The sequence below is a fragment of the Brucella pseudogrignonensis genome, assembly GCF_031454375.1.
In the GTDB taxonomy this organism is placed as follows: domain Bacteria; phylum Pseudomonadota; class Alphaproteobacteria; order Rhizobiales; family Rhizobiaceae; genus Brucella; species Brucella pseudogrignonensis_A.
The window spans coordinates 569,185-626,855 of record NZ_JAVDQT010000001.1; the positions used below are offsets into that span (position 1 = coordinate 569,185).

Genomic DNA, 57,671 nt, shown 5'->3' on the forward strand with positions numbered 1-57,671 from the left:
TGGGCTACCTACAGGGAAGGACTTGCCCCTATGACTGCAATCATCGACATCGTTGGTCGCGAAATTCTCGACAGCCGCGGTAACCCAACCGTCGAAGTCGACGTTTACCTCGAAGACGGCTCTTTTGGCCGCGCCGCTGTTCCATCGGGCGCATCGACTGGCGCGCATGAAGCTGTAGAGCTTCGCGACGGCGGCAGCCGCTATCTCGGCAAGGGCGTTGAAAAGGCTGTTGAAGCAGTCAATGGCAAGATTTTTGATGCAATCGCTGGTCTTGATGCTGAAAACCAGCTGCTCATCGATCAGACTCTGATCGAACTTGACGGCACACCAAACAAAGGCAACCTTGGCGCCAACGCAATTCTCGGCGTTTCGCTTGCTGTTGCCAAGGCTGCGGCACAGGCTGCTGGCCTGCCACTCTACCGCTATGTTGGCGGTGCTAATGCCCATGTTCTGCCAGTTCCAATGATGAACATCATCAATGGCGGCGCACATGCTGACAATCCAATCGATTTTCAGGAATTCATGATCATTCCGGTCGGCGCTCCGTCGTTCCGCGAAGCAGTTCGTTATGGTGCGGAAGTTTTCCACACGCTCAAGAAGCGTTTGAAAGATGCTGGCCACAACACCAATGTTGGTGATGAAGGTGGCTTTGCGCCAAATCTGCTGAGTGCAGAAGCAGCGCTCGATTTCGTTGTTGAATCGATCGAAAAAGCTGGCTTCAAGCCAGGTGTAGACATTGCAATCGGTCTTGATTGCGCGGCAACTGAATTCTTCAAGGACGGTAACTACGTCTATGAAGGCGAAAACAAGACCCGCGATCCAAAGGCGCAGGCTGAGTATCTCGCAAAGCTGGCTGCTGATTACCCAATCGTGTCGATTGAAGACGGTATGGCTGAAGACGACTGGGAAGGCTGGAAATACCTGACCGACCTTATAGGCGACAAGTGCCAGCTCGTTGGTGACGATCTGTTCGTAACCAACTCGGCACGTCTGCGCGATGGTATCAAGATGGGCGTTGCCAACTCGATCCTCGTCAAGGTCAACCAGATTGGTTCGCTCAGCGAAACGCTCGATGCTGTCGAAACTGCTCATAAGGCTGGTTATACTTCTGTCATGTCGCACCGTTCGGGCGAAACAGAAGATTCGACCATTGCCGATCTCGCAGTTGCAACCAACTGCGGTCAGATCAAGACCGGTTCGTTGGCGCGCTCGGACCGTACTGCAAAGTACAACCAGCTCATCCGCATCGAAGAAGAACTTGGCAAGCAGGCTCGCTATGCAGGCCGCAGCGCTCTGAAGTTCCTCTAAGACTTCTGATGCGGCTATTTAAATGAAAGACGGCGGCTTAAAGGCCGCCGTTTTTTATTGCCTTCATGCTTCCTCTTTGTGAAGTATTAAAATCACAACGGCCATCATGCTCGGTAGAGCGTATAGTAGGGCCCCTAATTGGGTATTGAGCGGGTTTTCCTTGGCTTGCCATGCCATGAACCAATCACCTGCAACGACCATGAAGCCAAGCCCCCAGACTGCGATAGCGCACAGGGCCCCGAGCATCGCCCATGCTTTGCCGTTGGAGAAAGCAGTGTAGTCTTTTCCGATGTTTGTGATCATCTTGATCACGCCGATTGTGGCGAGGATACCTGCCAGCGTTTCCATCGCTGTAATTCCAGCAAGCCCGACGTAAGGCGCCCAACTTACTGTAATGGCGCGCCAGGTTAAAGCCGGGTTTCCGTATGTGTCAGTCATTGACAAAAGTGGTGCGACCGCGTGTTGCGCAGTGCCTGAGAAATCCGCAGTATTATTCAAAAAACTGAATAAACCCCACAAAGCAGGGAATAATGCCATAACAATGCATGCTATTCTTTTTACTATTTTCTCATTCATGATTTATGGACCTATGTAATTATTAGAAATATTTCATTTTTACTGAGTTATTGTTGATTTTTATTTAAAATATAAATTGGCCATTTTGAATATTGGTGGGGGTCTGATGGCGCTATTGCTTTCGCTCACTCGCAACCTATTTCTAATTTCCTGTGCCTCAGGCGAATAATAAGAAAAATATTATCACTTGGTGGAGGGCAAACAATTGGGAGAGAAAAATGGCTTACATAGAAGGATTTGTCGTTGCGGTTCCGAAGGCCAATAAAGAGGTCTATCGGCAACATGCGGCTAAGGCTGCGGGATTGTTCAAAGAGTTTGGCGTAACGCGCATGGTCGAAGCCTGGGGTGATGACGTGCCCGATGGCAAGGTCACGGATTTTCGTCATGCTGTTCAGGCGAAAGACGATGAAGAGGTGGTCTTCTCGTGGTTTGAATATCCTGACAAAGCAACACGTGATGCAGCCAATGAGAAAATGATGAGCGACCCACGCATGAAGGACATGGGTGAAACCATGCCCTTTGACGGTAAGCGTATGATTATGGGCGGGTTTTCGACGATTGTTGATGTCTGATCGGTGCAAAGTTTAATTATGGGATGGCGGCTCTCGTCGCCATTCCTATCACTTCGCGGGACGGATTCAAAAAATCTATCGCTGGAGCCTCTGTCATCGCGTTGCGGTAAAGCTCTGTTAAGCAGAATTATGTTTTATGGTGGAAATCGGATTGACGGCTTCAAATCAGCATCGAAGCCCTCGTGAGTGTCCGGGAAGGAAGCCGAAATGTGGACCAAGCAGAAACGTAAATCTATTCGTGGCCGTTTTGTGCTGCCTGTTTTGACAGCTGCGTTTCTGAGCTATTTCGGTTTTCACGCTTATCATGGCGAATTTGGTCTTTATTCTCGTCTCCAGCTGGAACAGCAGAAAAGCCTGCTGACCGAACAGCTTGCACAAGTGACTGCCGACAGAGCCGCACTTGAGAAGCGAGTCACGCTTCTGCGCGATGGTTCGATTGAAAAGGACATGCTTGACGAGCAGGCTCGCAGGGCGCTTAATCTCTCCCATTCCGACGAAATGACGATAATCATTTCTCGCGAAGATCGGTCTAATTAACCAAATTCAGGTTAATTGTCTTTTTGTGATATGTTTTTAAAGGCTTGGCGGCATAGCAGCTATGCTTTGCGTGCATATTGTATCTTGTAAATTGCCCGTATAACGTCACAATAGAACGACAATCGTAGAGCGCCGCGCGTCCTTCGTGTGCGTGAAAGGTGCTCTGATAATTTGAATCGTCGCATGTTGCTTTCAAAATCACCTCTGATTTTGGGTGCATGCTATAGGGAGCGAGATATGGCACCGAGGGCTAATAAGGCGCCTGCTGGAAAAACGCAGACGTCTTCTGTCACCACCCCCAAGACGCCAGCGCCTGCAAAGTTTAATAAAGAGCAGGAACTGAGTGCTTACCGTGAAATGCTTTTGATCCGCCGTTTCGAAGAAAAGGCCGGACAGCTTTACGGTATGGGCTTCATCGGTGGCTTCTGTCACCTTTATATCGGTCAGGAAGCTGTTGTCGTCGGTATGCAGACAGCGCTCAAGGAAGGTGATCAGATCATCACTTCCTATCGTGACCATGGTCACATGCTGGCAACCGGCATGGAAGCACGTGGCGTTATGGCTGAACTTACCGGCCGCCGTGGAGGTTACTCCAAGGGCAAGGGCGGTTCCATGCACATGTTCTCGAAGGAAAAGGGCTTTTACGGCGGTCATGGTATCGTCGGCGCTCAGGTTCCTCTCGGCACTGGTCTCGCCTTTGCGAACAAATATCGCGGCAATGACAATATCTCTGTCACCTATTTCGGTGACGGCGCTGCCAATCAGGGCCAGGTCTATGAAGCTTTCAACATGGCATCGCTGTGGAAGCTTCCGGTGATCTACGTGATCGAAAACAACCGCTATGCAATGGGTACATCGGTTTCGCGTTCTTCCGCTGAAACAGATTTCTCCAAGCGCGGTGTTTCGTTCAACGTTCCGGGCATCAAGGTTGACGGCATGGATGTTCGTGCTGTCGCGGCTGCTGCTGAATTTGCTGCCGATTGGGCACGTTCGGGCAAGGGTCCATTGATTCTCGAAATGGAAACCTATCGTTATCGCGGTCACTCCATGTCCGATCCTGCGAAGTATCGCTCGAAGGACGAAGTGCAGAAGATGCGCTCCGAGCACGACCCGATTGAACAGGTCAAACTGCGCCTGATCGAAAATAACTGGGCCACTGAAGAAGAGCTGAAAGAAATCGACAAGGAAGTCCGCGACATCGTCGCTGATTCGGCCGATTTTGCTCAAAACGATCCAGAGCCGGATGTTTCCGAGCTTTACACGGATATTCTGCTCTAATTCAGGAAAGGTATTTTCATGCCCGTAGAAATTCTCATGCCTGCCCTTTCCCCGACGATGGAAGAAGGCAAACTGTCCAAGTGGCTGAAAAAAGAAGGCGACAAGGTTACGTCTGGTGACGTGATCGCTGAAATCGAAACCGATAAGGCGACGATGGAAGTTGAAGCCGTCGATGAAGGCACAATCGGCAAGCTGTTGATCGAAGAAGGTTCGGAAGGCGTAAAAGTAAATACGCCAATCGCAATCCTGCTCGGTGACGGCGAAAGCGCGTCCGACATCGGTTCTGCTCCTGCTGCAAAAGCTGAAGCACCGAAAGAAGAAGCAAAAGAAGCGCCAAAGGCTGAAGAAAAGAAGGCGGATAGCGTGCCTGCTGCTCCGAAAGTTGAAGTTGCTTCCGATCCAGACATTCCAGCCGGTACAGAAATGGTTTCGATGACGGTGCGTGAAGCACTGCGCGATGCCATGGCTGAAGAAATGCGCCGCGACGACAATGTCTTCATCATGGGTGAAGAAGTTGCCGAATATCAGGGTGCTTACAAGATCACGCAGGGTCTTCTGGACGAATTCGGCCCGCGCCGCGTTGTCGACACCCCGATCACCGAGCATGGTTTTGCCGGTGTTGGCGTTGGTGCTGCTATGGCTGGCCTGAAGCCAATCGTCGAATTCATGACGTTTAACTTCGCCATGCAGGCGATTGACCAGATTATCAATTCGGCTGCAAAAACACTTTACATGTCGGGTGGCCAGATGGGCGCGCCGATGGTGTTCCGTGGTCCTTCCGGCGCTGCTGCTCGCGTTGCTGCTCAGCACTCCCAGTGCTATGCTGCATGGTACAGCCAGATTCCTGGCCTCAAGGTCGTCATGCCTTACTCGGCTGCCGATGCGAAGGGTCTTCTCAAGGCTGCTATCCGCGATCCAAATCCGGTCATCTTCCTTGAAAACGAAATTCTTTACGGTCATCATTTCGATGTGCCGAAGCTTGACGATTTCGTTCTGCCAATCGGCAAGGCCCGCATTCACAAGCAGGGCAAGGATGCGACTATCGTTTCGTTCGGTATCGGCATGACCTATGCGGTCAAGGCTGCGGAGGAACTGGCTGCACAGGGCATCGATGTCGAAATCATCGATCTGCGCACCATCCGCCCAATGGATATTCCAACGGTCGTTGAATCGGTCAAGAAGACTGGCCGCCTCGTCACCGTTGAAGAAGGCTATCCACAGTCTTCCGTTGGTACTGAAATTGCCACCCGCGTCATGCAGCAGGCCTTCGATTATCTCGATGCGCCGATCCTGACGATCGCTGGCAAGGACGTGCCGATGCCATATGCGGCCAACCTCGAAAAGCTGGCTCTGCCGACTGTAGCTGAAGTGGTGGAAGCGGTGAAAGCCGTGACCTACACCGCCTGAGGAGTTACTGGACATGCCGATTAAAATCACCATGCCAGCACTTTCACCAACCATGGAAGAAGGCAATCTTTCCAAGTGGCTGGTTAAAGAAGGCGACAAGGTTACATCCGGCGATGTGATCGCTGAGATCGAAACCGACAAAGCGACGATGGAAGTCGAAGCTGTCGATGAAGGTGTTGTTGCCAAGCTCGTCGTTCCTGCCGGAACCGAAGGCGTCAAGGTCAACGCGCTGATCGCAATCCTCGCCGAAGACGGCGAGGATGTCGCAGAAGCAGCTAAAGGCGGCGACGCTGCTCCTGCACCAAAGGCGGAAGCCAAGGCTGAAACGCCTAAGGAAGAGCCAAAGAAGGAAGCTGCACCCGCAGCAGCCCCGGCTCCTGTAAAGGCTGAAGCTCCAGCGGCTGCTCCTGCTGCTAATAGTGGCGCCGAGAACAAGGGAGATCGCGTTTTCGCGTCACCACTTGCTCGTCGCATCGCTAAGGATGCGGGCGTTGATGTTTCCGCTGTAAAAGGCACAGGTCCTCATGGCCGTGTCGTTCAGCGTGACGTTGAAGCTGCAATCAAGTCGGGCGGTACAAAAGCAGCAGCGGCTGCACCACAGGCAGCTGTATCGGCTCCGAAGCCTCAGTCGGATGATGCCATCCTCAAGCTCTTTGAAGAAGGCACATACGAAATCGTTCCTCACGACGGTATGCGCAAGACCATTGCCCGCCGTCTGGTTGAATCGAAGCAGACTGTTCCGCATTTCTATCTGACGATCGATTGCGAACTCGATGCGCTTCTGGCTCTGCGTTCGCAGATCAATTCGGCTGCACCACTGACAAAGACAGAGAAGGGCGAGGTTCCGGCCTACAAGCTTTCTGTCAACGATCTGGTGATCAAGGCTGTTGCTCTTGCGCTGCGTGACATTCCTGAAGCCAATGTCTCCTGGACAGAAGGCGGCATGGTCAAGCACAAGCGTGCGGATGTCGGCGTTGCTGTCTCCATCCCGGGCGGTCTGATTACGCCAATCGTGCGTCAGTCGGAATCGAAAACGCTGTCCGCCATCTCCAATGAAATGAAGGATCTTGCCAAGCGTGCGCGTGATCGCAAGCTCAAGCCTGATGAATATCAGGGTGGTTCGACCTCCGTGTCCAACCTTGGCATGTTCGGCGTGAAGGACTTTGCAGCGATCATCAACCCGCCACATGCGACGATCTTCGCAATTGGTGCCGGTGAACAGCGTGCAGTGGTCAAGAACGGTGAAGTGAAAGTTGCGACGGTTATGTCTGTCACGCTCTCCACTGATCACCGCGCTGTCGATGGTGCGCTGGCCGCTGAACTTGCACAGGCCTTCAAGCGTCACATCGAAAACCCGATGGGTATGCTGGTCTGATATGGTTATACGCCGCGTGTGGAGAACACATGCGGCGTTTCCTATTTGTAAGCCGACAGAAAGTCGGCAATTCGGGAATGCGCGCCGCAAGAAAATGCGTAAGATGCCGTTTCCCGTATTTGCGATGTTTTAAGGGCAGGAAACTATGGCCGACATCTACGACGTTATTATCATCGGATCGGGACCGGGCGGTTATGTCACCGCTATCCGCGCAGCGCAGCTTGGTCTTAAGACCGCGATTGTCGAGCGCGAGCATCTGGGCGGTATTTGCCTCAACTGGGGTTGTATTCCCACCAAGGCGCTGCTGCGTTCGGCGGAAGTGCTGCATCTGGGCGAACATGCCAAGGATTACGGCCTCAAGCTTGAAGGCTCGATCACAGCTGATGTGGATGCGGTTGTTGCGCGTTCGCGTGGTGTGTCGGCACGCCTTAATGGCGGCGTTGCCTACCTGATGAAGAAGAACAAGATCGACGTGATCTGGGGCGAAGCCAAGCTCGTTAAAGGCGCTTCCGGCAACACGCCAGCTGAGATTTCGGTCGGTAAATCATCGAAGCAGCCAATGTTGCCGCAAAACCCAGTGCCGAAGGGCGTTCTGGGTGAGGGCAGCTACAAGGCCAAGCATGTGATCGTTGCGACCGGCGCACGTCCGCGTTCGCTGCCGGGCATTGAGCCGGATGGTAAGCTGATTTGGACCTATTTCGAAGCCATGGTTCCACAGGCGCTGCCAAAGTCGATGGTTGTCATGGGCTCCGGTGCTATAGGTATTGAATTTGCATCCTTCTACAATGCCATGGGCGTTGACGTGACGGTTGTTGAACTGATGCCAAACATCATGCCAGTTGAAGACGTGGAAATTTCCACTTTCGCACGCAAGCGTCTGGAAAAGCTCGGCCTCAAGATCATCACTGAAGCCAAGGTTACCAAGGTTGAGAAGGGCACGGACTCTGTCACTGCTCACATTGAAACCAAGGACGGCAAGGTTGAAAAGCTGACCGTTGATCGCCTGATTTCGGCGGTTGGCGTTCAGGGCAACATTGAAAACCTTGGGCTTGAAGCGCTTGGCGTGAAGACAGACCGTGGCTGCGTTGTAATCGACGGCTATGGCAAGACCAATGTTGAAGGCATTTATGCTATCGGTGACGTTGCTGGTCCTCCGATGCTTGCCCACAAGGCTGAGCATGAAGGCACGATCTGCGTTGAAAAGATCGCCGGTCTGCCAAATGTCCATTCGCTCGATAAGGGGATGATCCCGGGCTGCACCTATTGCAATCCACAGGTTGCTTCTGTCGGCCTGACTGAAGCTAAGGCTAAGGAACAGGGCTTTGACATTCGTGTCGGTCGTTATTCCTTCTCGGCAAATGGCAAGGCCATTGCGCTTGGTGAAGATCAGGGTCTGGTCAAGACGATCTTTGACAAGAAGACCGGACAGTTGCTCGGTGCACACATGGTTGGCGCAGAAGTTACCGAACTTATTCAGGGCTTTGTCGTTGCGATGAACCTTGAAACGACTGAAGAAGAACTGATGCATTCGGTCTTCCCGCATCCGACCCTTTCCGAAATGATGAAGGAAAGCGTTCTTGATGCCTATGGCCGTGTGTTGAACGCTTAAACTAGGAGTAGCGACATTCCGCTGATCGATAATGGAGGGCCATGGCGGCGTGCCGCATGGCCCATGATTAAATGGTGTACCGTCGGCGGTCTTGCGCTCGGCTTTATGGCCGGAAGCTTGAGCCTGATCGGCGGAAACACCATATCGGTCAATGGAATGGCGATTGCTGGCTGGTATGGCGTCTGGACACTGGCTTTTGCCCTTGGATTAGGCGGGCTATTGTTTGGCCTTATCTGGGCACTGGTTTTCAGGGCATTAGGAATGGCGGCGAGACGGTAAGCCGCAGCATATTGACGTTGTCTTTGGGCGTGCCAAGTTGACAGAGTACAGGCCAAAGACTACGAACCGGACCCAATTTAGAAGTGTTTCAAGTTTGTGAAAACTTCGGATAGGCAGGAAACAGCATGGTTACAGTTCTCGACACGGTGAACCAGAGACGTCTTCGTCATCCGGAGAAGGCACATCGTCCGGATAATGAAATCCTGAAAAAGCCGGAGTGGATCCGCGTTAAGGCTCCCGTTTCGCGTGGCTATAATGAAACGCGTGAGATCGTCCGCTCGAACAAGCTCGTTACCGTTTGCGAAGAAGCTGGCTGCCCGAATATTGGCGAGTGCTGGGAAAAGAAGCACGCGACATTCATGATCATGGGTGAAATCTGCACCCGTGCTTGTGCTTTCTGCAACGTTTCGACCGGTATTCCGAAAGCTCTCGATCCGAATGAACCGGAAAGTGTTGCACGTGCGATCAAGCAGATGGGCCTGACCCACGTCGTTATCACCTCAGTTGATCGTGATGATCTCGCTGATGGCGGCGCACAGCATTTTGCTGACGTTATTCGCGCTATCCGTCAGGCAACGCCAAAGACGACGATTGAAATTCTGACGCCAGACTTCCTTCGCAAGGAAGGCGCGCTAGAGATCGTTGTTAAGGCGCGTCCTGATGTGTTCAATCACAATCTGGAAACCGTTCCGTCGAAATATCTCAAGGTTCGTCCGGGTGCGCGCTATTTCCATTCCATCCGCCTGCTGCAGCGCGTGAAGGAACTTGATCCGACGATCTTTACAAAATCCGGCATCATGGTCGGCTTTGGTGAAGAGCGGAATGAAATTTTGCAGCTTATGGACGATCTTCGTTCGGCTGACGTGGATTTCATGACCATCGGTCAATATCTCCAGCCAACCCGCAAACACCATCCAGTTGTCCGTTTTGTCACGCCTGACGAATTCAAGTCGTTTGAGACAATCGGTCGTACGAAGGGCTTTGCTCTGGTTGCATCCAGCCCGCTGACGCGTTCATCGCACCATGCCGGTGATGATTTTGCAAAGCTCAAGGCTGCGCGTGAAGCGCAGGTCGCAGCACAGGCTTAAACTCGCATGCCGCAATTTACTAATGTCAGACGCGTTCATCACAGGGCAGACCAGATGTTTGCCCTGGTGTCGGACGTGGAAAAATATCCACAATTCCTGCCGATGTGCGAAGCACTATCGATACGCTCGCGCAAAGAACGGGACGGCAAGACACTGCTAGTCGCTGACATGACGGTTGGCTATAAGTTGATCCGCGAGACATTCACCAGTCAGGTGCTTCTGAAGCCAGAAGAAAACGTCATCGACGTGAAATATGTCGATGGCCCATTCCGCTATCTCGACAATCGCTGGACTTTTAAGCCGGTTAACGATGGTTATGAATGCGATGTCGAGTTTTTCATCGATTATGAATTCAAGAGCAAAATGCTTGGAATGCTGATGGGGTCGATGTTTGATCTGGCTTTCCGTAAGTTCTCGGAAGCCTTTGAAAAGCGCTCCGACGATATTTATGGCATTGCTTAATCGGGGCTAAGCGCTTCAAGAACCAGTGCTAACGCTGAAAGCACGGTCTCATGGCGTATATTGTCGCGTGATTTTTCACCAAAGCGGCATTCTTTGTGCATCGTGGCAAAACCTTTGCGCGCACTGGCGATATGCACAAGGCCGACTGGCTTTTCAGCCGATCCGCCGCCCGGACCGGCAATGCCGGTTACGGCAATGCTGATGGCTGCGCGTGAGTTGGCAAGTGCACCTTCTGCCATGGCTATCGCCACTTCTTTGGACACTGCACCCACTTGGATGATCAGTTCCATCGGAACGCCGATCATCTCATTCTTGGCTTCGTTGGAATAGGTGACAAAGCCGCGATCCACCACATCCGAGGAACCAGCAATATCGGTGAGTGCTGCCGCGATCAGCCCACCTGTGCAGGATTCTGCCGTCACAATCATGATGCTGTGTTGGCGACATGCATTCAGGACGTTGATGGCTTGAGCTTCGGCAACGAGTGTCATTCAGGAACCTCACCGGGATAGATCACGGTTGCAGTCACAATAGCAGCAATGCCTTCGCCACGACCGACAAAGCCCATTCTTTCGTTGGTGGTGGCTTTGACTGACACGCGGTCTTGCGAAATGCCGATCATATTGGCCATGGCTTCCGTCATTGCCGGACGATGCGGCCCGATCTTAGGTTCCTCCGCAATGATCGTCACATCCGCATTGGCGATACGACCACCGGCTTCGCGCACTATCTTGACCGCATGTTCAACGAAGATATGCGATGCAGCACCCTTCCACTGGGGATCGGATGGCGGGAAATGTGTGCCAATATCTCCTGCGCCGCGTGTGGCAAGCAGGGCATCGGTCAGTGCGTGGAGGGCCACGTCAGCATCGGAATGACCGTTAAGCTTTTTATTGTGCGGAATGGCGACGCCGCAAAGTGTGACGTGATCGCCTGGCTCAAAGCTGTGAACGTCATACCCATTGCCGGTGCGAATATCTGGAAAAGAAGTCATGCCATGCCTCAAACGTTTGTCGGCCATTTCGATATCTTTGGCCCATGTCAGTTTGGTATTGTCTGCTGAACCCTCGATGATTTGCACCGCCAGTCCATAGGCTTCTGCAATCGATGCATCGTCGGTAAAATCCGAACGGCCGCTGAGATATGCTTTTTCGTGTGCATCGAGGATTGGTGCGAAAGGAAAAGCCTGCGGTGTTTGCGCTGCAAAAAGACCTGCGCGCGGAACCGTCATTTTGACTGTACCGTCACTGGCTGACTGTTTCAGCGTGTCGGACACGGCAAGGGCGGGCAGCACGCCTTCCTGCGGTGTCAGATTGTCGAATATACGGGCAAGCAAATCCTGTTCGATGAATGGGCGTACACCATCATGGATAAGCACGTAGTCAGGAGCGTCTGTGTTAAGCGCCAGCAATCCAAGTCGGGTGGATTCCTGCCGTGTCGGACCGCCGGTGACGACGTGCACATTTTCATAATGGTCGGTAATAGCTTTATCATACAAAGCTGTATCATCGGCATGGATGACAACGATAATCTCAACAATCTCAGGACACTGCGCAAAAGCTCTCAGCGTGCGTGAAAGCACAGCTTCGCCGCCGATCCGCCGATATTGCTTCGGACCTTCGGTGCTTTGTCCTGCACGTTCACCACGTCCCGCGGCTACGATGACTGCTGCTGCCCGTAAAATATCGGTTGCCTTTGTCAGAGATTCAAATTGCTATTTGCCGAATAACGCCTTGCGCAAATAATTGCCATACCGCAATCAATTTATCATTATCCGCACGCGCTTTTCCTTGCGTTCAATGCATCAAATGATTAAACTGTGTGCTAATTGCATCATGCACATCAAATGAGCATATTTTGGTCGCCAATCTTGAACAGCCTTTAAGCATACGTAACGTGGTGGTTCCAAACCGCGTTTTTCTAGCTCCTATGTCAGGTGTTTCCGACCTTCCATTTCGCAAGCGCGCTGCCGAAGCTGGTGCTGGCATGGTTGTTTCGGAAATGGTGGCGAGTGCCGAGCTTTGCAATCGTCATAAGGAAAGCATGTTGCGACTGTCCGGTGAAGGGCTTGGCACGCATGTCGTGCAGCTTGCAGGCCGCGAAGCGCATTGGATGGGCGAAGCAGCCATCATCGCCGAAAGCGAGGGCGCTGATATTATCGATATCAACATGGGCTGTCCTGCCAAGAAGGTGACGGGCGGCTATTCTGGTTCAGCGCTGATGCGCGATCTCGATCATGCGATGACGTTGGTTGAGGCAACGGTAAATGCTGTCAAAGTGCCGGTTACGCTTAAAATGCGTCTTGGCTGGGATGAGAATAGCATCAACGCGCCTGAATTAGCTAAACGCGCCGAAGATGCCGGCATTGCGATGGTGACGGTACATGGCCGCACGCGCTGCCAGTTTTATGAAGGCACAGCCGACTGGGATGCCATTCATGCGGTGCGTGATGTCGTGAAGATTCCATTGGTTGCCAATGGGGATGTGTCGTCACGCGAGGATGCGGAAGAATTGTTGCGCCGCTCTGGTGCTGACGCCGTGATGGTTGGTCGTGCTTCCTATGGTCAGCCGTGGCTTGCAGGCCTGATCGCAGGCAGTGATTTCGCACCGCGTACAGCTGATGGCATTCTTTCTTATATTATAAGACATTACGAAGGTATGCTCGACCACTATGGCAGCAAGACAGGTATCCGCCACTCGAGAAAACATCTCGGCTGGTATCTGGATCGTCATACGGGTGAAGCATTCTCGCAGGCAGATAAGGCTGAAATCATGACACTCACTGATCCCGAAGCGGTTATCGCGGCGCTAACCCGCGTTTTTCTGCGTGATGCAGACAGAAAGGTCGCATGATGGGCGTTAGAAGTGAAGCGAGCGGCATTCCAGCAATCATTCTGGATGCCATCAATCAGCCTGTGATTATGGTGAGTGCCGATAATCACATAGTTTATGCCAATATGGATGCGGAGCAGTTTTTCCGATCTGGCTCGTCTATTCTGGCGCGCAATCGTCTTGAATCGTTTCTGCCTTTTGGCAGTCCATTGCTGGCTCTGGTCGATCAGGTTCGCACGGCTCAGGTTCCGGTCAATGAATATCGCGTCGATATTTCGTCGCCGAAACTTGGTGCCGAACGCATTGTCGATCTCTATGTAGCACCGGTTATCGAAACGCCGGGTGCTGTGGTTATTCTGTTTAAAGAAAAGACCATGGCGGAGAAGATCGACCGCCAGATGACCCATCGTGGCGCTGCGCGTTCGGTGACGGGCTTGGCTTCTATGCTTGCGCATGAAATCAAGAATCCGCTTTCCGGTATTCGCGGTGCCGCACAATTGCTTGAACAGGTTGTTGGCGATGAAGATCGCGCATTGGCACGGCTGATCACTGATGAAACTGATCGGATTGTGAAGCTTGTTGATCGGATGGAAGTGTTTTCGGATGAGCGTCCGATTGAACGTACGGCAGTCAATATTTATTCGGTACTGGATCATGTGAAGACATTGGCGCGCAATGGTTTTGCGCGGAATATCCGCTTTGTAGAAGAATACGACCCATCGCTGCCGCCTGTTTATGCCAATCGCGATCAGCTTGTTCAGGTTTTCCTTAATCTGGTGAAGAATGCTGCAGAAGCAATCGGTGACCGTGAGGGTGCTGAAATCACGCTCTCAACTGCTTATCGTCCGGGTATCCGCCTACAGGTTCCGGGTGCAAGCGACCGCGTAGCATTGCCGCTGGAATTCTGCGTGCATGATAATGGTCCGGGCGTGCCCGAAGATATGCTGCCGCATTTGTTCGATCCGTTTGTTACAACCAAGACCAATGGGTCAGGTCTTGGACTGGCACTGGTTGCCAAGATTATTGGTGATCATGGCGGCGTAATCGAGTGCGACAGCCATCCATCGCGTACCACATTCCGCATTTTGATGCCGCAGTGGAAGAGTTCAGCTGAAAATATGTCTGCAAAGACAGGAGATAACGCATGATTGCCGGACGTCCGACAGGTACGATTCTCGTTGCCGATGATGATGCTGCAATTCGCACTGTGCTTAATCAGGCATTGTCGCGTGCAGGCTATGATGTGCGTGTTACATCGAATGGCGCATCACTTTGGCGTTGGATTGCTGCTGGTGATGGTGATCTGGTGATTACAGACGTTAATATGCCGGACGAGAATGCATTTGATCTGCTTCCGCGCATCAAGAAGATGCGTCCTGATCTGCCGATTGTGGTGATGAGCGCGCAAAATACGTTTATGACCGCGATCCGCGCTTCGGAAGCCGGTGCTTATGAATATCTGCCAAAGCCGTTTGATCTCACAGAACTGATCAATATTGTTGGTCGTGCCCTGTCTGAACCAAAGCATAAGCCCGCTGCGGTTTTGCCGGATGAGCAGGCTGAAAACATGCCACTGGTCGGCCGCTCGCCAGCAATGCAGGAAATCTATCGTGTGCTGGCCCGCATGATGCAGACAGACCTCACCATGATGGTGACGGGTGAGTCTGGCACGGGTAAGGAACTCGTTGCGCGCGCATTGCATGAATATGGCCGCCGCCGCAAAGGACCGTTTGTCGCCATCAATATGGCCGCTATTCCGCGTGACCTAATCGAATCTGAATTGTTTGGCCACGAAAAGGGTGCCTTTACCGGCGCACAGAACCGTTCAAGCGGGCGTTTCGAGCAGGCCAATGGCGGAACACTGTTTCTCGACGAAATCGGCGATATGCCGATGGAGGCACAAACACGTTTGCTTCGCGTGTTGCAGCAGGGCGAATATATGACTGTTGGTGGTCGTACACCGATCAAGACAGATGTGCGTATTGTGGCTGCAACCAATAAAGATTTGCGCCAGCTCATCGCGCAGGGTCTGTTCCGCGAAGATCTTTACTATCGCCTGAATGTCGTGCCACTGCGTCTGCCGCCACTGCGCGAACGCAGCGAAGACGTACCGGATCTGGTTCGTCACTTTTTCAAGCGCGCTGCGGAAGAAGGTCTGCCTGAAAAACGTATCACGGCCACCGGCTTTGATATGATGCGTCGCTATCCATGGCCGGGCAATGTGCGCGAGCTCGAAAATCTTGTGCGCCGGCTTTCGGCACTTTACCCCCAAGATGAGATTTCTCCTGAGATCATCGAAGCCGAGCTGAAATCTGAGCTTTCAAAGCCCGATGCCCCTGTGGTTGTGACGGGTGACCTCGAAAACATCACCATTTCGCAGGTGGTAGAGCAAAACATGCAGCGTTATTTCGGCTCGTTCGGTTCTGATCTTCCGCCGCCCGGCCTTTATCACCGCGTTCTTGCCGAACTGGAATATCCACTCATCCTCGCATGTTTGACTGCTACGCGCGGCAATCAAATTAAGGCCGCAGAAATTTTGGGTCTTAACCGTAATACGCTGCGTAAGAAGATCAGAGAACTCGGTGTGAATATCTATCGGGGCGCCAAGCAGTAGAAAATGAGCAAAAAGCCGCTCACAGTTTCGCGAAACCCTATTTAAGCTGTAAACAATCGTTGCATTTTCGCCACAATGCGTTGCATAGATGCAACGCTATTGGGTAACATGGTTAACATGAATACAGCGAATCTGACGACGGATATGGATAAGGCAGAGCGACCATCGCGCGGCGGTGAGGGGCGCAGGCTTCTTGCGTTGCCGGGTATCATCACTGTTGTTCTGGCGCTGATTACTGCTTCGCTGTCTTTTTGCATTCTCATTGGTATAACGCCGATCACGCCTGACCGAGCAGTGACGCTTACGCTGGTCATTATCAATGTCGCGCTTATTGTTTTTCTTATCCTGCTCATTTGCCGTGAGATTTATCGCATTATATCGGCGCGCAGATCTGGAAAAGCTGCATCGCGCCTACATGTGCGTATCGTTGCGCTGTTCTCACTGATCGCTGCAGTGCCTGCGATTGTGGTGGCTATTGTCGCGTCAGTCACACTCAATCTCGGGCTAGATCGCTGGTTTGATACCAACACACGCGATATTGTGAGTTCTTCACAGAGTTTGACCACTGCCTACATTAAAGAGACAGCGCTTAATCTGCAAAGCACATCGTTTTCGATGCTTCAGGAACTGGATGCGCAGCGCACTGTTTACAGTCTCGATAGGGGTGGCTTTATTCGCTACATGACGCTTCAGGCTGGCGGTCGCGGTTTGTTGGGCGCATTTCTGGTGCGTGAAAATGGCGATGTGGTTGTTAAAAGCGAAACGGGTGTTGAAACGCGTCTTCCTCCACCAACCGAAGATGCCTTAAGAACAGCTGTTGATGGAAGGCCAGTTATTATACCTCCGGGCAATAGTAACTTTGTTGGCGCAGTCATCAAAATGCGTGAGATACCTGACCTTTATCTTTACACCGTACGGCAGGTTGATCCGCAGATTTTGGAATCAATGCGCCTGATGGAGGCCAATACACAGCGCTATCAGGAGATGGATGCGAACCGCATACCAACCCAGATTGCGTTTGCACTGCTCTATTTCGGTCTGACGTTGATTGTTCTTCTGTCTGCCATTTGGACCGGTATAGCAGTGGCTGACCGTCTTGTTCGCCCAATCCGACTTTTGATTGGCGCAGCTGACGATGTTGCTGCCGGTAATCTCAATATTTCTGTACCTGTACGCGCGTCTGACGGCGACGTTGGCGCATTGTCGGATACGTTCAACAACATGGTTGCTGAATTGAATAGTCAGCGCAACGAGCTCTTGTCAGCGAAAGATCAGATTGATGAACGTCGCCGCTTTTCTGAGGCGGTTCTTTCTGGCGTCAATGCGGGTGTTATCGGCATTGAGACCGATGGCTCAATTACGATCCTCAATCGCTCGGCTGAACATATGTTCGGCGTTAGTTCACACGATGCAATCGGTAAAAGCTTGAGCAGCATTGCGCCAGAAATTGGACAAGCGTTTGAAGTGGCGCGAACAACGGATCGTGCGATGTACCGTGAGCAGGTCAGCATGACACGGGGTGGTGTTGCGCGAACTTTTAATGTTCAGGTGACCGTCGAAGATTCAGAATCTGATGATCATTCCTATGTCGTTACTGTTGATGACATTACTGATCTGGTTCAGGCGCAGCGTTCTTCGGCGTGGGCGGATGTTGCGCGTCGTATTGCGCATGAAATCAAAAACCCGCTGACCCCAATCCAGCTTTCTGCTGAACGCATTCGCCGTCGCTACGGCAAGGTGATCGTTGAAGATCGTGAAGTGTTCGACCAGTGTACCGATACAATCATCCGTCAAGTCGGTGATATTGGCCGTATGGTCGATGAGTTCTCAGCCTTTGCACGTATGCCTAAGCCGGAGATGAAGGCGATGGATATGCGTGAAGCGCTGCGTGAAGCTTCATTCCTCATTGAAGTGAGCCGACAGGATATAAAGTTTACCAATGAACATGGTTCGGAAAAGCTGATCGGTTCTTTCGATAGTCGTCTGCTCGGTCAGGCTTTTGGCAATATCATCAAAAATGCCAGCGAGGCGATCGATGCCGTACCAAAGGAAGACCGTGGTGATGGGCATATCCTTGTTCGCGCCCGCAAAGACGACGGACATCTCGTGGTGGAAGTGATTGATAACGGCAAAGGCTTGCCGGGCGATGATCGTCAGAAGCTCTTGGAGCCTTATATGACAACGCGCGAAAAAGGCACTGGCCTTGGCCTCGCGATAGTCCGCAAAATCGTGGAAGACCACGGCGGACAGTTGGAATTGCATGATGCGCCAGCAGATTTCCACGGTGGACGTGGCGCAATGATACGTATGATCTTTCCTGAGGTTTCCACCGGCGATGCTGGTGCGGAAGAGGGAAATCCCGGAAACGAGATAGTTGGACAGGTGAACTGATATGGCAGCCGATATTCTTGTTGTTGATGACGAAGTGGATATCCGGGAACTTGTTGCAGGTATCCTGAGCGACGAAGGGTATGAGACGCGTACGGCCTTTGATGCTGATAGCGCGCTTGCCGCGATTGATGATCGCGTGCCACGCCTTGTATTTCTTGATATCTGGTTGCAGGGCAGCCGACTTGATGGTCTTGCACTGCTTGATGAAATCAAGAAGCAGCATCCTGATCTGCCCGTTGTGATGATCTCAGGTCACGGCAATGTTGAAACGGCTGTTTCGGCAATCCGTCGCGGTGCCTATGATTTTATCGAAAAGCCATTCAAGGCAGATCGTCTGATTTTGGTTGCTGAACGTGCTCTGGAAACATCCAAGCTGAAACGCGAAGTTTCCAATCTGCGCAAGCGCGGTGGCAACAGCATGGAACTGATTGGCGCTTCGCTCGCAATCAACCAGCTTCGTCAGACGATTGAGCGTGTTGCGCCAACTAACAGCCGTATCATGATTACCGGACCTTCAGGTGCGGGTAAGGAACTGGCAGCGCGTGCTATCCATGCACAGTCAGGCCGGGCCAATGGTCCATTCGTTACGGTCAATGCTGCAACCATTACGCCTGAGCGTATGGAGATCGAGCTTTTCGGCACGGAAATGGATGGTGGTGAGCGCAAGGTTGGTGCGCTGGAAGAAGCGCATGGCGGCATCCTTTATCTTGATGAAATTGCGGATATGCCGCGTGAAACGCAGAACAAGATTTTGCGTGTGCTGGTTGATCAGCAGTTCGAACGTGTGGGTGGAACCAAGCGTGTGAAGGTAGATGTTCGCATTATCTCTTCGACTGCACAGAACCTTGAAGGCATGATTGCCGAAGGTACGTTCCGCGAAGACCTTTTCCATCGCCTGTCTGTTGTGCCGGTGCACGTTCCAGCGCTTGCCTCACGTCGTGAGGATATTCCATCGCTGGTCGAATATTTCATGACGCAGATTGCCGAGCAGGCGGGTATCAAGCCGCGCAAAATCGGTTCTGATGCAATGGCTGTTTTGCAGTCGCATAGCTGGCCGGGAAATATCCGTCAGCTGCGAAACAATGTGGAACGCCTGATGATTCTGGCGCGCGGCGACGATCCGGATGCGCCAGTGACTGCCGATCTTTTGCCAGCAGAAATTGGCGACACGCTGCCACGCGCGCCGACCGAATCCGATCAGCACATCATGGCGCTTCCTTTGCGTGAAGCACGTGAGCGGTTCGAGAAAGAATATCTGATTGCGCAGATCAATCGCTTTGGTGGTAATATCTCGCGCACAGCTGAATTTGTTGGCATGGAACGTTCGGCATTGCATCGCAAGCTAAAGTCGCTTGGCGTATAATAGTTAAACAAGTTCAGGGCAGGCGGGACGATCATGCGCGTAATCGTGTGCGGAGCAGGGCAGGTTGGCTACGGTATTGCCGAGCGGCTTGCTGCCGAAGAAAACGATGTCTCCGTCATTGATACATCTGCGCGTCACATTGAGATCGTGCGCGATACTCTGGATGTGCGCGGGTTCGTTGGTCATGGTTCGCAGCCGGATGTTCTGGCTGCTGCTGGTGCTAACGAAGCCGACATGATTATTGCGGTGACGCTATCTGACGAAGTCAATATGGTGGCTTGTCAGGTTGCCCATTCGGTTTTCAATGTGCCGACCAAGATCGCCCGCATTCGCGCGCAGTCTTATCTGAAAGCTGAATATCAGGACTTGTTCCTGCGTGAAAACCTGCCGATTGACGTGATTATTTCACCGGAGCTTGAAGTCGGGGAGGTGGTTTTGCGGCGTATTGCCTTGCAGGGCGCGACGGATGTGCTGCGGTTTGCTGATGATAAGATTATCGGTCTTGCCATTGAGTGTCTGGAAGAGTGCCCGGTTATCAATACACCATTGAAACAGCTCTCTGACCTGTTTCCTGATCTTGCGGCAACTGTTGTCGGCGTTGTGCGTAATGGCAGTCTGTTTATTCCTCGCTCGACCGATCAACTCAACGCTGGTGATCTCGCTTATGTTGTGACAACCCGCGAGCAGGTTCGCAGAACACTGTCGTTGTTTGGCCACGAAAAGCCAGAGGCGCATCGCATTGTCATCGCGGGTGGTGGCAATATCGGCCTCTATGTTGCGAAAGCCATTGAAGAGCGCAAATGGCAGACGCGCATAAAGATGATCGAAAGTGAGCATGAGCGCGCTTTCATGATCGCTGACCAGCTGAAGCGTACGATGGTTCTGCATGGCAGCGCTTTGGATCAGGCGCTTTTGCAGGAAGCTGATATTGAGGATGCTGATCTTTTTGTCGCTCTCACCAATCAGGATCAGGTGAATATTCTCTCTAGCATCATGGCCAAGCGGCTTGGGTGTAAGGCCAATATGGCGCTGATCAACACGACCGGCTATCAGGATTTTACACACATGGTCGGGATCGATGCCTATATTGATCCGAAGGCTGTGACGGTTTCGAAAATACTGCAGCATGTGCGGCGTGGTCGTATCCGTGCCGTCTACAGCGTCTATCGTGATATGGCTGAGATTATTGAAGCGGAAGCGCTTGAGACGTCATCGCTGGTCGGCGCGCCTTTGCGTGATCTTGATTTGCCGGAAGGCTTGCGTATCGGTGCGATTTATCGTGCAGGGCAGGTTATTCAGCCAAATGGTGACGTGCGCATTAAGCCGAAAGATCGTGTTGTAATATTCGCAACTGCTGATGCTATTAAGCACGTGGAACAGATGTTCCGCGTTAGCCTCGAATTTTTCTGAGTTTTTGAAAATGCCAACCTCTGTTATCCGGTATCTCTGATGGATATCTGCACTTTCTGGTATGGTCCGAGCCTACGGGACGTCGACCGCATATGCCTTGCATCCATGGTGATGACTGGCCAACGCGTGAAGCTGTTTTCATACGCGCCAATCGATAATGTCCCTGAGGGCGTCGAAATGCACGATGCCAGCACTATTCTGTCTGAGCAGGTATTTAAGCGTCTCGATCCCAATTATCCGATCTTGCGCAGTCGAACGACGATAGTTCAGTTCAGTGATATTTTCCGTATCATGCTGATGAAGCATAAGCAGGGCGTATGGCTTGATACGGATGTCTATTTGCTAAAGCAATTTCATCCCGATCCAACGAAGCCATACTTGGCACGAGAGAATCGTTTTCGCGTCGGCGTCTCGGCTCTTTATCTACCGCATGACCACCCGATCATTCGCGAATTTGAGGATTATGTCGCGTCCAGCGACCCGCTGCCGCGCTGGCTTGGAGTGCGACGTGGCAAGCTGCGGCCATTATACTATCGTCTTACGGGCAAAGAAGTTACGCCTGCCGCTATCGGGATTACAATTTTCGGAAATGACGGCATATCGCGGCTCGCGCGCAAGTACGGCATCTTTAAAAATGCCGCACCACAGGAGAACTTCTATTATTGGGTCGGGAAAGAGGCGACTCGCATTTACGACCCTGCTTATGGGTTAGAGCCAATACAGCACCCAGATTTTATCGGCTTCCATATACATAAGAAGCACAAGGAGGTTGTCTCTTTGCAACCGGGTAGCTTTTATGTATGGGCTATTGAACGCGTACAGGCTTTCTTGAAAGAGCCATCACACGCAACCGTTATTGCTGCTGAATAAGTGTTTTGTCTATAATCCCTTCAAGTTATTGAAGTTGGCAGTCAATTTTTCAATCTGTAAGATTTGCTTATCTGTTTTTGAATTTGTTGGTTGCGGAAAGATTCCCATCCTGTTAACCGAAGATTAAGAGCGAAGCAGTTGTCTTTCCACAGCAATTGCATTTAGCGACTGGTTTTGCGCAACCCGGGAGCTTGATTTATGTGTGTGCGCGTGTTCGTCTGGCATAAACGAACAAACTGCTGATCGATTAAAGGAATAAAAACAATGGCTGAACGATCGCAAAATCTTCAAGACCTTTTTCTCAATTCTGTACGCAAGCAGAAAATTTCACTGACCATTTTTCTTATCAATGGTGTGAAGCTCACAGGTATTGTGACGTCATTTGACAATTTCTGTGTGTTGCTGCGTCGCGATGGTCATTCGCAGCTTGTTTACAAGCATGCAATTTCGACCATCATGCCGAGCCAGCCGGTACAGATGTTTGAGGGTGAGGAAGTCTGACGCTTCTCAGTTTATAACTGACCAGTTTTATGCTGGAGCGTGGTGATCTCTTGAAATTGTCACTCTGCTCCAGCTTTTTCGATTCTAATCCCACAGGTCGGGTTTTCAGGATCATGATTTGATTGGCCGGGGCGTCTTCTATTTGAAACCGCTTATGCGAAGACCTATCTGCTGAAGCAGTTGGGTGCCGTATCCCGGAGTAAGTTTATTTGTCGAAATTCAAAGACGCGAATATTTCGCCTGCCGATGAAAAAAAGGGTTTTGGCCTGTCTGAGCCAGAACCGACGAGGGCGGCGGTAATCGTTCCGATTCTGCCGGAACGTTATAATACCAGTACAGCAAGTGAAGAAGGTGAACGGACGCAGTTTCAGCGTTCCAACGAAGCACGGCTGGAAGAAGCAATTGGTCTTGCCCGCGCGATTAATCTTGAAATTGCCCATGCTGAAAATGTGACTGTCAGCCAACCGCGACCCGCGACACTGCTGGGTACAGGTAAAATTGAGGCAATCGCCGAAATTCTTGAAGAGAAGTCGATTGGTCTCGTGATCGTTGATCACGCCTTGACGCCAGTGCAGCAGCGTAATCTCGAAAGAGAATTGCACGTTAAGGTCATCGACCGCACCGGGCTTATTCTGGAAATCTTTGGTGAAAGAGCGCGTACCAAGGAAGGTGCGCTGCAAGTCGAGCTCGCGCATCTGAATTATCAGAAGGGTCGTCTCGTTCGAAGCTGGACGCACTTGGAACGTCAGCGCGGTGGCGGTGGCTTCCTTGGTGGTCCGGGTGAAACGCAGATTGAAGCTGACAGGCGTATGCTTCAGGAAAAAATCCTGAAGATCAAGCGCGAGCTGGAAACGGTTGTCCGTACCCGCACGTTGCATCGTCAGAAGCGCCGCAAAGTCCCGCATCCTGTCATCGCATTGGTTGGCTATACCAATGCGGGCAAATCGACGTTGTTTAATCGCATGACAGGTGCCGATGTGCTGGCCGAAGACATGCTGTTCGCAACGCTTGATCCGACATTGCGCCGCATTCGCCTGCCGCATGGTGAAACGGTTATCCTTTCAGATACTGTGGGCTTCATTTCGAACCTTCCGCATCATCTCGTTGCGGCATTCCGCGCGACGCTTGAAGAAGTGGTCGAAGCTGATCTGATTCTGCACGTGCGCGACATTTCCGATCCGGATAATGCGGCGCAAGCTGAAGACGTCGAAAGCATTCTGACTGGTCTTGATGTCGATCCCCATGATCATAAGCGTGTGATCCAGATTTGGAACAAGATCGATAATCTGGACGAAGCTGGCCGTGAGGCAGCCCTGCGTCTGGCTGCGGCTGGCGGTGACGAAGGTCGACCAATTCCGCTTTCAGCATGGACGGGTGAAGGCGTTGAGAGGTTGCTGTCGCTAATCGAAAGCCGCATCGCTGGTGCGCTTGGCTCGGTGGATGTGGTGCTTCCGCCGTCAGAGCTTCGTATTCTTGACTGGATTTACCAGCATGGCAGCGATGTGAAGCGTGAAGACCTTGAGGACGGGTCGGTTCGCATTCAGGCTCGACTGACAGAAACAGCACGCAAAATGCTTGACGAGAAACGCGGCATTAAGCCTGTCGAGCAGGATTCCGATTGGGATTGATCGGCATCTTGCGGAACAGGGCTGCAAAGCCCTATGTATGGAACATCCATACGATTCATATTCGTTATAAATATGCAGAGGCCCATAATGAGAGATCCAATTGAAACCGTCATGAACCTCGTGCCGATGGTTGTCGAGCAGACCAACCGTGGCGAGCGGGCCTATGATATTTTTTCACGTTTGCTGAAAGAACGTATCATCTTCGTCAACGGTCCTGTCGAAGACGGCATGTCGATGCTGATCTGCGCGCAGTTGCTCTTTCTCGAGTCTGAGAACCCGAAGAAAGAGATCAACATGTATATTAATTCGCCCGGCGGCGTTGTTACGTCCGGCATGGCGATTTATGACACGATGCAGTTCATCAAGCCGCCAGTCTCGACGCTTTGTATGGGACAGGCTGCTTCGATGGGTTCGTTGCTGCTAACGGCCGGTGCAACCGGTCAACGTTATGCGTTGCCAAATGCGCGCATCATGGTTCACCAGCCTTCGGGTGGTTTCCAGGGGCAGGCGTCCGACATTGAACGTCATGCGCAGGACATCATCAAGATGAAGCGCCGTCTGAATGAGATCTACGTCAAGCATACAGGTCGCGATTACGAGACTATTGAACGTACGCTTGATCGCGATCACTTCATGACAGCGCAGGAAGCTCTTGAGTTCGGTTTGATCGATAAGGTCATCGAATCGCGCGAAGTGGCTGTTGAAGAAACCAAGTAATGCGGGGAGGCAGTTCGTCTGCCTCTTCATATTTTAGCGTCTTTTGCCACAAAAGCGGCTTATTTCGTGGTCCTACGTAAAGGTTAACGCATCGCGTTAAGCATCTGTTGGGGTTCACGGCGTTAAAATAGTTCAGATTATGCCGAATCTCGCTGGGGAACATGATTTTTCAATTGTTCCCCGCTTTAGGTTCTGCAAAAGTCGCCACTTAAGGCTTATTCGGTCGGAAAGCCTTCGGTACGCGAGATCCAAAATGACTGGCAGTGCGTAAAAACTGCCGATGGAGCCGGAAAGAAGCGTTGTTTTGCTTCTTCAAAGGGTCCGAACCGGAAGAAACGATCGAGATGGACACAGACGGCTGCTGTTCATTTCGGTTTATTGAAAGGAAACTGCAATGAGCAAAGTCAGCAACAGCGGCGGCGATTCAAAGAATACGCTTTATTGCTCGTTCTGTGGCAAAAGCCAGCATGAAGTACGTAAGCTGATTGCAGGCCCGACCGTATTTATCTGCGACGAGTGCGTCGAACTTTGCATGGACATCATTCGCGAGGAAAACAAAACCTCGATGGTGAAGTCGCGCGAAGGTGTGCCTACGCCGCAGGAAATTAAAGACGTACTCGATGACTATGTCATCGGTCAGAAAGACGCCAAGCGCGTTCTCTCGGTTGCGGTACACAATCACTACAAGCGTCTTGCTCATCAGTCGAAGAGCAACGACATTGAACTTGCGAAGTCCAACATTCTGCTGGTTGGTCCAACGGGTTGCGGCAAGACCTATCTTGCCCAGACACTCGCGCGCATCATCGATGTTCCGTTCACAATGGCTGATGCAACGACGCTCACAGAAGCCGGCTATGTCGGTGAAGACGTCGAAAACATCATTTTGAAGTTGCTCCAGTCGGCTGATTACAATGTTGAACGCGCACAGCGCGGCATCGTATACATCGACGAAGTTGATAAAATCAGCCGCAAGTCGGACAATCCTTCGATCACCCGTGACGTATCGGGCGAAGGCGTTCAGCAGGCGCTTCTGAAGATCATGGAAGGCACTGTTGCTTCCGTGCCGCCGCAGGGTGGCCGTAAGCATCCGCAGCAGGAATTCTTGCAGGTCGATACAACGAACATTCTGTTCATCTGTGGCGGTGCGTTTGCGGGTCTCGATAAGATCATTTCTGCACGTGGTGAAAAGACCTCGATTGGTTTTGGCGCCAATGTGAAGTCCGCTGAAGATCGTCGTATCGGTGAAGTGTTCCGTGAACTGGAACCAGAGGATTTGCTGAAATTCGGTCTTATTCCGGAATTCGTTGGTCGTCTGCCTGTGATCGCCACTTTGGAAGATCTGGACGTTGACGCACTGGTGCAGATTTTGACCGAGCCAAAGAATGCGCTCGTGAAGCAGTATCAGCGTCTGTTCGACATGGAAAATGTTGAACTTAGCTTCCACGACGACGCTCTGCGCGCGATTGCCAATAAGGCAGTTGAACGTAAGACCGGTGCGCGTGGTCTGCGTTCGATCATGGAAAAGATCCTGCTCGACACGATGTTCGAGCTGCCAACGCTTGAAGGCGTTCAGGAAGTGGTCATTTCCGGTGATGTTGTGGATGGCAGTGCCCGTCCGCTCTACATCTATGCCGAACGTCAGGACGAAAAAGGTAATGCCTCAGCTTAATGGCTGTTGAAGAAAAAGAGATAAGGCCGCGAAAGCGGCCTTTTTCTTGTCTATGTGTGAGAGCAGTCTGGATACATCGCGTAGTTGTTATTGTACAAATTTCTGTGACGGCGCAGGATAGATGACGATTCTATGAATGCTGCCATTAAAGCAGCTTGAATTTAGGAGTTCGACACTCCAATTATGGACCGAAGCATTGGTTGTGGACTGCCTCATCATGAAAGGGGCCACAACCTTTGGCAGTCGGGTCGAATGACCTGAGAAAGGACTGACATGACGGATATTGAACAGAAGACGGAAGCGGGTGGCGAAGACGGGCTGTATGCCGTTCTGCCGTTGCGCGATATTGTAGTCTTCCCCCATATGATCGTTCCGCTGTTTGTTGGACGTGAAAAGTCGATCAAAGCACTTGAAGAAGTGATGGGTGTTGATAAGCAGATTCTGCTCGCAACGCAGAAGAATGCAGCAGACGATGATCCGGCACCTGATGCGATTTATGAAATCGGCACGATCGCAAATGTGCTACAGCTTCTCAAGCTGCCAGATGGCACCGTAAAGGTTCTCGTCGAAGGCACTGCGCGCGCCAAGGTTTCCAAGTTTACCGATCGCGAAGATTATCACGAAGCATTTGCTACGGTTCTTCCCGAACCTGAAGAAGATGCCGTTGAAGTCGAAGCGCTTGCTCGCTCTGTGGTCTCTGACTTCGAAAACTACGTCAAGCTGAACAAGAAGATTTCGCCGGAAGTGGTTGGTGCAGCCACCCAGATCGAAGACTATTCCAAGCTTGCTGATACGGTTGCTTCGCATCTCGCGATCAAGATTCCTGAAAAGCAGGAAATGCTGTCGATTCTCTCGGTGCGTGAGCGTCTTGAGAAGGCGCTTGCCTTCATGGAATCCGAGATTTCTGTTTTGCAGGTAGAAAAGCGCATCCGTGGCCGCGTCAAGCGCCAGATGGAAAAGACGCAGCGCGAATATTACCTCAACGAGCAGATGAAGGCGATCCAGAAGGAGCTTGGTGATGGAGAGGACGGTCGTGACGAAACGGCTGAACTTGAAGAACGCATCAACAAGACCAAGCTTTCTAAGGAAGCACGCGAAAAGGCACAGGCTGAGCTGAAAAAGCTGCGCAGCATGAGCCCAATGTCGGCAGAAGCGACGGTCGTCCGCAATTATCTCGACTGGCTGCTTTCAATTCCTTGGGGCAAGAAGTCTAAGGTCAAGCAGGATCTGAACTTTGCCGAGGAGGTGCTTGATGATGAGCATTTCGGCCTCGACAAGGTTAAGGAACGCATTGTCGAGTATCTCGCAGTGCAGGCTCGCTCGACCAAGATTAAAGGCCCGATCCTTTGCCTCGTTGGACCTCCCGGCGTTGGTAAGACCTCGCTTGCCCGTTCGATTGCCAAGGCTACCGGCCGTGAATATGTCCGTATGTCGCTCGGCGGCGTGCGTGACGAGGCTGAAATCCGCGGTCACCGCCGCACTTATATTGGCTCGATGCCCGGTAAGGTCATCCAGTCGATGAAGAAGGCAAAGAAGTCCAACCCGCTCTTCCTGCTCGATGAAATCGACAAGATGGGTCAGGACTTCCGTGGCGATCCATCGTCGGCAATGCTTGAAGTGTTGGATCCAGAACAGAACTCGACCTTCATGGATCATTACCTTGAGGTTGAATATGATCTGTCGAACGTCATGTTCGTGACGACTGCTAATACGCTGAACATTCCGGGTCCGCTTCTGGATCGCATGGAAGTTATTCGTATTGCTGGCTACACCGAAGATGAAAAGCTCGAGATTGCCAAGCGGCATTTGCTGCCAAAGGCGATCAAGGACCATGCTTTGCAGCCGAAAGAGTTTTCGGTCACAGACGATGCGCTGCGCAACGTCATCCGTCTTTACACACGTGAAGCCGGTGTTCGTAGCCTCGAACGTGAAATGATGACACTGGCACGTAAGGCCGTAACCGAGATTTTGAAGGCGAAGAAGAAGTCGGTGAAGATCACCGATAAAAACCTCTCCGATTATCTTGGCGTTGAGCGTTATCGTTTTGGTCAGATCGACGGTGAAGATCAGGTCGGTGTTGTCACAGGTCTTGCGTGGACTGAAGTGGGCGGCGAGCTGCTGACCATCGAAGGCGTCATGATGCCCGGCAAGGGCCGCATGACTGTTACGGGTAACCTCCGTGATGTGATGAAGGAATCGATTTCTGCGGCGGCATCTTATGTTCGCTCGCGTGCGGTTGATTTCGGCATTGAACCTCCGTTGTTCGATAAGCGCGACATCCACGTGCACGTACCGGAAGGTGCGACGCCAAAGGATGGTCCGTCGGCTGGTATCGCTATGGTTACGGCAATCGTTTCTGTTATGACCGGTATTCCGGTTCGTAAGGACGTTGCAATGACTGGTGAAGTGACGCTGCGTGGCCGTGTTCTGCCTATCGGTGGTCTTAAGGAAAAGCTGCTTGCTGCATTGCGTGGCGGCATCAAGAAAGTTCTGATCCCAGAAGAAAACGCCAAGGATCTGGCGGATATTCCGGACAATGTGAAGAACAATCTTGAGATCGTTCCAGTGTCGCGCGTCGGTGAAGTCCTGAGACATGCACTGGTTCGTGAGCCACAACCGATTGAATGGACAGAGCCTGAAACACCTGTCGCGTCGACTAAGGTCGACGACGATGCGGGCGTCTCGACGGCCCATTGATCATCGCTGGGTGCTAATAAGCTGACAATGCCGGGCCAAAAGCCCGGCATTTCTGTGTTTAACCCCGGTTTTCTGGGCTTTTTTCGTGTTGACAGGCTTGGTTTGTCAATCAATTTGAATAAACTGCACGCAATCCGTTCGCGTAAATCGCGCCGGTAGATAAAGAAAGGAAATGCCTATGAACAAGAACGAATTGGTCGCCGCAGTTGCGGAAAAGGGCGGTTTGACAAAGGCCGACGCAGGAACTGCAGTTGACGCAGTACTCGCAGCTGTCACCGGTGCACTTCAGGCTGGCGAAGAAGTACGTCTGCCAGGCTTTGGTGTTTTCTCCGTATCGCATCGTGCAGCTTCGACAGGCCGTAACCCGTCGACTGGCGCAGAAGTTGCAATTCCAGCCCGCAACGTGCCGAAGTTCTCGGCTGGTAAGGGCCTCAAGGATGCCGTAAACGGCTAATTGTCAGAGCGCTGTGTGTCACAGTTGGCGCACGAGGCACGCTTTGACTTCTGGCTTGAGCATCATGCTTTCTAAAATCGATTTTCGATTTGTGGGTTGGTGCTATAACTGTCGCGATAGTCGCGGACAGTGCTACAAGAAGGCCCGGTCTAGCCGGGCTTTTTTATTTTTTTTGGGAGAGGTTTGCTTTGCGCTCGTGTAAATTGATGATCGCACTCGCAGCTTTAGGCTTTACCGGTCTTTATTTTACAACGCCGCCAGCACGAGCTGAGGCATGTGAACAGCAGATTTTTCAGGATACGAAATTCATTGTTTGCACGGTGAAGAACAAAGAGAATCTGCAGCTATTCTGGAAGAACGCAGATGGTGAGCCGTATCGCAATTTCTCAAGAGTAGCGGATTCAGTAGATGGAGACGGCAAAAAATTATCATTTGCCTTGAATGCCGGTATGTATCAGGTCGATTTTACGCCAATGGGCCTATATGTCGAGAATGGGCAGGAACTTGTACCTGCCGATACAAAAGCGCCTCAGCGCATCACGGGTCCGATTCCCAATTTTTATAAAAAGCCGAATGGCATTTTCTATTTTGACAATAACAACGCGGGTATTGTCTCGGCTGACAAGTTCTTGAAGCTTAAACTCCGACCGAGCTTTGCAACCCAATCTGGGCCAATGCTGGTTATTAATAACAAGCTCAATCCCATTCTGATTAAAGGATCAACAGACCGCACTCGTAGAAGTGGCGTTGGTGTTTGTTCTGATAAATCGATCCAATTTGCGATCAGCGAAGACGCTGTGAATTTCTATGACTTCGCAATGCTTTTCCGCAACGAGTTGAAATGTCCGAATGCAATATTTTTTGATGGTGGAGGCGGTGCCGGATTTTATAATCCTGCCATGGGTCGCAATGATATTTCATGGCATGGTGGATATGGACCGGTTGTTGGTTTTGTTGAATAAAAAAGCCGGGCATTGCCCGGCTTTATAATTATTCAGCAGCTTCTGCTTTACGTCTTGGACGGCGTTCAAGCAGTTCCTTGAGGAACTGGCCTGTATAGGAGCGTTTTTCCTTGGCGATATCTTCAGGACGACCAACAGCAACGATTTCTCCGCCGCCATCACCGCCTTCAGGGCCAAGATCGATTACCCAGTCAGCAGTCTTGATGACTTCGAGATTATGCTCGATCACTACAACCGTATTTCCCTGCTCGACCAGTTCGTGTAGCACTTCGAGAAGCTTTGCGACGTCATGGAAATGCAGGCCTGTGGTTGGTTCATCAAGAATATAGAGCGTGCGGCCTGTGGCTTTACGCGACAGTTCCTTGGCGAGCTTCACGCGTTGCGCTTCGCCGCCTGAAAGCGTTGTAGCTTGCTGGCCGACTTTCACATAGCCAAGACCGACTTTGACAAGCGTTTCGAGCTTGTCACGTACAGCGGGAACGGCTGTGAAGAATTCCGCACCTTCTTCGACTGTCATATCCAGTACGTCGGCAATAGATTTGCCTTTAAAATGCACTTCAAGTGTTTCGCGGTTGTAGCGTTTGCCGTGGCAGACATCGCAAGTCACATAAACATCTGGCAGGAAGTGCATTTCGATCTTGATGACGCCATCGCCCTGACAAGCTTCACAGCGACCACCTTTCACGTTGAACGAGAAACGTCCAGCCTGATAACCGCGTGCCTTGGCTTCCGGCAGACCTGCGAACCAGTCGCGGATCGGCGTAAAAGCGCCGGTATAGGTTGCCGGATTGGAGCGCGGGGTGCGGCCAATTGGTGATTGGTCAATGTCGATCACTTTGTCGAGAAACTCGAGGCCGTCGATACGGTCATGCTCCGCAGGATGCTCGCGGGAGCCCATGATGCGGCGCGATGCTGCCTTGAACAGTGTTTCGATCAGGAAGGTGGACTTGCCGCCACCCGATACACCGGTAACGGCTGTAAATGTGCCAAGCGGAATATCCGCCGAAACATTTTTCAGATTGTTGCCGCGCGCGCCCACAACTTTGATGCGCTTTGCCTTGGAGATTTCGCGACGCTCGGCAGGAACGGCAACTTCAAGAGCACCTGATAGATATTTGCCGGTCAGCGAGTTTGCGTTCGACATCACGTCATCCGGTGAGCCTTGCGCGATAATATGACCGCCATGAATGCCCGCTGCAGGACCAATGTCGACTACATAGTCAGCCGTAAGGATTGCATCTTCATCGTGCTCAACTACGATGACTGTATTACCGAGATCGCGCAGATGACGCAGCGTATCCAGAAGGCGAGCATTGTCGCGCTGATGCAAGCCGATCGATGGCTCGTCCAGCACGTAAAGGACGCCGGTCAGCCCGGAACCGATCTGCGAAGCGAGGCGAATACGCTGGCTTTCACCACCTGAAAGCGTGCCGGAATTACGCGCGAGCGTCAGGTAGTCGAGACCGACATCATTGAGGAAGTCCAGACGCTCACGAATTTCCTTGAGAATACGAGCTGCAATTTCGCGTTGCTTTTCGTTGAATGTACTATCGACATCGCGGAACCATTGGTCGGCATTGCGGATCGACATACCGGTGATTTCACCGATATGTTTCATGCCAACTTTGACGGCCAGTGCTTCAGGCTTCAAACGATAGCCGCGGCATGCCGGGCAGGGCGTTGACGACATGAAGCGTTCAATTTCTTCGCGCGACCAGGCTGAATCAGTTTCTTTCCAGCGGCGTTCGAGGTTTGGAATAACGCCTTCAAATGCCTTGGTGGTCTGATAAGCGCGTAAGCCATCATCATAATTAAAGGCAATTTCCTTGCCCTTTGTGCCGTGAAGAATGGCTTGCTGGGATTCATCTGAAAGATCTGCCCACTTAGCGCTTACCTTAAAGCCATAGGCTTTTCCGAGCGCTTCGAGTGTCTGATTATAATAAGGAGAAGACGAACGTGCCCATGGCGCGACCGCACCGTCTTTGAGTGAGACAGATGCATCGGGAATGATTAGATTGGGATCGATTGCCTGTTGTGTGCCGAGGCCATCACAGGTGGGGCAGGCACCGAAAGGATTGTTGAACGAGAACAAACGCGGCTCGATTTCAGGAATCGTAAAACCCGAAACAGGACAGGCAAATTTTTCCGAGAACATCACGCGTTCATGCGTTTCATTCGCCGATTTATTCGCTGCCCCCCCAGATGCTGTTTCTTCTGCTGGCAAAGGCTTGTCGGCAAATTCGGCAATTGCCAGGCCTTCGGCCAGTTTGAGACAGGTTTCAAGACTGTCAGCCAAACGGGTGGCAAGATCACCACGCACCACAACACGGTCCACGACCACATCAATGTCGTGCTTGTATTTTTTGTCGAGGGCAGGGACATCAGCGATTTCGTAGAAGGTGCCATCGACCTTCACGCGTTGAAAACCCTTCTTCTGAAGTTCTGCCAGTTCCTTTTTATATTCGCCCTTACGACCACGAACGATCGGTGCCAGAATATAAAGACGGGTGCCTTCTTCAAATGCCAGAATGCGATCAACCATCTGGCTGACGGTCTGGCTTTCAATCGGCAGGCCCGTCGCAGGTGAATAAGGCACACCCACGCGTGCGAAAAGCAGGCGCATATAATCGTAGATTTCGGTCACAGTACCGACGGTCGAGCGCGGATTGCGGCTCGTTGTCTTCTGCTCAATGGAAATAGCAGGGGAAAGACCATCAATCTGATCCACATCCGGCTTTTGCATCATTTCCAGAAACTGGCGGGCATAGGCCGAAAGGCTTTCGACGTAGCGACGCTGGCCCTCTGCATAAATTGTATCAAATGCCAGCGATGATTTACCGGAACCTGAAAGGCCGGTCATTACGATCAGCTTGTCGCGTGGCAGATCAAGGTCAACATTTTTCAGATTGTGTTCACGCGCGCCACGTATGGAAATGAATTTCTGATCGCTCATTCCGCGTCCTGCCTGTTTGGTCCTGTCATGGAGTGTTGGGCGTCGAGCTTAATGTCACGCCGCTCCATAATATGTGTATGGACCCCTTCCAAGGAAAGGGGCGTCCGATCATTTACAGCTTAAATATCACCAGAACAAAGATCGAACAACTAGACCTCTGATATGCGATACGAAATGTGAACGCAAGAGCGTTGACTGTTACTCCTGACAGGCGCAGACTGTGATTACTCGCTGGATGGAGAGATATCGGGATGGTTACTTGATATCGACAAGAGGTCCAGATAGGCGAGTCAATGCAACAGGAGGAAATGGAGCATGAGTCCACCTGACTAAGTTGCCCCGCTTTCAAAGTTGTGAAAGCACAATCACTTCACGTCATTCTGCATTGTCTTTTGGGATCAACGCATAATTGTTCGTGTTAGTTGATTGCAGACAATCTGGAATATGCGCGGAGATCTTCCGCTTTTATGCAGTAGGTTTCCGAAAACATTTATCGGCGAAGCATTGTCGATATAAGAGCATTGCTCAAATCCAAGCCCTGCGCGCCTAAGAAACAGTGAGCGGCAGGGCTTAACTTTGCGATCACGTATCAAATCATAAGAGTGCTATATAGCCTTGGAATATCACTTTTAAATGCGTCAACGCGCTCATAATTTACGAATATTGATTGCATTTTGAACAAAACAAGAACATAATCATCTGTGGAACATTCTTAAAATAACCTCTGCAATCAGCGCGCTTCGAGAATGACTGTTGTAGTGTGTGTTCAGAGTTTTATGTGATGGCGCATATTTGCGCCTGATCTTTATTGTGGAAAGCACGTCTTGCCAGATTAGTCCGATCCAATTCGGATGAAACTGTAAGTTAGGCTGTGCTTGCGAGACCCGGAGTAAGTTTTCGATGGCTGGTAGCGTCAACAAAGTCATTCTGGTCGGCAATCTTGGTGCCGATCCTGAAATTCGTCGCCTCAATTCGGGTGACCAGATTGCCAATCTGCGTATTGCCACCTCGGAAAGCTGGCGTGACCGTCAGAGCGGAGAACGCAAGGATCGCACCGAATGGCACAGCGTTGTCATTTTCAATGAAAATCTCGCCAAGGTTGCCGAACAGTACCTGAAGAAGGGGTCTAAGGTTTATATCGAAGGCGCGCTTCAAACACGCAAATGGCAGGATCAGAACGGCAACGACCGCTACAGCACCGAAATCGTGTTGCAGAAGTTCCGTGGTGAACTTCAGATGCTCGATAGCCGTGGTGAAGGCGGCGGTGAAGGTCGCTCCTTTGGCGGCGGCGGCGGTGGAAATCGCAACCAGATGTCAGATTACTCCGGCGGCGGTAATGATTTTGGTTCGTCTGGCCCATCCAGTCAGGGCGGCGGTGGTGGCGGCGGTTTCTCCCGCGATCTCGACGACGAAATTCCATTTTGATGAAAAAAAGCGGGCGCATTAAGCGCCCGCTTTTTTAGTTAAATTGAATAATTTATACTTAGAAATAATTATTTGTTTTAATTGACTTTTTATAGATTTTAATATGTCAATTTATCGCTCTATTTTCGGCTAGCTGCTTGAGCTTTAAAGCGCTTTTGTTTTCAAAAGTGCTCATATTCTATTGAATTGAAACGCGTTCACTTTCGTTGCTTCGTGCCTGTTATCCAAATGTACGTTTTTTGAAAAAGCTGACTTTTACGGGTCTGAGACATATAATTCATATATCTGTTCGTTGATCTTCATATCCGCAAAGCTTATGAAGTTCATGCGAGTGAGCGAACGTATGAAGCATGAGGAGCCGATGGCGAAGTGGCTCATCTGCTGCGTCCCTTTTGGTACATCGTTTTGAAATGCATTGAGTGCAGATATGAGTGATGTTAGTCGGAGTTTGGTGCCGAAAGGTTGCTTTGTGGCGGTTGTTGGCCCCAGCGGCGCCGGCAAAGATACAATCATGGACGTCGCGCGTGCCGCACTCGCTGATGATCATCGATTTCATTTCGTTCGCCGCATAATCACTCGTCCACAAATGCCCGGAACGGAAGATCATGACAGCCTGACTGAAGATGCTTTTGCAAGGGCCACCAGCGATGGTGCTTTTGCTCTGCATTGGCAGGCACATGGGTTAAGCTATGGTCTGCCAAAATCGCTAAACGAGGAAATTGCAAAAGGTTCGGTCGTAATTGCCAATGTTTCGCGCCGCGTGCTGGGTGAAATACGCAGCCTTTATGTCTCGCGGTCTATAGTCGTCATTTCCGCAAAGCCAGAGGTATTGGCAGAGCGATTGGCTGCGCGCGGTCGCGAGAGCCGGGAAGAAATTATCAGACGGCTTTCCCGTGAAGTCTATTTTGATGATGGTGCTGAAGATGTTTTCATCATTGATAATTCTGGAGACGTCGCCACTTCTACGGATATTTTTCTAAAAAAATTGAAAAAATATAGTTAGGTCAATTGTTTAAATAGTACTCTTTGCAAAGTAGTTTGCCTTTTCTCAGCCCGTTCGTGATATATTTAATAACGAACTGAGTGCTTTTACGGCCTAGCCACTAATCAGCGACCTTACACCGTCTGCTACGAACTGAACTGCAAGTGCCGCAAGGATGACACCGAGAAGACGGGTCAGAATGGAACGACCTGTTTCGCCAAGAAACCGGTCGACGCGTTCTGCAAGCAGCAACACGACATAGGTAATCAGCAAACAGACGGCTATGACGCCGAGAAGGGCGGCACGGGGACCGATGCCATCAAAGGAGTCCGATGTCAGTACGATAGCCGAAATAGCTCCCGGACCTGCGATCAGTGGAATTGCCAGCGGGAAGGCGGCTATATTACGGATATGGTCCTTGGTAATGGCAACCTCGGCGCTTTTTTCCTTGCGCTCTGTTCGTTTCTCGAAAATCATCTCGAAAGCGATCCAGAAGAGAAGCAGGCCACCTGCGACGCGGAAAGCACCGATGCTGATACCGAACATGCCGAGAATCTGTGCGCCAGCAATCGCAAACAGCGCCATGACAATGAAACCGATGATGGATGCGCGCAGCGCAACCTGTCCACGATGGCTGCGATCCATGCCGGGTGTGAGTGCCAGAAATAGCGGAGCCAGACCGGGCGGGTCGATGGTCACGAGCAGGGTGACGAAGGCGCTAAAAACCGTATCGTAGAACCCCATGCTAATCGCGCCCCTTTTATTGGCAATTCTTGCTTGATTTGTGAAACGGATTGTAGCCAATCAATGACGTATGGTCGACGCAAAGCGTACTCTCACACAACATCATTGCGCGATGTTTATGTGAATATCTTTCAAGGTATTGATAAGGCGATGGAATTTCGCCCCGCGAAATGGTCGCTAAATTGGCGTTTTGTGCTGTTTTGTTCTATAAAGTGACTTTATCGATTCTGTTGAGAAAGATATCTGAATAGTGTCAGATCTAACGCCACCACCCGGTTCCGAAGATATGAATGGCGGCCCGAGCGGCCCTACAGGTATCGAGCCGATCTCTATTATTGAGGAGATGCAGCGCTCCTATCTCGATTACGCGATGAGCGTTATCGTTAGCCGTGCGCTGCCTGATGTGCGCGATGGCTTGAAGCCGGTACATCGTCGTATTCTCCACGCCATGAACGAGATGAACCTCGCTTACAATCGCCCCTACCGTAAATCGGCAGGTGTGATCGGTGAAGTGATGGGTAAATACCATCCGCATGGCGATGCATCTATTTATGACGCCCTCGTGCGTATGGCGCAGGACTTCTCGTTGCGCGACCCTCTCGTCGACGGGCAGGGGAATTTCGGTTCCATCGATGGCGATCCGCCAGCGGCAATGCGTTATACCGAGTGCCGTCTGGAAAAAGTCACTGAATCCCTTCTGTCGGATATCGATAAGGATACGGTTGATTTTCAAGACAACTATGATGGCCGCGAGCGCGAGCCAATGGTTTTGCCTGCGCGCTTTCCAAATCTTCTCGTCAATGGTTCGGGCGGTATTGCGGTCGGTATGGCCACCAATATTCCTCCGCACAACCTTGGTGAAGTCATTGACGGTTGCGTAGCGCTGATTGAAAATCCAGCCATTGAGCTGGAAGAAATCATGGAAATTATCCCCGGTCCGGATTTCCCGACCGGCGGCATCATCCTTGGACGCGCAGGCATCAACTCGGCTTATAGCACGGGTCGTGGTTCTGTCATTATGCGTGGTCGCGTGGCGATAGAGCCAATGCGCGGCGACCGTGAAGCCATTGTTATCACCGAGATTCCTTATCAGGTGAATAAGGCCTCGATGATCGAGAAAATGGCTGAACTGGTGCGCGACAAGCGTATCGAAGGCATTTCTGATCTGCGCGACGAATCTGACCGTGATGGTTATCGCGTCGTGGTCGAGCTTAAGCGCGATGCGGTTGCCGATGTCGTGCTGAACCAGCTTTATCGCTACACGCCTTTGCAGACCTCGTTCGGTTGCAACATGGTAGCGCTGAATGGCGGCAAGCCAGAGCAGATGGTTCTGCTCGATATGCTGCGCGCATTCGTGGCCTTCCGTGAGGAAGTCGTCACGCGCCGCACCAAGTTCCTTCTCAACAAAGCACGCGACCGCGCGCATGTGTTGGTTGGTTTGGCCATTGCCGTTGCCAATATTGACGAGATCATTGCTCTCATTCGTCGTGCGCCAGATCCGGCAACGGCTCGTGAACAGTTGATGGAACGTCGCTGGCCTGCAGCCGATGTTGCGCCACTTATTCGCCTGATCGATGATCCGCGTCATGCGATCAATGCAGACAATACCTATAATCTGTCTGAAGAGCAGGCACGTGCGATTCTTGAATTGCGCTTGCAGCGTTTGACTGCACTTGGTCGTGATGAAGTTGCGGATGAGCTGAACAAAATCGGCGAAGAAATCCGCGATTATCTGGACATTCTTGGCTCGCGTATCCGCGTGATGACAATCGTCAAAGAAGAGATGATTGCCGTTCGCGACGAGTTCGCCACGCCGCGCCGCACCGAGTTTGGTCTTGGCGGCGCTGAAATGGACGATGAAGACCTCATCGCTCGCGAAGACATGGTCGTCACCGTCAGCCATGCTGGTTACATCAAGCGTGTGCCGCTCGCGACCTATCGTGCGCAGCGTCGTGGCGGCAAGGGCCGCTCCGGCATGGCAACGAAGGACGAGGATTTCGTAACCCGTCTGTTTGTTGCCAATACGCATACGCCGGTGCTGTTCTTCTCCTCACGCGGTATCGTCTACAAGGAAAAAGTCTGGCGTCTGCCAGTCGGTAATCCGCAGTCGCGCGGCAAGGCACTCATTAATATGCTGCCGTTGCAGCAGGGTGAGCGCATTACCACGATCATGCCATTGCCGGAGGATGAAGAATCCTGGGCAAACCTCGACGTCATGTTCTCGACAACGCGCGGTACGGTGCGCCGTAACAAGCTGTCGGACTTCGTTCAGGTCAATCGTAATGGCAAGATCGCGATGAAGCTGGAAGACGAGGGCGATGAAATCCTCTCGGTCGATACCTGTACCGAATTCGACGACGTGCTTCTGACTTGCGCCGGTGGCCAGTGCATTCGCTTCCCTGTCACTGATGTTCGCATCTTTGCTGGTCGTAACTCGATTGGTGTGCGCGGTATCAACCTCGCGGATGGCGACAAGGTTATTTCGATGGCAATTCTGCATCACGTCGATGCGGATGCTCCTGAACGTGCAGCCTATCTCAAGCGTTCGATTGCAGAGCGTCGCGCGCAGGGTGCCGACGATGCGGATGACATTGTTGTTGTTGGCGAAGACGTCGAAAACGAAGCTGAACTCAATGATGAACGCTATCAGGAACTGAAAGCGCGTGAGCAGACCGTTCTGACCGTTAGTGAATATGGTTACGGCAAGCGTTCTTCGTCTTATGAGTTCCGCGTTTCGGGTCGTGGCGGTAAGGGCATTCGTGCAACGGATACCTCGAAGACCGACGAAATTGGCGAACTGGTAGCTCTGTTCCCAGTCGAAGCAAGCGATCAGATTTTGCTTGTTTCCGACAAAGGTCAGCTGATCCGCGTGCCGGTCGGCGGTATTCGCATTGCCGGACGTTCGACCAAGGGCGTTACCATCTTCAATACGGCTGACGGCGAAAAGGTCGTTTCGGTCGAGCGCATTTCGGAAACCGAAAGCGATGAAGAGAATGGCGCTGTGGAAGCTGAGGGTTCAGCTTCGGAAGGTGAAGCGCCTGTAGCAGGTGGCGAAGAATAAGAAACAGTCTCGATGAGGGACATTCCTTCAATAGAAAAGGCCGGTGGCGGAAGCCATCGGCCTTTTTGAGATGTATCCGCATAATTTTTTAAGCCGATATCGGCTTAATATAAAATTATGCAAGATTTTCAGTTGTTAGAGCGACCTTTGTGCGCCTGAAGGGCGCACGGCGCTCTAATACTGGAGGGAACTGACGATCTTTAAAATAAGCAATTAATGTGAACGCAATTTACGCATGGTACTCAAGCTGAATGCTGCGGGACGAACTCGGTTACGCTTTGCTTCATTCTCTTCCAGAAGCAGAATAATCGCCGATGCAGCCATTGCTACCATCATGGATAATGCCAGAAGAAATATCATCATCGCTGTATCCTTTCATTATAGATACGCTTGAGAAGCAAAAAGGTTGCACCGAACCTGCGCCCATGCTGGTAAACTGGTTGTGAATCCCGTGTGAAATCGTGTTTCATTGCTCATTCAATTTGTTTTCTTGGTTTCTGATTTCTTTCAATTGTGGTTGTTGTTGAAAATCTGATGAGAAAAGGCTAGCTGGAAGAAATGACGATCGCGATTTATGCGGGTTCTTTCGACCCGGTCACAAACGGCCATATGGATGTGCTCAAAGGCGCGCTTCGCCTTGCCGACAAGGTTATTGTCGCGATTGGCGTTCATCCTGGTAAAAAGCCGCTGTTCAGCTTTGACGAGCGCGTCGCGCTTATCAATGCCAGTGCGGAGGCTTTGCTGGGCAAGGATGCAAAGCGCGTTTCGGTAATTTCGTTTGATGCGCTTGTGATTGATGCCGCGCGCAAACATGGCGCCAAGCTGATGGTTCGTGGTCTGCGGGATGGTACTGATCTCGACTATGAAATGCAGATGGCAGGCATGAACGGAACCATGGCGCCGGAATTGCAAACCGTCTTTCTGCCCGCCGATCCGGCTGTGCGCACAATTACTGCCACATTGGTTCGCCAGATTGCCTCAATGGGTGGCGATATAATGCCCTTCGTTCCCGCCTCTGTTGCTTCCGCTCTGGCAGCAAAATTCAAATCCTGATTCAGGGAGTTTCTTGATTATGTCCTTTATTCGTTCGGCTTTCGCCGCAGCCACCATTGTTGCGCTTTCGCAGGGTGTAGCCTTTGCTGCTGATACTCTCAATTTGCAGCTTAAAGACGGAAATGTTGCTATTGAGCTCGCACCGAACCTTGCGCCAAAGCATGTTGCGCAGATTGAAAAGCTGGTGAAAGAAGGCGCTTATGATGGCGTTGCATTCCATCGCGTGATTCCGGGCTTCATGGCGCAGACCGGCGATGTGAAGTTCGGCAATGTCGATAAGGGCTATAATGCATCGCGCGTTGGAACCGGCGGTTCGGACATGCCCAACATTCCGGCTGAGTTTTCTAAGGAACCATTCGTGCGCGGTACGGTTGGTATGGCGCGCAGTCAATCACCAGATTCGGCCAATTCGCAGTTCTTCATTATGTTCAATGATGGTGCATTCCTGAACGGTCAGTACACTGTCGTTGGCAAGGTTGTCAGTGGAATGGACGTGGTTGATAAGATCAAAAAGGGTAGCGAATCTGACAATGGTTCGGTTGAAAGCCCTGACAAGATCGTCAAAGCCACGATCACCAAGTAAAAATAGATTCAACGCGTATCCCTGTCCCAAAAATCATTTAAACTTTTGCGGATACGCTCAATAGGAGAGGCCCGATGGCTTATAAAGACCCGGAAAACACACTCGTTCTTGAAACCACCAAGGGCAATGTTGTTATCGAACTCTTTAACGAACTGGCTCCTGGCCATGTTGAACGCATCAAGGAACTGGCACGTGAAGGCGCTTATGACGGCGTTGTGTTCCACCGCGTTATCGACGGCTTCATGGCACAAACCGGTGACGTAAAGTTCGGTAAAACCGGCGGCGCACATTTCAACGGCTCGCGCGCTGGCATGGGCGGTTCTGATAAGCCTGATCTGAAGGCTGAGTTCTCGAACGTTTCGCACAAGCGCGGTACAGCGTCTATGGCGCGTGCGCAGAACCCGAACTCGGCTAACTCCCAGTTCTTCATCTGCTTTGGCGATGCATCATTCCTCGATCGCCAGTACTCCGTTTGGGGTCAGGTTATCGAAGGCATGGAAAATGTTGACCAGATTAAGCGCGGCGAACCTGTTACCGATCCAGACATGATCGTCACTGCACGCATCGCTGCTGACATTTAATTCTGTCGTTTCTATAGAAATATAGCGGCTCCGGTTTTGCCGGGGCCGCTCTTGCTTTGATGCATTTCCGAAAGTGGAAGTGCTTTAACGAGGTTTACAATGCGTGTTGATCTTTTCGATTTCGATTTGCCGGATGAGAGCATTGCTTTGCGTCCAGCAGAGCCGCGTGATCATGCCAAGCTGTTGCGCGTGCGTCCCGGCCAGCCGTTCGAAGATCGACAGGTGTTTGAACTGCCTGATCTGTTGCAGCCGGGCGATGCGCTCGTTTTCAACGATACAAAGGTTATTCCCGCACAGCTAGAAGGCATGCGAGAGCGTGAAGGCAATATTTCTCAAGTGAGTGCGACGCTTCACATGCGCACCGGCCCTGATCGTTGGAAGGCATTTCTGCGTCCTGCCAAGCGCGTGAAGGAAGGCGACCGCATCCGTTTCGGTCATTCTGGTTCAAGCTGCTTTATGGGCACGCTTGATGCAACTCTTGCCGAAAAAGGCGATGCAGGCGAAGTGCTGCTGGTGTTCGATCTTTCTGGCGCAGCTCTTGATGAAGCCATTGCCGCCGTAGGCCATATTCCTTTGCCGCCTTATATTGCATCCAAACGCGCGGAAGATGAGCGCGACCGCAGCGATTATCAGACCGTCTATGCGCGCGAAGAGGGTGCTGTTGCGGCCCCAACAGCTGGTCTGCACTTCACGCCGGAACTGCTCGCAAAAATCCGCGAACGCGGCATCGAAGAGCATTTCGTGACGCTGCATGTGGGGGCAGGCACCTTTTTGCCGGTCAAAGCCGATGATACAACAGACCACAAGATGCATTCAGAAATCGGCTATGTTTCGCAAGAAGCCGCTGATGCGCTCAATGCCATTCATGCGCGCGGTGGCCGCGTGATTTGCGTCGGTACAACTTCGCTGCGCCTCATTGAGAGTGCTGCCGGTGAAGATGGTATTATCCGACCATGGGCAGGCCCGACCGATATTTTCATCACGCCGGGCTATAAGTTCCGGGCGGTTGATTTGCTGATGACCAATTTCCATCTTCCGCGCTCGACGCTTTTCATGCTGGTGTCAGCCTTCAGTGGTTTTGAAACCATGCATGAAGCTTACAAGCGCGCAATCGAGACAGGCTATCGCTTCTATTCTTATGGCGATTCAAGCTTGCTCGAACGAGGTTAGCCGAAACGGTTTCCTTTTCAGTCAAAATTATTTAGAGACACGGCATGACCAGCGAAAATTTTGAATTCAAAGTGCTTGCGCGTGATGGCGCAGCCCGTCAGGGCGAAATCTCCATGCCTCGCGGCGTGGTGCGTACGCCTGCCTTCATGCCGGTTGGCACAGCCGGAACCGTCAAAGCCATGTATATGGATCAGGTGAAGGATCTGGGCGCGGATATTATCCTCGGCAACACCTATCATCTGATGCTGCGTCCGGGTGCGGAACGCGTGGCGCGTCTTGGTGGTTTGCATGAATTTGGTGGCTGGAAAGGCCCGATCCTCACAGATTCTGGCGGCTTTCAGGTTATGTCGCTCGCGCAACTGCGTAAGATCGATGAAACAGGCGTGACTTTCCGTTCGCATATCGACGGCAAACCTTATGAAATGACGCCGGAGCGTTCCATCGAAATTCAGGGGCTTCTGGATAGTGATATTCAGATGCAGCTTGATGAGTGCGTGGCGCTGCCATCACCTGAAAAGAACACCGAGCGCGCCATGGAAATGTCGTTGCGCTGGGCTGAACGCTGCAAGGTTGCCTTCGGAACACAGCCGGGTAAGGCGATGTTTGGCATCGTGCAGGGCGGTGACAATGCGCGTCTGCGTGAACGCTCGGCAGAAGCGCTGAAAGCCATGGACCTCAAGGGGTATTCGGTTGGTGGTCTGGCCGTTGGTGAGCCGCAGAGCGTCATGCTCGATATGCTGGAAGTCGTTTGCCCGATTCTGCCAGTGGAAAAGCCACGCTATCTGATGGGCGTTGGTACGCCAGATGATATTCTGAAATCGGTTGCTCGTGGCATCGACATGTTTGATTGCGTGATGCCAACGCGTGCCGGTCGTCATGGTCTGGCGTTCACACGCTTTGGTAAGGTGAATTTGCGCAATGCGCGCCATGCTGATGATCATCGTCCACTGGATCCAGAATCAAACTGCCCGGCAACGCGTGATTACAGCCGCGCTTATTTGCATCATCTGGTCAAATCCGGTGAAGCGCTTGGCGGCATGCTTCTGACTTGGAACAATCTGGCCTATTACCAGTATCTCATGCAGGGCATTCGTGCAGCGATTGCAGAAGGCCGTTTTGAGGATTTCGCGGCTGAAACGACAGCTGGATGGGAGAGGGGCGATATCCCCGCTCTCTAAAACAATTAAAACGCGCCTCAAAGGGCGCGTTTTTCATATGCAGCGATTAGCCAGCTTCGAGCAGCGTTTCTAATCGACAAATTAAAGAGTGTCGCTCTTCGTCACTGACAATATCACAATCAAGCAATCGACCACATTCGAGGCCGGAAACTGCTAGATAGGTAATCAGCACGAGATTTCGATCCGATGCATCTTCGAGCATTCGGTCGAGCAACGCGCGGTGGTAATGTCTGACCGGGATCATGAAGTCCGGGTTTTCTACCAGAGCAGCCAGAATGCCGCTTGCTGGTGGCTCATCATCTGCCTGGACGCGAAAAACATCGAAAAAAGCACGCGCAACCTGATTCTTACCGCCACTTTGAAGCTTCTCCTGAACCTCCATCGCGTGTTCATGCACCTTCATATATTCTTCGACCACGCCTTCCAAAAGTTTGGCTTTGGTCGGAAAAGAATAGAGCAATCCACCTTTTGAAAGCCCCGCACGTGCGGCCACTGCGTCGAGTGAAATATGCGCGGGACCGACTTCCTGAGCGAGTTCAACAGCTGCTTTAAGGATACGTTCGCGCGAAGAGACCTTCTTTTTTGTCGTCAATTCTGTGGGTCTCCTGACAGTTCAATAGTTGACAATACCGTCCAGACGGTACAGTTATTTGATCCAAACATTCAAGTAAAATACGCGCGATTTTTTGCCGAGGCAGAAACGCGCTTGAGCCGCCCTGGAGTGCAGCCGCAATGATCAAACGCCTTATTCTGGCAATAATCTTTCTCGTGATCGTCGTGGGGGGGCTCGTCGGTTTTAACCTGTTCAGAACGCAGGCGATTAAGGACTTCTTCGCCAATATGCAGCAACCGGCTAAGACGGTTTCTACAATCACCCTTGAACCGACGACGTGGACGCCAGGCATTGAAGCGATTGGTTCGGCCAACGCGCTCAATGGTGTTGATCTGACAGTTCAGGTCAACGGTATTGTTGATAAAATCGACTTTAAAGCCAATCAGGAAGTGAAGCAGGGCACAGTTCTGCTCCAGCTTGAAAACAGCATTGAGACGGCTGATCTGGTTGCAGCGAAAGCCGAAGCCGTGCTTGCAGACCAAAATTTGAAGCGTGCTGAAACGCTGCGCACACGTGGCGTAGGCGCGGTTTCCGACGTTGATACAACAGCTGCGGCGGCAAGCGCCAAGCAAGCCGCTGTTGCCAAGATGCAGGCTGTTCTTGATCAGAAGACTGTAACAGCGCCTTTCACCGGCGTTATTGGTATTCCTAAGGTTGATCTTGGGCAATATCTGACGCCAGGCACGATTATCGGAACCCTGCAGGAAACCGATAAGATGCGTATCGATTTCACGGTGCCAGAGCAGTCGCTTCCGTTGCTTAAGCTCGGTCAGCCGGTGAAGGTTGGTCCAAGCATGGAACAGCTCAATTATAGCGGCACCATCGTCGGTATCGATCCAAAAATCGACCCTTCGAGCCGTCTGGTTTCGGTGCGCGCTGAAGTTCAGAATGATGAACCACGCCTCACACCGGGACAGTTCGTTCAGGTCCGCGTTGAGCTGCCAAAAGAAGACAATGTATTGGCACTGCCGATGACGTCTGTCGTTCGCAGCCTTTACGGTGATTATGTTTACGCAGTTCGTCCCACACAGCCAAAAGAAGGCGACAAGGCTCCTGAAGGTGAAGCTGCAAAGCAGGTCGCACAGCAGGTTTTCGTGAAGATTGGACGCAGTTATGGCGGTGTTGTGCAGATTAACGATGGCCTCAAGGCTGGAGATGTTGTGATCACGGCGGGCCAAAACCGGCTTTCAGCGGGGACAACAGTAACGATTGACAACACAGTCAATCCTATCCCTGCAGCTGACAAGTAATAGGCGAGCGAGATGAGTTTTTCCGATATTTTCATCCGGCGACCCGTACTTGCTACAGTGGTCGCCCTCATGATCATTCTCCTCGGCCTTCAGGGTATCGCACAGCTTTCTGTGCGCGAATATCCGAAAGTCGATGAAACTGTTATCACTGTCTCGACCGCTTATGCGGGTGCGAGTGCCGAGCTTATTCAGGGCTTTATCACGTCACCGATTGCTGAATCGGTGGCAACCACCGAAAACATCGATTACGTCACGTCGTCCAGCCGCCCATCGTCGAGCACGGTAACGGTTCAGATGAAGCTTGGCGCCAATCCTGATGCGGCGCTCACCGAGGTGATTGCCAAGGTCAATCAGGTTCGCGGTAATTTGCCAACGCAATCTGATGACCCGGTGATCGTCAAGGGAACGGGGCAAAGCTTTGCGACCATGTATCTGGCCGCGCAGAACCCCAACATGACCAGCGAACAGATCACTGAATATCTGGAACGCGTCATGCAGCCGCGTATTTCCACTGTTCAGGGCGTGGCGAAGGCTGAAATTCTGGGTGGTCAGGTCTATTCGATGCGCGTTTGGATCGATCCGATCCAGCTTGCAGCGCGACAGGTGACGGCTGCAGAAGTGCTCAACGCGATCAATGCGTCGAACTTCTTGTCCGCGCCGGGCCAGACGAAAAACGAGTATGTTGCATCTTCGATCACGCTTGAATCGACATTGCAGACGCCAGAAGCGTTTGGCGCAATGCCAATCAAGTCGACGGGCGATCAGATTGTTCGTCTGCGCGATGTTGCTAAGGTAGAACTTGCGGCGAAGAGCACAGATACGATTGTTTCGTTCAACGGTTCTGCCGGTACATTCCTTGCAATTTACCCAACGCCGTCAGCCAACCCAATCGATGTTGCAACTGCGTTTAAGAAAGAATTGCCAGCTATTCAGGCATCTCTGCCTGAAGGTATGACGCTTGATCTCGTTTATGACGCGACCGAGCAGATCAGCTCGTCGATCAGTGAAGTTTTCACCACCATCGGTGAAGCTGTCGCAATCGTTATTCTGGTTATCATCGTCTTCCTCGGCTCGTTCCGCTCGGTTCTTATTCCGATTGTGACGATCCCGATTTCGCTGATTGGCGTTTGCTTCTTTCTTTATATCCTCGGCTTTTCCATCAACCTCCTGTCGCTGCTTGCGATGGTGTTGGCGATTGGTCTGGTGGTCGATGACGCGATTGTGGTTCTGGAGAATATTCACCGACATATCGAAGAAGGATTGCGTCCTATGGATGCGGCCTTCAAGGGTATGAAGGAAATTACCGGCTCCATTATCGCGATGACGATTACGTTGGCTGCTGTGTTCGCACCTCTTGGCTTTACCGGTGGTTTGACCGGATCGCTGTTCCGCGAGTTCGCCTTCACGCTTGCGGGCGCGGTTATCATATCCGGTGTCGCCGCTTTGACGATCTCGCCGATGATGTGCGCACGCATGCTCAAGCATGGCGAAGCGTCGCGGTTCCAGCAATTCATCGACCGGAATTTCAAGAAGCTCGAAAAGTGGTATCATGGCATGGTATCGGGCTCGCTGAACTACCGCCCGATTACACTGATGATCGTTATTGCTCTTGTTGGTCTGACAGGCTTCCTGTTTGTCAACACGTCGAGCGAACTGGCTCCTGAAGAAGATTCAGGCGCGCTGTTCTCGATGTTTCAGGCTCCGCAATATGCGACCTCTGCTTACACCAACCTCTATGCAGAACAGATCGACAGTCTGACCAAGGACCTGCCTGAACTGGATACTCGTTTCCAGATCGTTGGCATGGATGGCGGTACAACGTCCGGTATTGCGCTTTGGGTTCTGAAGGACTGGTCCGAACGGACACGCTCGCAAAAGCAAATTCAGGAAGACCTGACTGCGAAACTGACAAAGGTTGCTGGCGTAGACGCATTCATTTTTGCGCCTCCGTCACTGCCGGGTGCTGGTGGTGGTCTGCCGATCTCGATTGCACTTCAGTCAACCGGACCATCCAGTCAGGTGTTTGAACTGGCCGAAGAAATCAAGAACGAAGCACAAGCATCGGGTCAGTTCATCATCGTTCAGAACTCGATGTCTTATAATGCACCCCAAACGACGATCACCATTGATCGTGACCGTGCTGCGACGCTTGGTGTTCAGGTCAGCGATATCGGTTCGACGCTTGGTCTTTTGACGGGCGGTGCAAAAATTGCGCAGTTCGACCGTGATTCCAACAGCTATGACGTCATCACTCAGGTGCCCGATGCTTATCGCTCGACACCGGAAAAACTCGGCGAATTCTTTGTTCGCAGTGTTTCTGGCGAAATGGTTCCGCTGTCGTCGGTCATTGAAATCAAGCAGAATGCTTCGCCTGCCGCTATTGAGCAGTTCAACCAGCTCAACTCGGCGACGATTTCTGCTTTGCCAATGCCGAGCGTCACAACAGGTCAGGGCCTGCAAACGCTCGTGAATCTGGCGCAGCAGAAGATGCCGGAAGGCTTCTTCCTCGATTATTCCGGACAGTCGCGTCTGGAAGTCGAGCAGGGTAACACGATTATGATCGCCTTCGGCCTTGCCGTTATCGTGATTTATCTGGTGCTTGCGGCGCAGTTCGAAAGCTTCCGCGATCCGTTCATCATCATGATGTCGGTTCCGCTTTCGATCTTCGGCGCGATTGTTCCGCTGAACCTTGGTCTTGGAACGCTCAACATCTACACGCAGGTCGGTCTGATTACACTTGTGGGGCTGATAACCAAGCACGGTATTCTGATGGTGGAATTCGCCAATCAGCAGCGTCGTCTGCATGGTCATTCGCGTCGTGAGGCGATCATTCTTTCCGCAGAAACACGCCTGCGTCCGATTCTCATGACTACGGCTGCAATGGCGCTGGGTGTTGTGCCGCTGATCATGGCAAGCGGCGCGGGTGCGGCAGCACGTTACTCGATGGGCTTGGTGATCTTCACTGGCATCACCATCGGTACGATCTTCACGCTGTTCGTGGTGCCGATGTTCTATACGTTCATCGCCAAGAAGGATGTGGAAGGCGAGTATTTGCCATCGCAGGAAGATGGCAAAGAGCCGGCGACTGCATCCCATCACTGAAACTTGTATTGAATAATAAGATTAAGGGCGGCCACATGTGGGCCGCCCTTTTTGTTGGGATCAATTTGCATTCCAACTGTTCCACACCATATGAGCTAGCATGATACCTTTATCCGTACTCGATCTTTCACCCGTCCCTGAAGGCAGCGATGCAGGACAGTCTCTGCGCAACACGCTAGAGCTTGCGCAACAGGCTGAAAAGCTTGGCTTCACACGCTATTGGCTGGCCGAGCATCACAACATGCCCGGTATTGCCAGTGCGGCTACCTCGGTCGTCATCGGCCATGTAGCAGCGGGCACGTCCACCATTCGCGTTGGTGCAGGCGGCATCATGTTGCCGAACCATTCGCCATTGGTAATCGCCGAACAGTTCGGCACGCTGGCTTCGCTGTTTCCGGGTCGTATCGATTTGGGCCTTGGGCGTGCGCCAGGCACGGATCAGCTGACGGCACATGCGCTTCGCCGGAATCTTGAAAGCAGCGCCAATGACTTTCCGCGCGATGTCGTGGAACTTCTCAATTATTTCAAGCCAGCCGATCCCGCCCAGCGCGTTCAGGCCGTGCCGGGCGCGGGGCTTAATGTCCCGGTCTGGATCCTCGGTTCGAGTCTGTTTGGCGCGCAATTGGCTGCGATGCTGGGACTGCCTTATGGCTTCGCCTCCCATTTTGCACCGGCTGACATGGAACGCGCTGTAGAGCTTTATCGCGAACGATTTGAGCCGTCCGAATATCTGCAGAAGCCTTATGTCATGCTTGGGCTTAATGTCATTGCAGCGGATACCGATGAAGAAGCACATCATCTGTTCACGTCGCAATTGCAGGCATTTGTGAACTTGCGCAGCGGCCGTCCGGGCAAGTTGCCTGCGCCTGTCGCAGGTTATCAGGAGCAGCTCGATCCGTCAGCGCAGGCACTGGTTCGCCAGATGCTCTCATGTCGTGTCGTGGGTGGTCCTGAAACAGTCGACAAGGGCATTCGTGAATTTGCCGAACGCACTGGTGCGGATGAATTGATGGTGACGGGCATGATCTATGACCATCAGAAGCGTCTTCGTTCTTATGAGATTGTCAGCAACTCGATGGCGTGAGGATCGAACTCGCGATTGACCTCAGTAAGAAGCCAATCGCGGAAAGCTTTGACTGCAGGCGTATTTGCACGCGCCTGCGGTGTCACAAAGTAATAGCTGCTCGGACTTTTGACTGTGTGCTGATAAGCCACCACAAGCTGCCCGCTTTCAATTTCGGCACTGATCAAAAATAGCGGCATCAGTGCAATCCCAAGACCTGCGACGCAAGCCTGAGAAACATTTGAGAACTGCTCGAAGCGCATTCCGCTTGCTACGGGCGCCGCAATATTAAGGCTTTTGAACCAGTGGCTCCATGCGCCGGGGCGTGATGCCATGTTGAAAAGTGGCAGGCGCAACAGGTCATTCGGCTCGGTGATGGCGTGCTGTTTCAGAAAAGCTGGACTGCAAACAGGCGCAACCGTTTCCTCCATCAAAAATGTACAATCGGCATTCGGCCAGTCCGGTTGGCCAATATGGATTGCCGCATCAAGGCCCTCGCGTTCAAAGTCGAACTGGCCAATGCGGGTGGCAAAATTCAAAATAATATCCGGATATTGCGCGACAAAACGCGGGATTCTCGGGATCAGCCAACGGGTGCCAAAGGTCGGCAGAAATGCAAGATTGAGCGTTGTCCCACGCATTTGTGACATGACCTGCAATGAGGCTGCACGAATAGAGGCAAGGGCAGGACTTATTGCATGAAGATAGGCGCGTCCGGCGTCTGTCAGCATGACATGGCGGCTGGTGCGATCAAACAGCACGGCGCCAAGCTGTTCTTCCAGCAAAGCGATCTGACGACTAACTGCACCTTGCGTTAAAGACAGCTCTTCCGCAGCGCTCGAAAAGCTCTCGTGTCGCGCCACTGCATCAAAGGCTGCAAGCGCGCTCGTGGATGGAAGCAGGCGTCTCGAAAGTGAAATCATCATCTATTACTAAATGGAATAGATCGATGAGTAAACGTAAATTGCATGTCGGATAATGCTGCGCCATAGTCTCGCTAACCGAATTTGAGGAGATTATTGATGTCGCGTGCCGCATTTAACTGGGAAGATCCGTTTCTGCTTGATGAGCAGCTGACCGAAGACGAGCGGATGATCCGCGACTCGGCGCAGGCTTTCGCGAGCGATGTTCTGTTGCCGCGCATTGAAAAAGCTTATCTTGATGAAACGACAGATCCGGATCTGTTTCGTCTGATGGGGCATGCTGGCCTTCTTGGTGTAACGCTTCCCGAGGAATACGGCGCGGCCAATGCTGGTTATGTTTCCTATGGTCTGGTGGCACGCGAAGTTGAGCGAATCGATTCCGGTTATCGTTCGATGATGAGTGTTCAGTCGTCGCTCGTCATGTATCCGATCTATGCTTATGGCTCCGACGAACAGCGCAAAAAATATCTGCCGGGTCTGGTTTCCGGCGAATTGATCGGCTGCTTTGGTCTGACTGAGCCTGATGCCGGTTCTGATCCTGCTGGCATGAAAACCCGCGCCGATAAGATTGATGGCGGCTATCGCATCAGCGGTTCAAAAATGTGGATTTCCAATTCGCCGATTGCCGACGTTTTCGTGGTCTGGGCCAAGTCGACTGCCCATGACGGTGCGATCCGTGGTTTTGTGCTTGAAAAGGGCATGAAGGGTCTTTCTGCCCCCAAGATTGGTGGAAAGCTTTCGTTGCGTGCGTCGATCACTGGCGAAATCGTTATGGATGGCGTGGAAGTATCGGAAGATGCATTGTTGCCGAATGTATCGGGCCTTAAGGGTCCGTTCGGCTGTCTCAACCGTGCACGCTATGGCATTTCATGGGGTGTGCTGGGCGCGGCAGAAGATTGCTGGTTCCGCGCACGTCAGTATGGTCTTGATCGCAAGCAGTTCGACAAGCCGCTGGCCGGCACGCAGCTTTATCAGAAGAAGCTTGCCGATATGCAGACAGAAATCACGCTTGGCTTGCAGGCGTCGCTTCGTGTTGGTCGTCTGTTTGACGAAGGCAAAATGGCACCTGAGATGATTTCCATTGTTAAGCGCAACAATTGCGGCAAGGCGCTCGATATTGCGCGCCAGGCTCGCGACATGCATGGCGGCAACGGTATTCAGATCGAATATCACGTCATGCGCCACGCGCAAAATCTTGAAACCGTCAACACCTATGAGGGTACGCATGATGTTCATGCGCTGATTCTCGGACGTGCGCAGACCGGAATTCAGGCGTTCTTCTAAAGCATGTCTCCCAAAAGTGGGAACCGGTTTGGGATAAAGACATGCTTCAAAACAAAGGAATAGAGCGAGCGTGGTGGCTACAATTAAGCGCAACACGCTCTGATCGCTCGAAAAGGTTTTGAGAAATGCAAAATACACCGCTTGCGGGTCTTAAAGTCATTGAGCTGGCCCGCATTTTGGCAGGTCCATGGGTCGGACAGACACTGTCCGACCTTGGTGCCGACGTCATCAAGGTCGAAAGCCCTGAAGGTGACGACACCCGCACATGGGGGCCGCCATTTATCGAGGTTGAAGGCGAAAAATCGGCAGCCTATTTCCACGCCTGTAATCGTGGCAAGCAATCGATTATTGCTGATTTTCGCTCTGATGAGGGCAGGGAGCTTGTGCGCAAGCTGGTTGCCGATGCGGATGTGGTAATTGAGAATTTCAAGCTCGGCGGTCTTGATAAATACGGCCTCGACTATGAAAGCCTGAAAGCAATCAATCCGAGGTTGATCTATTGCTCAATCACGGGTTTTGGCCACACCGGGCCTTATGCAGAACGTGCAGGTTATGATTTCATGATCCAGGGCATGGGGGGCATCATGGATTTGACTGGCGAGCCGGATGGGCAACCGCAGAAGATTGGGGTGGCTTTCGCAGACATTTTCACTGGGCTTTACAGCATCATCGCTATCCAGTCGGCACTCATCATGCGTGAGCGCACAGGTAAGGGGCAGCATATCGATATGGCGCTGTTTGATTGCATGTCGGCGGTTCTTGCCAATCAGGCGATGAATTATCTGGCGTCCGGCGTTTCGCCCAAGCGTATGGGCAATGCGCATCCAAATATCGCGCCTTATCAGACGCTGCCTGTATCGGACGGTTATTTCATTATCGCCTGCGGCAATGACGGGCAGTTTGCAAAACTGACGGCTTTGCTGGGAATCGGTGAAATCGCCCGCGATTCCCGCTTCCTCACCAATGCATTGCGCGTCGCCAATCGCGATGCACTGACAGCAATGCTTGAAGAGCGTACAACGCAATGGTTACGGGATGATCTTCTGGCAACGCTTGCTAAGGCAGGGGTGCCCGCCGGGCCGATCAACACGGTTGAAGATGTGTTTGCCGATCCACAATTCATCGCGCGGCAGATGAGAATCGATCCCGATGGTGTGCCGGGCTTGCGTACGCCAATTCGATTCTCGGACGCCGAACTGAAGCTCGACAGGCGATCACCGAAACTGGGCGAGCATAAGAATAATATATAATAAAAAACCCGCTTAATGCGGGTTTTTTATTGAATTAGTCGTCGGTGGCGACCATCACATCTGACGCTTTGACGACGGCATAGGCGGTTTTACCGACCTTGAGATCAAGCTCATCAACGGCTTCATTGGTGATTGACGAGGTAACAACGACACCATTTCCAATATCAATACGGATATGCGCCGTGGTTGCACCCTTGGTGACATCGACGATTGTGCCTTTGAGGCGATTGCGTGCGCTGATTTTCATTGTTTCTTCCCATCGTTGATTGGCGTCTGCATGATGCAATAAAGCATTTTAGCAGGTTGGATAACATCTCAAATTCGAGAAACTATTCATTGCTGCAGCGCAAAAAATCTAATTTGTCTCAGGGAAGAGAATGGTGCGGTCGAGAAGACTCGAACTTCCACGGGTTGCCCCACAGCGACCTCAACGCTGCGCGTCTACCAATTCCGCCACGACCGCACTGTGTGGTAGAAGCTGAACAATGTCAGCGAGAGGGCATTTAGCAAAACAATTTCGACTGCACAAGGCCATTCTTCAAGTTCATAACAATTGAATGAAATTAATTTATCAAACTCTTAAATACATGATTTAAAATACAAAAAAGCTTCGCATCATCTGGAGTAAACCAGATAGCAAAGCTTCGATACAAACAGATCAATATATTTTGGGAAAGAATGGTGCGGTCGAGAAGACTCGAACTTCCACGGGTTGCCCCACAGCGACCTCAACGCTGCGCGTCTACCAATTCCGCCACGACCGCACTGTGTGGTAGAAGCTGAACAATGTCAGCGAGGAGCCATCTAGCAAATCGATCCGACAGGCACAAGCCTATTCTTTAGCGAGTTTCAATCTTTTTTGAAATATCGGTGAAATATCGAATTATTAAGCACTTATGCTCTGTAGGCGCCTGATATCTTCCAATCGTTTCACTGTTTCCGCATAACCAATGTCTATTGCTTCAGAGGCGCGGTGAAAGTCTGCAAGGCCGATTTGCCCAACAGTTGGCATCAAGGAGACATCAGGCGGATCACCAGCCATACGAGCGCGGGAAATGCGGTCCTGAATGATGTTGAAGGCTTCCATCATAACGCCGGTAATACCAAGGCGGCCTTCATTTCCGCCATGAATCATCTCGCTTAACGTGTCGGGATGTGATTGTGCGTGTTTGATAACAGCGGCACGTCCGAACTGATCGTAATGCAAATTCACAGCTAGCACTAAGCGCTGTTCATAAGCGCGACAGACAGATACCGGCACGGGATTGACGAGGGTTCCATCAACGAGAACGCGTTCCTGCCAGCGAACCGGCTCGAATATGCCGGGCAGGGCATAGGATGCACGCATGGCCTCAACCAGAGGCCCCGTTGAGAGCCAGATTTCATGACCTGTGCGCAATTCTGTGCATACGGCCACAAAAGGTCGGTCAAGATCTTCGAGACGCAGACCATCAAGGTGTTCGCGCATTCGGCTATCAAGCTTCATGCCACCGAAAAGGCCGCTGCCGCGCAAGGTTATGTCCAGGAGGTTGAACATGCGTCGTCGTGTTAAGCTACGTGCAAACTCTTCCAGCTGATCGAGCTTCCCTGCAAGATAGCAACCGCCGACCAGTGCGCCGATTGATGTGCCGGCGATCATTTCGATTTCGATACCCGCTTCATCAAGAGCGCGAAGTACGCCGATATGAGCCCAGCCGCGTGCTGCGCCGCCGCCTAATGCGAGTGCGATTCGTCGTGGCTCAGGTCGGGCTTGAGGCTTGGCGATTTCGGCACCTTCGATGTTCAAAGGCTGCGAACTGGCTGCTTTACGCTTTTGACCCCAAGGGAACATATCGATCAACACCTCTTGTTTCGGTGAGTTTATCAAAACACTGTAGCGAAACAATAAATGTTAAAAATAACGGTTCGGAAAAATTGAAGCGCATCACGAAAGGTGCGAAGTGGTTTTCTGGGCGCGCTCTAGTGATCGTGATCGCAGGAGCCTTCAATCGAAAGGCTAACCTGACCATTTTCGGACTGAACCTGTCGGTAAAAACACGAGCGGCGTCCTGTGTGGCAGGTTGGACCATCACCAGCAACGCGAACTTTCAGCCACAGCGCGTCCTGATCGCAATCGGTGCGCAGTTCTATCACGCTTTGCAGATTACCGGAGGTCTCGCCTTTTCTCCAAAGCTTGGATCGCGAGCGCGACCAGTAATGAGCGATTCCGGTTTCAAGCGTCAGGCGCAACGCTTCGTCATTCATATGCGCAACCATCAACAACTCGCCATCCTGTGCGTCAGTGACGACTGCAGTGATAAGGCCGGAAGCGTCAAAGCGCGGCATGAAAACCGCACCTTCTTCAATTGCCTTCTTGTCGGAAGGCTGTGCTGGAAAACTGCTCATTTTTGCGCCTGATAATATAGTTACTTACGAATAAGGGACATGAAACGAACCTGTTCGTTCACGTCTGTCTTATAGTCGCCGGTAAAGGTCGTGGTGATTGTGCTTGCACCTTGCTTGCGGATGCCACGCATCGCCATGCACATATGCTCAGCATCAATCAATACCGCAACGCCGCGTGGCTTCAAAATGCGTTGAATGCTGTCAGCGATTTGCGCCGTTATGCTTTCCTGCGTTTGCAGGCGACGGGCAAAAATATCAACAACACGTGCGATTTTGGACAGACCAAGCACTTTTCCATTCGGCAGATAAGCGACATGCGCCTTGCCGATGATCGGTACCATATGATGTTCGCAATGCGAGAAGAACGAAATATCCTTAACCAGCACCATATCGTCATAGCCGGATACTTCTTCAAAGGTGGTGCCAAGCACCTCTTCAGGGCTTTCGGCATAACCGCCAAAAAGCTCGCTATAGGACTTCACTACTCGCTTCGGTGTATCAAGCAGACCTTCGCGATCCGGATTATCTCCTGCCCAGAGAAGGAGGGTGCGCACCGCGGCCTCTGCTTCAGCCTGCGTTGGCTTTTGCAATTGTGTTGATGCAATAGATTCGTCACGGATTTTTTTGATGCGCGCGTCCATCGTTATTCTCCAGTAGTCTCCTTCAAAGAGGAGACGAGTTAAACGGACAATACAACGATGCGCTCAGTCATGAGAGGTCCGAGCGTGCGGTGTATTGATCCGACAACACCAAGCTGCCGGACAGGAAATTCTGCGACTTCATAACCATGTGATAATCTGACCATGGCGCAGTCGCGACTTGCCTATTATATAGAGCGCAAAATGCAACTTCAAACCGTAACCGGGCGACAATTTTACGTATTTATCCGGCAAGGCAGAAGGTTTGTCTCAATGATCGACGATGTTTATAATAAACGTATCCTTGAATTTGCAGGGAATATTGAAAAGCTTGGCCGCATTGCGGACCCGGATGCGGTGGCAACCGTTCACTCAAAATTGTGCGGTTCCACCCTCACAGTCTATCTTAAGATGCATGATGGTGTGGTTACGGGCTTTGCACATGAGGTAAAAGCCTGCGCATTGGGGCAGGCGTCATCGTCGGTTATGGCACGGTATGTAATCGGTTGTACGTCTGAAGAGTTAAGGGCAGTGCGCGATTCAATGTATGCGATGCTGAAGGAAAACGGTCCTGCTCCGGAAGGCCGATTTGAGGATTTAAAATATTTTGAGCCGGTACGCGAGTACAAGGCGCGTCACGCTTCGACACTTCTGACGTTTGATGCTGTTGTCGATTGCATTCGCCAAATCGAAGAAAAGGTGCAAGCCGCCTGATGTGTGGTTGCGGGAAACATCACACGGGTGATGCCGATACACGAAAAAAACGTCAGACCCGCAACTTCAGCGATCCGTGGCGCAAAACGCCGGGCAGGGTGCTGGGTACAAGTTTGATAC

General features: G+C 51.8%; 51 protein-coding genes and 2 tRNA genes (1 of these 53 running past the window's edge). 39 read left to right on the forward strand and 14 right to left on the reverse strand.

The features are described from left to right. The first annotated feature begins 30 nt into the window (after positions 1–30). Positions 31–1,308 (forward strand): phosphopyruvate hydratase, encoded by a 1,278-nt coding sequence (gene eno / locus J2782_RS02775; protein WP_250040859.1) that lies wholly within the window; start codon positions 31–33, stop codon positions 1,306–1,308. A gap of 63 nt (positions 1,309–1,371) precedes the next feature. Here eno and J2782_RS02780 read toward each other — a convergent pair whose 3' ends face one another. Beyond that, positions 1,372–1,884 (reverse strand): DUF2165 domain-containing protein, encoded by a 513-nt coding sequence (locus J2782_RS02780; RefSeq protein WP_310010034.1) that lies wholly within the window; start codon positions 1,882–1,884, stop codon positions 1,372–1,374. Positions 1,885–2,102: 218 nt separating this feature from the next. Between J2782_RS02780 and J2782_RS02785 the strand changes: the two genes are divergently transcribed. From J2782_RS02785 to J2782_RS02825, 9 genes are all read left to right on the forward strand, one after another. Then, a complete protein-coding gene (locus tag J2782_RS02785) occupies positions 2,103–2,456 on the forward strand; it encodes a DUF1428 domain-containing protein (RefSeq protein ID WP_310010036.1) in 354 nt (117 codons plus the stop codon). A gap of 207 nt (positions 2,457–2,663) precedes the next feature. Beyond that, positions 2,664–2,993: an FtsB family cell division protein gene (locus J2782_RS02790; protein ID WP_250039786.1), complete on the forward strand. Its 330-nt coding sequence runs from the start codon at positions 2,664–2,666 to the stop codon at positions 2,991–2,993. 237 nt (positions 2,994–3,230) lie between these two features. Further along, positions 3,231–4,271, forward strand: coding sequence for a pyruvate dehydrogenase (acetyl-transferring) E1 component subunit alpha (pdhA, locus tag J2782_RS02795; RefSeq protein ID WP_250039787.1), 1,041 nt, complete (start codon positions 3,231–3,233; stop codon positions 4,269–4,271). An 18-nt stretch (positions 4,272–4,289) separates the two neighbouring features. Then, positions 4,290–5,678 (forward strand): pyruvate dehydrogenase complex E1 component subunit beta, encoded by a 1,389-nt coding sequence (locus J2782_RS02800; protein ID WP_310010037.1) that lies wholly within the window; start codon positions 4,290–4,292, stop codon positions 5,676–5,678. A gap of 13 nt (positions 5,679–5,691) precedes the next feature. Then, positions 5,692–7,053, forward strand: a complete 1,362-nt coding sequence (locus tag J2782_RS02805; RefSeq protein WP_310010038.1) for a pyruvate dehydrogenase complex dihydrolipoamide acetyltransferase — start codon at positions 5,692–5,694, stop codon at positions 7,051–7,053. Between the two features lie 145 nt (positions 7,054–7,198). Continuing rightward, positions 7,199–8,662 carry a dihydrolipoyl dehydrogenase gene (lpdA, locus tag J2782_RS02810; protein ID WP_310010039.1) on the forward strand — a complete coding sequence of 488 codons (1,464 nt, stop codon included), beginning with the start codon at positions 7,199–7,201 and terminating at the stop codon, positions 8,660–8,662. A 63-nt stretch (positions 8,663–8,725) separates the two neighbouring features. Then, positions 8,726–8,941 (forward strand): hypothetical protein, encoded by a 216-nt coding sequence (locus J2782_RS02815; RefSeq protein WP_310011132.1) that lies wholly within the window; start codon positions 8,726–8,728, stop codon positions 8,939–8,941. 125 nt (positions 8,942–9,066) lie between these two features. Next, entirely contained in the window at positions 9,067–10,029 is a 963-nt protein-coding gene (gene lipA, locus J2782_RS02820) for a lipoyl synthase (RefSeq protein WP_310010040.1), read from the forward strand. 6 nt (positions 10,030–10,035) lie between these two features. Beyond that, complete coding sequence (locus J2782_RS02825) at positions 10,036–10,491, forward strand: type II toxin-antitoxin system RatA family toxin (protein WP_310010041.1); 456 nt, start codon at positions 10,036–10,038, stop codon at positions 10,489–10,491. On the opposite strand, the gene J2782_RS02830 is transcribed toward J2782_RS02825, so the two are convergent. Both J2782_RS02830 and J2782_RS02835 read right to left on the reverse strand, forming a co-directional pair. Next, entirely contained in the window at positions 10,488–10,982 is a 495-nt protein-coding gene (locus tag J2782_RS02830; protein ID WP_310010042.1) for a CinA family protein, read from the reverse strand. The two genes, J2782_RS02825 and J2782_RS02830, sit on opposite strands and share 4 nt — an antisense overlap. Continuing rightward, positions 10,979–12,193 (reverse strand): bifunctional 2-C-methyl-D-erythritol 4-phosphate cytidylyltransferase/2-C-methyl-D-erythritol 2,4-cyclodiphosphate synthase, encoded by a 1,215-nt coding sequence (locus tag J2782_RS02835; RefSeq protein ID WP_310011044.1) that lies wholly within the window; start codon positions 12,191–12,193, stop codon positions 10,979–10,981. Before J2782_RS02835 ends, J2782_RS02830 begins: the two co-directional genes overlap by 4 nt. A gap of 155 nt (positions 12,194–12,348) precedes the next feature. Here J2782_RS02835 and dusB point away from each other — a divergent pair, with 155 nt between their 5' ends. From dusB to J2782_RS02905, 14 genes are all read left to right on the forward strand, one after another. Beyond that, positions 12,349–13,344: a tRNA dihydrouridine synthase DusB gene (gene dusB / locus J2782_RS02840; protein WP_310010043.1), complete on the forward strand. Its 996-nt coding sequence runs from the start codon at positions 12,349–12,351 to the stop codon at positions 13,342–13,344. Further along, entirely contained in the window at positions 13,344–14,471 is a 1,128-nt protein-coding gene (locus J2782_RS02845; protein ID WP_310011045.1) for a two-component system sensor histidine kinase NtrB, read from the forward strand. The genes dusB and J2782_RS02845 overlap by 1 nt, the downstream gene beginning before the upstream one ends. Beyond that, entirely contained in the window at positions 14,468–15,937 is a 1,470-nt protein-coding gene (gene ntrC / locus J2782_RS02850) for a nitrogen regulation protein NR(I) (RefSeq protein ID WP_250039799.1), read from the forward strand. Before J2782_RS02845 ends, ntrC begins: the two co-directional genes overlap by 4 nt. A gap of 75 nt (positions 15,938–16,012) precedes the next feature. Further along, complete coding sequence (locus tag J2782_RS02855; protein WP_310010044.1) at positions 16,013–18,328, forward strand: sensor histidine kinase NtrY-like; 2,316 nt, start codon at positions 16,013–16,015, stop codon at positions 18,326–18,328. Position 18,329: 1 nt separating this feature from the next. Next, positions 18,330–19,691 carry a nitrogen assimilation response regulator NtrX gene (gene ntrX, locus J2782_RS02860; RefSeq protein WP_250039801.1) on the forward strand — a complete coding sequence of 454 codons (1,362 nt, stop codon included), beginning with the start codon at positions 18,330–18,332 and terminating at the stop codon, positions 19,689–19,691. 33 nt (positions 19,692–19,724) lie between these two features. After that, positions 19,725–21,101: a Trk system potassium transporter TrkA gene (gene trkA, locus J2782_RS02865; protein ID WP_310010045.1), complete on the forward strand. Its 1,377-nt coding sequence runs from the start codon at positions 19,725–19,727 to the stop codon at positions 21,099–21,101. A 39-nt stretch (positions 21,102–21,140) separates the two neighbouring features. Continuing rightward, positions 21,141–21,971: a glycosyltransferase gene (locus J2782_RS02870; RefSeq protein WP_310010046.1), complete on the forward strand. Its 831-nt coding sequence runs from the start codon at positions 21,141–21,143 to the stop codon at positions 21,969–21,971. Positions 21,972–22,235: 264 nt separating this feature from the next. Then, the gene (gene hfq / locus J2782_RS02875) at positions 22,236–22,472 is read left to right on the forward strand and encodes an RNA chaperone Hfq (protein ID WP_007875113.1); all 237 of its coding nucleotides are present in this window, start codon (positions 22,236–22,238) and stop codon (positions 22,470–22,472) included. A 209-nt stretch (positions 22,473–22,681) separates the two neighbouring features. Next, the gene (gene hflX / locus J2782_RS02880; RefSeq protein WP_310010049.1) at positions 22,682–24,100 is read left to right on the forward strand and encodes a GTPase HflX; all 1,419 of its coding nucleotides are present in this window, start codon (positions 22,682–22,684) and stop codon (positions 24,098–24,100) included. Positions 24,101–24,187: 87 nt separating this feature from the next. Then, positions 24,188–24,817, forward strand: coding sequence for an ATP-dependent Clp endopeptidase proteolytic subunit ClpP (gene clpP / locus J2782_RS02885; protein WP_250039805.1), 630 nt, complete (start codon positions 24,188–24,190; stop codon positions 24,815–24,817). 394 nt (positions 24,818–25,211) lie between these two features. Then, a complete protein-coding gene (gene clpX, locus J2782_RS02890; protein ID WP_250039806.1) occupies positions 25,212–26,486 on the forward strand; it encodes an ATP-dependent Clp protease ATP-binding subunit ClpX in 1,275 nt (424 codons plus the stop codon). Positions 26,487–26,759: 273 nt separating this feature from the next. Next, complete coding sequence (gene lon, locus J2782_RS02895; RefSeq protein WP_310010050.1) at positions 26,760–29,183, forward strand: endopeptidase La; 2,424 nt, start codon at positions 26,760–26,762, stop codon at positions 29,181–29,183. Positions 29,184–29,361: 178 nt separating this feature from the next. Then, complete coding sequence (locus J2782_RS02900; protein WP_250039808.1) at positions 29,362–29,637, forward strand: HU family DNA-binding protein; 276 nt, start codon at positions 29,362–29,364, stop codon at positions 29,635–29,637. Between the two features lie 188 nt (positions 29,638–29,825). Continuing rightward, positions 29,826–30,599, forward strand: a complete 774-nt coding sequence (locus J2782_RS02905; RefSeq protein WP_404989603.1) for a phosphodiester glycosidase family protein — start codon at positions 29,826–29,828, stop codon at positions 30,597–30,599. A 28-nt stretch (positions 30,600–30,627) separates the two neighbouring features. Here J2782_RS02905 and uvrA read toward each other — a convergent pair whose 3' ends face one another. After that, positions 30,628–33,552 (reverse strand): excinuclease ABC subunit UvrA, encoded by a 2,925-nt coding sequence (gene uvrA, locus J2782_RS02910; protein WP_310010052.1) that lies wholly within the window; start codon positions 33,550–33,552, stop codon positions 30,628–30,630. A gap of 900 nt (positions 33,553–34,452) precedes the next feature. Between uvrA and ssb the strand changes: the two genes are divergently transcribed. Beyond that, on the forward strand, positions 34,453–34,977 hold the full coding sequence (gene ssb, locus J2782_RS02915; protein ID WP_310010053.1) for a single-stranded DNA-binding protein: 525 nt from the start codon (positions 34,453–34,455) through the stop codon (positions 34,975–34,977). Positions 34,978–35,404: 427 nt separating this feature from the next. Continuing rightward, positions 35,405–35,980: a phosphonate metabolism protein/1,5-bisphosphokinase (PRPP-forming) PhnN gene (gene phnN, locus J2782_RS02920; protein WP_310010054.1), complete on the forward strand. Its 576-nt coding sequence runs from the start codon at positions 35,405–35,407 to the stop codon at positions 35,978–35,980. Positions 35,981–36,073: 93 nt separating this feature from the next. Here the strand turns inward: phnN and J2782_RS02925 are convergent, their stop codons facing one another. Further along, the gene (locus J2782_RS02925; protein WP_310010056.1) at positions 36,074–36,703 is read right to left on the reverse strand and encodes a MarC family protein; all 630 of its coding nucleotides are present in this window, start codon (positions 36,701–36,703) and stop codon (positions 36,074–36,076) included. 286 nt (positions 36,704–36,989) lie between these two features. On the opposite strand from J2782_RS02925, the gene gyrA reads away from it, so the two are divergent. Then, positions 36,990–39,764, forward strand: coding sequence for a DNA gyrase subunit A (gene gyrA, locus J2782_RS02930; protein ID WP_310011047.1), 2,775 nt, complete (start codon positions 36,990–36,992; stop codon positions 39,762–39,764). A 213-nt stretch (positions 39,765–39,977) separates the two neighbouring features. Here gyrA and J2782_RS02935 read toward each other — a convergent pair whose 3' ends face one another. Beyond that, a complete protein-coding gene (locus J2782_RS02935; RefSeq protein ID WP_250039823.1) occupies positions 39,978–40,127 on the reverse strand; it encodes a hypothetical protein in 150 nt (49 codons plus the stop codon). A gap of 195 nt (positions 40,128–40,322) precedes the next feature. Between J2782_RS02935 and coaD the strand changes: the two genes are divergently transcribed. The 5 genes from coaD to tgt all read left to right on the forward strand — a co-directional run bounded on the left by coaD (position 40,323) and on the right by tgt (position 44,329). Beyond that, the gene (gene coaD / locus J2782_RS02940) at positions 40,323–40,817 is read left to right on the forward strand and encodes a pantetheine-phosphate adenylyltransferase (RefSeq protein ID WP_310010057.1); all 495 of its coding nucleotides are present in this window, start codon (positions 40,323–40,325) and stop codon (positions 40,815–40,817) included. Between the two features lie 19 nt (positions 40,818–40,836). Beyond that, positions 40,837–41,400, forward strand: a complete 564-nt coding sequence (locus tag J2782_RS02945; RefSeq protein WP_310010058.1) for a peptidylprolyl isomerase — start codon at positions 40,837–40,839, stop codon at positions 41,398–41,400. 74 nt (positions 41,401–41,474) lie between these two features. After that, on the forward strand, positions 41,475–41,981 hold the full coding sequence (locus tag J2782_RS02950; RefSeq protein ID WP_250039827.1) for a peptidylprolyl isomerase: 507 nt from the start codon (positions 41,475–41,477) through the stop codon (positions 41,979–41,981). 99 nt (positions 41,982–42,080) lie between these two features. Continuing rightward, on the forward strand, positions 42,081–43,151 hold the full coding sequence (gene queA, locus J2782_RS02955; RefSeq protein ID WP_310010059.1) for a tRNA preQ1(34) S-adenosylmethionine ribosyltransferase-isomerase QueA: 1,071 nt from the start codon (positions 42,081–42,083) through the stop codon (positions 43,149–43,151). A gap of 44 nt (positions 43,152–43,195) precedes the next feature. Further along, positions 43,196–44,329 carry a tRNA guanosine(34) transglycosylase Tgt gene (gene tgt, locus J2782_RS02960; RefSeq protein ID WP_310010060.1) on the forward strand — a complete coding sequence of 378 codons (1,134 nt, stop codon included), beginning with the start codon at positions 43,196–43,198 and terminating at the stop codon, positions 44,327–44,329. 46 nt (positions 44,330–44,375) lie between these two features. Here the strand turns inward: tgt and J2782_RS02965 are convergent, their stop codons facing one another. Further along, entirely contained in the window at positions 44,376–44,921 is a 546-nt protein-coding gene (locus J2782_RS02965; RefSeq protein ID WP_310010061.1) for a TetR/AcrR family transcriptional regulator, read from the reverse strand. 140 nt (positions 44,922–45,061) lie between these two features. On the opposite strand from J2782_RS02965, the gene J2782_RS02970 reads away from it, so the two are divergent. The 3 genes from J2782_RS02970 (at position 45,062) to J2782_RS02980 (ending at position 50,378) form a co-directional block, all read left to right on the forward strand. After that, a complete protein-coding gene (locus J2782_RS02970; RefSeq protein ID WP_310010062.1) occupies positions 45,062–46,192 on the forward strand; it encodes an efflux RND transporter periplasmic adaptor subunit in 1,131 nt (376 codons plus the stop codon). A 12-nt stretch (positions 46,193–46,204) separates the two neighbouring features. Then, the gene (locus tag J2782_RS02975) at positions 46,205–49,294 is read left to right on the forward strand and encodes an efflux RND transporter permease subunit (protein ID WP_310010063.1); all 3,090 of its coding nucleotides are present in this window, start codon (positions 46,205–46,207) and stop codon (positions 49,292–49,294) included. A gap of 100 nt (positions 49,295–49,394) precedes the next feature. Next, on the forward strand, positions 49,395–50,378 hold the full coding sequence (locus tag J2782_RS02980) for an LLM class flavin-dependent oxidoreductase (protein WP_285534707.1): 984 nt from the start codon (positions 49,395–49,397) through the stop codon (positions 50,376–50,378). On the opposite strand, the gene J2782_RS02985 is transcribed toward J2782_RS02980, so the two are convergent. After that, on the reverse strand, positions 50,348–51,280 hold the full coding sequence (locus J2782_RS02985; protein ID WP_310011048.1) for a LysR family transcriptional regulator: 933 nt from the start codon (positions 51,278–51,280) through the stop codon (positions 50,348–50,350). The two genes, J2782_RS02980 and J2782_RS02985, sit on opposite strands and share 31 nt — an antisense overlap. Positions 51,281–51,379: 99 nt before the next feature. On the opposite strand from J2782_RS02985, the gene J2782_RS02990 reads away from it, so the two are divergent. Both J2782_RS02990 and J2782_RS02995 read left to right on the forward strand, forming a co-directional pair. Then, on the forward strand, positions 51,380–52,564 hold the full coding sequence (locus tag J2782_RS02990) for an acyl-CoA dehydrogenase (RefSeq protein ID WP_310010064.1): 1,185 nt from the start codon (positions 51,380–51,382) through the stop codon (positions 52,562–52,564). Between the two features lie 125 nt (positions 52,565–52,689). After that, on the forward strand, positions 52,690–53,814 hold the full coding sequence (locus tag J2782_RS02995; RefSeq protein WP_310010065.1) for a CaiB/BaiF CoA transferase family protein: 1,125 nt from the start codon (positions 52,690–52,692) through the stop codon (positions 53,812–53,814). Between the two features lie 34 nt (positions 53,815–53,848). Here the strand turns inward: J2782_RS02995 and J2782_RS03000 are convergent, their stop codons facing one another. From J2782_RS03000 to folE, 6 genes are all read right to left on the reverse strand, one after another. Further along, positions 53,849–54,061: a TOBE domain-containing protein gene (locus J2782_RS03000; protein ID WP_064320641.1), complete on the reverse strand. Its 213-nt coding sequence runs from the start codon at positions 54,059–54,061 to the stop codon at positions 53,849–53,851. A gap of 131 nt (positions 54,062–54,192) precedes the next feature. Then, positions 54,193–54,277, reverse strand: a tRNA-Leu gene (locus J2782_RS03005). 216 nt (positions 54,278–54,493) lie between these two features. Continuing rightward, positions 54,494–54,578 (reverse strand) — tRNA-Leu (locus J2782_RS03010). Between the two features lie 122 nt (positions 54,579–54,700). After that, positions 54,701–55,645, reverse strand: coding sequence for a patatin-like phospholipase family protein (locus J2782_RS03015; RefSeq protein ID WP_310010066.1), 945 nt, complete (start codon positions 55,643–55,645; stop codon positions 54,701–54,703). A 128-nt stretch (positions 55,646–55,773) separates the two neighbouring features. Beyond that, on the reverse strand, positions 55,774–56,199 hold the full coding sequence (hisI, locus tag J2782_RS03020; protein ID WP_310010067.1) for a phosphoribosyl-AMP cyclohydrolase: 426 nt from the start codon (positions 56,197–56,199) through the stop codon (positions 55,774–55,776). Between the two features lie 20 nt (positions 56,200–56,219). Then, positions 56,220–56,840: a GTP cyclohydrolase I FolE gene (folE, locus tag J2782_RS03025; protein ID WP_310010068.1), complete on the reverse strand. Its 621-nt coding sequence runs from the start codon at positions 56,838–56,840 to the stop codon at positions 56,220–56,222. Positions 56,841–57,110: 270 nt separating this feature from the next. On the opposite strand from folE, the gene J2782_RS03030 reads away from it, so the two are divergent. Further along, entirely contained in the window at positions 57,111–57,551 is a 441-nt protein-coding gene (locus J2782_RS03030; protein WP_310010069.1) for an iron-sulfur cluster assembly scaffold protein, read from the forward strand. After that, a protein-coding gene (gene yidD, locus J2782_RS03035) for a membrane protein insertion efficiency factor YidD (protein WP_310010070.1) crosses the window boundary here: on the forward strand, positions 57,551–57,671 show its start. The gene runs 251 nt beyond the window's last position; only the first 121 of its 372 coding nucleotides appear in the window; its start codon is at positions 57,551–57,553; its stop codon lies beyond the right edge, outside the window. The genes J2782_RS03030 and yidD overlap by 1 nt, the downstream gene beginning before the upstream one ends.

Excerpts from the sequence above, each read along its gene's own strand:
- eno (WP_250040859.1), top strand. The coding sequence starts at position 31 with ATGACTGCAATCATCGACATCGTTGGTCGCGAAATTCTCGACAGCCGC.
- J2782_RS02780 (WP_310010034.1), bottom strand. The coding sequence starts at position 1,884 with ATGAATGAGAAAATAGTAAAAAGAATAGCATGCATTGTTATGGCATTA.
- J2782_RS02785 (WP_310010036.1), top strand. The coding sequence starts at position 2,103 with ATGGCTTACATAGAAGGATTTGTCGTTGCGGTTCCGAAGGCCAATAAA.
- J2782_RS02790 (WP_250039786.1), top strand. The coding sequence starts at position 2,664 with ATGTGGACCAAGCAGAAACGTAAATCTATTCGTGGCCGTTTTGTGCTG.
- pdhA (WP_250039787.1), top strand. The coding sequence starts at position 3,231 with ATGGCACCGAGGGCTAATAAGGCGCCTGCTGGAAAAACGCAGACGTCT.
- J2782_RS02800 (WP_310010037.1), top strand. The coding sequence starts at position 4,290 with ATGCCCGTAGAAATTCTCATGCCTGCCCTTTCCCCGACGATGGAAGAA.
- J2782_RS02805 (WP_310010038.1), top strand. The coding sequence starts at position 5,692 with ATGCCGATTAAAATCACCATGCCAGCACTTTCACCAACCATGGAAGAA.
- lpdA (WP_310010039.1), top strand. The coding sequence starts at position 7,199 with ATGGCCGACATCTACGACGTTATTATCATCGGATCGGGACCGGGCGGT.
- J2782_RS02815 (WP_310011132.1), top strand. The coding sequence starts at position 8,726 with ATGATTAAATGGTGTACCGTCGGCGGTCTTGCGCTCGGCTTTATGGCC.
- lipA (WP_310010040.1), top strand. The coding sequence starts at position 9,067 with ATGGTTACAGTTCTCGACACGGTGAACCAGAGACGTCTTCGTCATCCG.
- J2782_RS02825 (WP_310010041.1), top strand. The coding sequence starts at position 10,036 with ATGCCGCAATTTACTAATGTCAGACGCGTTCATCACAGGGCAGACCAG.
- J2782_RS02830 (WP_310010042.1), bottom strand. The coding sequence starts at position 10,982 with ATGACACTCGTTGCCGAAGCTCAAGCCATCAACGTCCTGAATGCATGT.
- J2782_RS02845 (WP_310011045.1), top strand. The coding sequence starts at position 13,344 with ATGGGCGTTAGAAGTGAAGCGAGCGGCATTCCAGCAATCATTCTGGAT.
- ntrC (WP_250039799.1), top strand. The coding sequence starts at position 14,468 with ATGATTGCCGGACGTCCGACAGGTACGATTCTCGTTGCCGATGATGAT.
- J2782_RS02855 (WP_310010044.1), top strand. The coding sequence starts at position 16,013 with ATGCGTTGCATAGATGCAACGCTATTGGGTAACATGGTTAACATGAAT.
- ntrX (WP_250039801.1), top strand. The coding sequence starts at position 18,330 with ATGGCAGCCGATATTCTTGTTGTTGATGACGAAGTGGATATCCGGGAA.
- trkA (WP_310010045.1), top strand. The coding sequence starts at position 19,725 with ATGCGCGTAATCGTGTGCGGAGCAGGGCAGGTTGGCTACGGTATTGCC.
- J2782_RS02870 (WP_310010046.1), top strand. The coding sequence starts at position 21,141 with ATGGATATCTGCACTTTCTGGTATGGTCCGAGCCTACGGGACGTCGAC.
- hfq (WP_007875113.1), top strand. The coding sequence starts at position 22,236 with ATGGCTGAACGATCGCAAAATCTTCAAGACCTTTTTCTCAATTCTGTA.
- clpP (WP_250039805.1), top strand. The coding sequence starts at position 24,188 with ATGAGAGATCCAATTGAAACCGTCATGAACCTCGTGCCGATGGTTGTC.
- clpX (WP_250039806.1), top strand. The coding sequence starts at position 25,212 with ATGAGCAAAGTCAGCAACAGCGGCGGCGATTCAAAGAATACGCTTTAT.
- lon (WP_310010050.1), top strand. The coding sequence starts at position 26,760 with ATGACGGATATTGAACAGAAGACGGAAGCGGGTGGCGAAGACGGGCTG.
- J2782_RS02900 (WP_250039808.1), top strand. The coding sequence starts at position 29,362 with ATGAACAAGAACGAATTGGTCGCCGCAGTTGCGGAAAAGGGCGGTTTG.
- uvrA (WP_310010052.1), bottom strand. The coding sequence starts at position 33,552 with ATGAGCGATCAGAAATTCATTTCCATACGTGGCGCGCGTGAACACAAT.
- ssb (WP_310010053.1), top strand. The coding sequence starts at position 34,453 with ATGGCTGGTAGCGTCAACAAAGTCATTCTGGTCGGCAATCTTGGTGCC.
- phnN (WP_310010054.1), top strand. The coding sequence starts at position 35,405 with ATGAGTGATGTTAGTCGGAGTTTGGTGCCGAAAGGTTGCTTTGTGGCG.
- J2782_RS02925 (WP_310010056.1), bottom strand. The coding sequence starts at position 36,703 with ATGGGGTTCTACGATACGGTTTTTAGCGCCTTCGTCACCCTGCTCGTG.
- gyrA (WP_310011047.1), top strand. The coding sequence starts at position 36,990 with ATGAATGGCGGCCCGAGCGGCCCTACAGGTATCGAGCCGATCTCTATT.
- J2782_RS02935 (WP_250039823.1), bottom strand. The coding sequence starts at position 40,127 with ATGATGATATTTCTTCTGGCATTATCCATGATGGTAGCAATGGCTGCA.
- coaD (WP_310010057.1), top strand. The coding sequence starts at position 40,323 with ATGACGATCGCGATTTATGCGGGTTCTTTCGACCCGGTCACAAACGGC.
- J2782_RS02945 (WP_310010058.1), top strand. The coding sequence starts at position 40,837 with ATGTCCTTTATTCGTTCGGCTTTCGCCGCAGCCACCATTGTTGCGCTT.
- J2782_RS02950 (WP_250039827.1), top strand. The coding sequence starts at position 41,475 with ATGGCTTATAAAGACCCGGAAAACACACTCGTTCTTGAAACCACCAAG.
- queA (WP_310010059.1), top strand. The coding sequence starts at position 42,081 with ATGCGTGTTGATCTTTTCGATTTCGATTTGCCGGATGAGAGCATTGCT.
- tgt (WP_310010060.1), top strand. The coding sequence starts at position 43,196 with ATGACCAGCGAAAATTTTGAATTCAAAGTGCTTGCGCGTGATGGCGCA.
- J2782_RS02970 (WP_310010062.1), top strand. The coding sequence starts at position 45,062 with ATGATCAAACGCCTTATTCTGGCAATAATCTTTCTCGTGATCGTCGTG.
- J2782_RS02975 (WP_310010063.1), top strand. The coding sequence starts at position 46,205 with ATGAGTTTTTCCGATATTTTCATCCGGCGACCCGTACTTGCTACAGTG.
- J2782_RS02980 (WP_285534707.1), top strand. The coding sequence starts at position 49,395 with ATGATACCTTTATCCGTACTCGATCTTTCACCCGTCCCTGAAGGCAGC.
- J2782_RS02985 (WP_310011048.1), bottom strand. The coding sequence starts at position 51,280 with ATGATTTCACTTTCGAGACGCCTGCTTCCATCCACGAGCGCGCTTGCA.
- J2782_RS02990 (WP_310010064.1), top strand. The coding sequence starts at position 51,380 with ATGTCGCGTGCCGCATTTAACTGGGAAGATCCGTTTCTGCTTGATGAG.
- J2782_RS02995 (WP_310010065.1), top strand. The coding sequence starts at position 52,690 with ATGCAAAATACACCGCTTGCGGGTCTTAAAGTCATTGAGCTGGCCCGC.
- J2782_RS03000 (WP_064320641.1), bottom strand. The coding sequence starts at position 54,061 with ATGAAAATCAGCGCACGCAATCGCCTCAAAGGCACAATCGTCGATGTC.
- J2782_RS03015 (WP_310010066.1), bottom strand. The coding sequence starts at position 55,645 with ATGTTCCCTTGGGGTCAAAAGCGTAAAGCAGCCAGTTCGCAGCCTTTG.
- hisI (WP_310010067.1), bottom strand. The coding sequence starts at position 56,199 with ATGAGCAGTTTTCCAGCACAGCCTTCCGACAAGAAGGCAATTGAAGAA.
- folE (WP_310010068.1), bottom strand. The coding sequence starts at position 56,840 with ATGGACGCGCGCATCAAAAAAATCCGTGACGAATCTATTGCATCAACA.
- J2782_RS03030 (WP_310010069.1), top strand. The coding sequence starts at position 57,111 with ATGATCGACGATGTTTATAATAAACGTATCCTTGAATTTGCAGGGAAT.